Genomic DNA, 56553 nt, shown 5'->3' with positions numbered 1-56553 from the left:
CGGGTGTGTCAGTCCAGGACGGGGGCGACGGCTCGGACCGTGTCGATCGTGTCGGCCTCGGCGGCGGTCTTGTCGGGGCGGTAGCGCAGGACGCGGGCGAAGCGGAGGGCGATGCCGCCCGGATAGCGGGGGCTGCGCTGGACGCCGTCGAACGCGATCTCGACGACCAGTTCGGGGCGGACATGGACCGTCCAGTCGTCCTCCCGCACGGCCAGTTCCCGGAGCCGCTTCGTCTGCCAGGCCAGCAGTTCGTCGGTGAGGCCCTTGAACGTCTTGCCGAGCATGACGAACCCGCCGGACTCGGGGTCGCGGGCGCCGAGATGAAGATTGGACAGCAGCCCCTGGCGGCGGCCGTGCCCCCACTCGACGGCGAGGACGACGAGGTCGAGGGTGTGGCGCGGCTTCACCTTGATCCAGCCCGCGCCGCGCCGCCCGGCGGTGTAGGGCGTGTCGAGGGACTTGACCATCACGCCTTCGTGGCCGCGTGCGACCGCCTCGTCGAACACCTCCTTGGCCCGCGCCGGGTCACCGGTGACGGCCCGGGGCATCCGCAGCGCCTCCGGCACGACCCGGGCGAGCGCCGCGTTCCGGTCCGCGCCGGGGGCGTCGAGGAGATCGACGCCGTCGAGGTGCAGCACGTCGAACAGGAACACCGCGAGCGGCACCGGTTCGGTGGCCTTGGAGGTTCGGGTCGCGGTACGGGCCGCCGTCACCTGGAACGGGTGGGGACGGCCGTCGGGGCGTAGCGCGATCAGTTCGCCGTCGAACACGGCGTCGCGGACGGGCAGCTCAGCCATCGCCGCCACGACCTCCGGCAGCCGGGAGGTGATCTCGTCCAGCGTCCGGGTGAACACCCGTGTCTCGCCGCCGGACACGTGCAACTGCGCGCGGATGCCGTCGAGCTTCCACTCCACGGCCGCGTCCGCCTTCAGCTTCCCGAAGGCGTCGTCGAGGGACGGCGCGGACGCCGCGAGCATCGGCTTGATCGGGCGCCCGACCTCCAACGTGAACGCGCGCAGCCCCTCGACCCCGGTGCCGAGCGCCGCCGTGGCGACGGGGCCGAGCGACCCCCGCAGCATCACCGCCCGCCGCACCTCCGCGGACGGCACCCCTGCCGCCGCCGCGATCGCCTCCGCCATCACGCCGTCCAGCGCGCCCTGCCGCAGCTCGCCGGCCAGCAGCCTGATCAGGAAGTCCTGTTCGGGACGGGTGGCGCGGCCGAGCAGTGCCGCGAGGAGTTCGCGCCGCCGGGCGACCGACCCCGCCCCGGACACCGCGCCGATCTCGGTGAACGCCGCGTCCACCTCCCGGACGGTGAGGGTGGGTGTCGGGGCGGGTGAGGGGACGTCCCGCAGCGCGGCGTATCCGACGCCGATCTGCCGCTGCGGCAGTTCTCCGGACAGGTAGGCGACCACGATCGCCGCCTCGCCGGGCTCGGCCGCGCGCAGGCACTCGGCCAGGGCCGTGACCTTGGCCTTCCGGCCAGAGGTGGCGGCCACCGCGGCCGAGGTCCGGGTGAGGTCCGCTATCAGCATCCCTTCATTGTGTCCACGGGAACCGACAGTCAACACTGGTCAGGGGCCGGGGGCCTGACCTACCTTGACCCGGGGGCCCAGGACGGGGATCCAAGACGGGAGTGAGGTGCGAGGCGTGGGACCAGAGCGTCCGGTTGAACCGTTCCATCGGCTGTATTCTTCGCCGGAGCCGCCGTCTCCCGACCGCGGCCCGTACCGTTCCCGGCGGGTCGCGTGGTCCGCGGGCGGCGTCGCGCTCGCCGCCGCGGCGGTCCTGGCCTACCTGGTGGTCCCGGGGCCGGGCGACGCCGCCGCCCGGTCGGAACCGGTCAGGGCGGCCATGCCGGGGTCGGGTGGGCGAGACAGGGCGGCCCCACCGCGGTCGTCGACACCGGCGGGTCCGCGGGTGGCGCGGGCGCTTCCGCCGCCCTGCGGGACGGTGTCGCAGGGCACCGTCGACCGTGTCGTCCCCGGGGCGACGCGGCGGCAGAGCGCGAACTCGACGCTGACCACCTGCACGTACTCCTCGGCGGGGGCGGAGTTCCCGTGGCTGCGCGTGGAGGCGCACCTGTACGCGCCCGGGAACACCGTGACGCCGGTGCGGGACGCCGAGGGCTCCTACGACGCGCGATGGGCGGAGGCCAACGACGCCCCGCCCGTCCAGACGATCACCCTGGAACGCCAGCAAGGCGTCGGGAACGAGGCGTACCGCTGGTTCAAGGCGGACGAGTGGTTCAAGGCGGACGAGTGGTTGAAGGCGGACAAGGCGGGCCCGGCCGTCGTCGGGCAGCTCACCGCCCGGAGCGGCAACACGGTCGTCACGGTCAGTTACGGCGAGCGCGCGCCCGATCGGGACGCGCCGGAGAACCGGGCGGAGGCGAGTCTCGCCACGGTCACGGCCGTCGCCCGGGAAGTGCTCGCGGCGCTAAATGATTTCTGACCTGAATCGGCCGATCATGGCATATTCCCTGTCAACAGCTTCTAAGGTGGTCGCTAAAGGGGAGGGAGCGCGTCGATTATGCTCCCGGACCATGCCAGGTGATCGGCGCGCGTGACGCCCGGGGAGGAGGAGGTCGACGACGTGACCGTACAATCGGTAGGAGTGTCCTGGGTGAGATGAGCCCAGGTCAGTAAGCCGTACTCGTCGACGGGCCGCGGAGTGGACCCCGCTCCGCGGCCCTAGTGGTTTCCGTTGCATGTGCCAATGCGGATGGCATTTCCGAACCGTTTTCTCGCCAGTATTTGGAGTCAAACAAAATGGCCCGGTGGTCGCTTTTCGCGGCCGCGGGTTCCGCGATCAGACGCGGGGAGCGGGCAGCTTCGCCAGGAGGCGCAGAGAGGCCGGGGACACCCGCGACAGGGTGTGCAGGAGATGCCCCTCGAAGTTGACGGGGACCACCGGCCTGTTCTTCACGATGGCGTGCACGATCCGCTCCGCGACCTTCTCCGGCGGGTAGTTGCGCATCTGGAGGGCCCGCCGGCCGCGCTCGCGCAGCCGCTCACGGGTCGACTCGTCACGCACCGCGTAGAGCCCGTTCTTGGCGATGTCGGTGCTGACGAAGCCGGGGCAGACGGCGGTGACGCCGATGCGGGAACTCGCCAGCTCGGCGCGCAGACACTCGCTCAGCATGAGCACGGCGGCCTTCGTCGTGCAGTACGCGGGCAGCGTGCGGGTCGGCGCGTACGCGGCGGCCGACGCGATGTTGACGATGTGCCCGCCGAAGTTGGGGGTGTCGGGCTTGTTGGGCAGGGCTTGCACCCGGTCGTACATCTGCCTGCCGAACAGGCGGCAGCCGTGCACGACCCCCCACAGGTTGACGCCGACGACGCTGTTCCACTCGTCCAGCCCGGTGTCGAGGAACGACCCGGAGACCGCGATGCCCGCGTTGTTGACCAGGATGTCGGGGACCCGCCGCGACTCCTTCACCTCGGCCGCGAACGTCTCCATGGCGGCGGCGTCCGACACGTCCACCCGGTAGGCGACCCCTCCGGCGCCGACCGACTTCGCGAGGGTGGCGGTCCGCTCGGCCGCGTCCAGGTCGATGTCGGCGGCGACGACGGTCGCGCCGTGCCCGGCGAGCGCCAGGGCGGTGGCCCGGCCGATCCCGCTGCCGGCTCCGGTGACGACGGCGAGCGCCCCGTCGAAGTGCGCAAGGGGCATGTGGACCTCCCAGGCGTCGGATGAGCGGTTCCCACCGTACAAAGGTCGAGGCGGCGCTCGGCGATTAACCTACTCCGGGTAGGTACGCGAGAGGACGGGACATGAGCGAGCGCGCTCCGGCGATCGTCATCATCGGTTCGGGCTTCGCCGGTCTCGGCATGGCGATCCGGCTCAAACAGGCGGGGTTCCACGACTTCGTGATCCTGGAGAAGAACGACGCCCTCGGCGGGACGTGGTACGACAACACCTATCCCGGCTGCGCCTGCGACGTGCCCTCGCACATGTACTCCTTCTCGTTCGAGCTGAACCCGGGGTGGACGCGGATGTTCGCGTCGCAGCCCGAGATCCGCGCCTACATGGAGCGCACGGCCGACAAGTACCGCGTGCGGGGGCACATCCGGTTCGGCGCGGCCGTCGACGCCATGGAGTGGGACGACGCGGCCCGGCGCTGGAAGGTGACGCTCGCGGACGGGACGGCCCTCACCCCCAAGGCCGTCGTGTCGGGCATCGGCGCGCTGCACGTCCCGTCCATGCCCGAGCTGCCGGGCGCCGAACGGTTCCGGGGCAGGGCGTTCCACTCCGCCGAGTGGGACCATTCCTACGACCTCACCGGCAAGCGGGTCGCCGTCATCGGGACGGGCGCGTCCGCGGTCCAGTTCGTCCCGCCGGTCGTGAAGAAGGCGGCCGGCGTCGTCGTGTTCCAGCGGACCGCGCCCTGGGTCCAGCCGAAACCCGACGTCCCCATCTCCGATCGGCTCCGCCGGACGTTCTCGATGGTGCCGGGCACCGCGCGGGTGTTCCGCGCCGGCGTCTACTGGGGGTTGGAGGCCCGCGGCGTCGGCTTCACCGTCGACCCGCGCCTGTTCGGACCGCAGGAGCGGCTGGCGCGGCGGCACCTCGAGAGACAGGTCGCCGACCCCGAGCTGCGCGCCAAGCTGACACCCGACTACGGGATCGGCTGCAAGCGGATCCTGCTGTCCAACGACTACTATCCGGCGCTCACCCGCCCGCACGTGGAACTGGAGACGTCCGGCATCGCGGAAATCCGGGAGAACTCCATCGTCACCGTGGACGGACGCGAGCACGAGGTCGACTGCGTCATCTACGGCACCGGCTTCAAGGTGACCGAGGCCCTCACCGACCTGCGGGTCACCGGACGCGGCGGCGTCAAACTCCAGGAGATCTGGGCGAACGGCATCGAGGCGCACCGCGGCACGACCGTCCCGGGCCTGCCGAACTTCTTCATGCTGCTCGGCCCGAACACCGGGCTCGGCCACACGTCCGTCGTGTTCATGATCGAGGTGCAGATCCGGCATGTCATGAGCTGCCTGCGGCTGCTACGGGACCGCGGCGCCGACACCATCGAACCGAGACCGGAGGTGTCCCGCCGCTACAACGACCGTGTGCATCGGCGGCTGCGCCGCGCCGTGTGGAGCGCGGGCGGCTGCGACAGTTGGTATCTGGACGACCAGGGCGTCAATCGCACCGTGTGGCCCGGCCCCTCGTTCGAGTTCTGGGCCACCGCCCGCAGGGCCAGGCCGAAGGAGTACGTCCTCACTCGCTGAAAAGAGTGCCCCGGTCCTTCGACGGAGGCTATTTGTCGGGAGCGAAGATGGGCCGGAACCCGGCGACGAGCTGGCGGATCACCGGACGCTGTTCGGCGGGGGTGCGGCCGCGCAGGCCGTGGATCGGGTCGAGGCCGTCGTAGTACGGCGCGAGGGCCAGGAACGGCAGGAGCGTCATCAACCAGGTGGCGAGGACCTCCAGGTCGGCGTCCTCGCGGATGTCGCCCCGGGCCTGCCAGACCTGGAGTAGCGGGTGGATGACCTGCAGGTAGTGCTGGTTCGCCGTGTCGCGGACGACGGACCGGACGCTGTTGTCGAGTTCGAAGTTGGTCGCGGCGGTGACCCCGCGCTCCAGCGGATGGTCGGCCATGTACTCGGTCCAGTCGCAGATGGCGTCGACCAGCCATTCGTCGAAGGGCTGGTCGAAGTCGATCCGCTCCATGCGGCGTTCCATCTCCTCGCGGACGCGGCGGGACGCCTCGTCGCAGACGAACGCGTAGAACTCCAGCTTGTCGCTGAAGTACTGGAAGAGCGAGCCCTTGGCGATGCCCGCCTCGCGGGCGATGGTGTTCAGGCTGCCGGTCGAATACCCGTTCTCGCCGAACTCGCGCATCGCGACCTCCAGCACCCGCTCACGCTTGGCGACGTTGAGGCGGAACCAGGTCGACGTTGGCATAGATCCCTTCGACTTTCCGTCAGGAACCAGTAATCCTCAGGTCAGGATAACGGTCCGTGCCCTTCCATGTGACCAAAAACATCACCGAAACCTCACCCGCGCTTCGTGTCCGATTCGTCCAGATACTGGAGCGTGTATTCGGCGGACGCGAAGTCGCCGCCCTGCGGCACGTCCGCGCCCACAAATGTGTCCGGAATGTCATAAGTTGCTGCGTTGTCCCGGGGCGCGTAGCCGAGTCGCTCGTCCAGTTCCCAGAACCGCCGCGGGTTGTCGGACACGGCGTAGGCGGCGAGGAAGCCGGGGGACGGGACGGTCAGCGCCGCGCGGACGAACCCGGCGCAGTCACGAGGGCTGAGCCAGGTGGAGAGGTGCCGGGGCTCCGAGGGACGCGCCACGAAGCTGCCGATGCGCAGGCACACGACGTCCAGGCCGAACTTGTCGACGTAGAGGCGGCCGAGCGCCTCGACGGCGACCTTGCTGACCCCGTACAGGCCGTCCGGTCTCGGCGGCGTCACGGCCGACGCGGTTTCGGTCGACGGGTGGAAGCCGGTGAGCCGGTTGCTGCTGGCCAGCACGACGCGGGGGACGCCCGCCACCCGCGCCGCCTCCAGGACGCGCTGCGTGCCGAGGATGTTGTGCTCGACCAGGTCGGGGAACGGCGCCTCGTCCGGTACCCCGGCCAGGTGGACGACGGCGTCCGCGCCCTCGACGGCGCGCCCCGCGTCCGCCGGGTCGGTCAGGTCCGCCCTGAGGACGGTCTCGTTCGGCGCCTCGGCGTCCAGCGGCGCGATGTCGACCAGGACGAGGCGCTTCGCCTCGTCGCGCAGTGGTCCCCGAAGCGCGGTGCCGATCCGGCCCGCGGCTCCCGTCAGCACGATCGTCCCCAGAGTCATGTGCAGCAGTCTCGCACCGCACCGCACGTCATGATCAAGCGCAACGCCGAAAGGGCATGAAAGCGGAGCGAAAGGGACGATGTGCGGGGGGCTTACCCGTCAGTACCAGTTGTGCGACTGCCAGAACGACCACGCGCCGCACGGCGTCTTGTACCGGGCCTTGATGTAACCGAGCCCCCACGCGATCTGCGTGGGGGAGCTGGTGCGCCAGTCGGATCCGGCGCTCGCCATCTTCGTGCCGGGCAGGGCCTGCGGGATGCCGTAGGCGCCGCTGGAGGGGTTCTCGGCGCGCTCGTTCCAGCCGCTCTCGTGGTTCCACAGCGTCAGCAGCGAGCTCCAGCAGCGGCCCCACCCCTTGAGGGCGTTCATCTTCTTCCCGTACGCCTTGTTCTGCTTGGCGCTCGGGTTCGACTTGGCGAGCCGCTCGCGTTCCTGCCGCTCCTTCAGCTCCGCACGCGCCTTGGCCTCCTTCTCGGCCCGTTTCCTCAGTTCCTCCATCTCGCGCTTGTTCTCTTCGTAGGCGCGCTTCTTGGCGGCGGCGATCGCGTCCGCCACGATCGGGTCCATGTCCGTCTTCGCCATCAGCCTGGTGAGCATCTCGTTGGTCGACAGGTCCCCCTCGGCCGCCTTCGGCGGCTTGGTGTCGCCCTCGTCGACGAAACGGCTGATGTCCACCAGCACGACCGCCGCGCCGATCGCGGCGATCGCCACGATCATGATGGTGACGTTGCTGGTCAGCAGGCGCCGCAGCCGCCGCTTCTTCGGCGGCCGGATCTCCGGCCCGTCGATGCCGAACGGGTCGCGCGCCTCGGGCGAGCGTCGCGGCGGGGGCACCTCCGCCGTGTCACGCCCGCGCCGCCGTCCCGATCGGCCCCGCCCGGAACGGCCGTGGCGCGGGGTGGGGTCGGGACGTCTGCGCGTGCCGTGACTCTGTGGCATAGGAGAAGAGTGCCTTATCACCCGGGCGCCGTCCATGCGCCGTCAACGCGTCGTTCAGGAGTCGGTACGCGGGATCGGGGGAGGGTGGTTCAGTGGGTGCGGAAGGTACGCGGGGCATCGCGCGTTGTGCCGATGGGACGGGACGCTGGACGAAGGCGGGGCATCATGGCAACCGTGACTGAGCAGGGCGAACGCCACACCGACCGGACCGTGCCGGACGAGCTGGTCCACGAGTTCGGCGCGCTGCTCGGCGCGTCGTCGGCGCTGGAGCGGATCGCGGGCCGGGAGCTGGAGCGCCGCTGCGGCATCCGGCACGCGGTCTTCGAGGTGCTGCTGCGGCTGGCGCGAGCCCACGAGCGCCCGCTCGCGATGGGCGATCTGGCCGGTGAGCTGGTCCTCACCAGCGGCGGCATGACCCGGATCATCGACCGGATGGAGGAGGCGGGGCTGGTCCGCCGCGAACCGGCGCCCGGCGACCGCCGCCGCCAGCTGGTGGAGCTGACGGCCGCCGGACACGCGAAGTTGGAGGAGGCGCTGCGCGTCCACGCCGAGACCCTGCGCGAGCATTTCGCGGGGCCGCTGTCCGACGACCAGCGGCGCGTCCTGGTGGACGCCCTGCGGACCCTGCGGACCACGGCCCGCAAGGAGCTGGGCGCCCTCCACTGAACTACCGCGAGTAGTGCTCGACGACGAGCTGCTCGTCGCAGATGACGGGGATCTCCCGGCGCTCCGGCAGCCTGGTCAGTTGCGCGGCGAGGGCGTCGTGCCGGACGTCGAGGTAGCCCGGAACGTTCTCGGTGTGGCCGCCCGCGGCCGCGATCTGGAAGGCGTCCATGGACCGGCTACGTGCGGCGATGCTGATGACGTCGCCGGGGCGCAACCGGTAGGACGGACGGTCGACGCGCCGCCCGTTCACCAGCACGTGCCGGTGCACGACGAACTGGCGCGCTTGATAGATCGTGCGGGCGAACCCGGCGCGGAGGACGAGCGCGTCCAGACGGCGCTCCAGGTCGATGATGAGCGCCTCGCCGGTCTTGCCCCCCGTCCTGGCGGCCTTGGCGAACGCGTTGCGGAGCTGCGCCTCGCGGATGTTGTACTGCGCGCGGAGCCGCTGCTTCTCGCGCAGCCGCACCTTGTAGTCGGACTCCTGCTTGCGGGCCCGGCCGTGCACGCCCGGCGGGTAGGGGCGGGCCTCGAAGTACTTCACGGCCTTCGGCGTCAGCGGGATGCCGAGGGCCCGCGAGATCCGCACTTTGGGACGAGGGTTGTTCATCACGCTCCTTGGGAGTTAGGTTGACCTAAGTTAGGCAAGCCTAACCTATGCTTCTCGGTCAAGGAGGTCACGGTGCGGGGAACGGAGATCACGGTGGAGGGGCCCACGCTGGAGGGGCCCACGGCCGCGGAACGGGCGCGGACCCTCGCGTTCGGCATCGCGGACGGCGTACTCGTCGCCCCGGGCGTTCCGTACGCGCCCGTCCCGGCGCACACGACCGACCGCGACGGCAGGCCGCTGCTGCTCGTCCAGTCCGCGTCGCCGATCGCCACCGCGCTCCGCGCCGCCACCTCGGAGGCGGAGACCGACATGCCCGCCACGCTGCGGATCTCCGATGTCGCGCCGGTCACGCTGGCCGACCGGGTCCGTGGACGGGCCTGGCTGCACGGCTGGCTCAGCGAGATCCCGGACGGGGAGTTGCGCGCCGCCGCGATCCGCATCTCGCACGCCCACCCGCGCCCCGAGCTGCTCGACCTCGCCGAGATCCGCGACGGCTCGCCGGAGGGGAACGACCGGCGGGAATGGACGATCCTCGCCCTGGAGGTCGCGCAGGTGGAGATCGACGACGCCTGGGGAAGCGCCACCCTCGAACCCGAGGAGTACGCGGCCGCCGCGCCCGACCCGTTCGTCGCCGTCGAGTCCGGCATCCTCACGCACCTGGACGGCTGCCACCGCGACGAGCTGACGAAGCTGCTGCCCGACTCCGTGCTCGCGTCAGCGCCGCCCGAGTCCGAGACGTCCGAGTCCGCGACGTCCGGATTCGTCCGGCCGTTGGCGCTCGACCGGTACGGGCTGTGGGTACGCTGCCGCGCGCCGCGGCCGGAGGCGCACGGCTCGTTCGATCTGCGGCTGCCGTTCGCCGAACCTGTCAGTGATCTCCACGGTCTGCGGCACGTGTACCGGCGCCTGTTCGCCCGAGCCACCCCGTAGCGGACCCGTAGTACGTGTTTCCACGGACCCCCGCGGTCCCGCTCATTTTGCCGGTGGTCTCACGGATGGTGCGGGCCCGTCCCGACGCGCGATGCTCGTGTCTCCGGCCGAGGGACGCCACCCGTCACTCGTCCGGGGCGACCCGGTCGCCGGCTCACCCTCGCGGGGTGGGTGGGTCGGCGTTCCGGGAACCGTACCGGGCAACAGGGCGGCGGCGCCCCGGCCGGGCCGGTGGTCCGGCGCCGCGATCGACAGGGGGCGTGGTCCGGGCCACTGGTCGCAATTGGCCGTTTCAACGCCGTGGCTCGCGCAGCAGGCTGGAGACATGCGCCATCCACAGACCAGAGCCGTCCACCCGCCCGTGACCGAACCGGTCGGCAGCAGCCCGATGGGCGTGCCGCTCTACCAGGGTCACCTGTTCTCCTTCGACGCCGCCGACGACCTCGCCGCCGCCTTCCACGACCCGGGGGAGACGTTCTTCTACGCCCGCATGGGCAACCCGACCGTCCGGTCGCTCGAACGGGCCGTGACCGAACTCGAAGGCGGGGCCGGGGCGCTCGCCACCGCGTCCGGGATGGGCGCCATCAGCACCGTCCTGATGGGGCTGCTGCGTTCCGGTGACCACGTCATCGCGCAGTCCGCCCTGTACGGCGGCACGTTCGCGCTGTTCCAGGACCTCGCCGAACGGTGGGGCGTCGACGTCACCTTCATTCCCGGCGACGACCCGGCCGAGGTGCCGGACGCGCTCCGTCCCACCACCCGTCTCCTCTACCTGGAGACGGTCGCCAACCCCACCACGCACGTGACGGACCTGCCCGCGTTCACCGAGGCCGTACGCGGGACGGACGTGCTGACCGTCGTCGACAACACCTTCGCCCCTCTCCTCTGCGCACCGATCGAGCACGGTGTCGACGTCGTCGTCCACTCGACGACGAAGTACCTCAGCGGACACGGCGACGTCATCGGGGGCGTCGCCGTATTCGCCGACGGGGACGTGCACAAGCGCGTCTGGAGTCACTCCGCCGAGTTGGGCGCCGTCGCCGACCCGTTCGCCGCGTGGCTGACCGTCCGGGGCATGGCCACGATGCCGCTGCGGGTGGCGCGGCAGAGCGCGTCCGCCCTGGACATCGCCGGCCGCCTCGCCGCGCACCCGTCCGTCACCCGCGTCCACTACCCGGGTCTGCCCGACCACCCGCAGCACGAGGTGGCGCGGCGCCTGCTGCCGGACGGGTGCGGCGGCGTCCTCGCGTTCGAGCTGACCGGCGGGCGGGACGCGGGCCGCACGTTCTCGGAGGCCGTGCGGCTCATCGCGCTCGGCCCGTCGCTCGGACACGTCTCGACGCTCGTGATGCACCCGGCGAGCACGTCCCACCGCCAGATGGACGCCGCGTCCCTCGCCGCCGCCGGGATCAGCGAGGGAACGGTACGCTTGTCGGTCGGCCTGGAACACCCGGACGACCTGTGGTCCGACATCGACCAGGCCTTGGCGAAGTCGGCGGCGGGCTAGAGGTAGAAGCCGGTCGCCGTGGCCGGGCCCGCCATGCCGTCGGGCCGCTCTTCGCCCCTGCGGAGGGCGGCCAGCTCGGCCAGCGTCGCGCCGTCCGCGCCGATCTCGCCCGGGGCAGCGTCCGTGCCGTCCAGCCAGGACACCGCCTCCGTCCGGGTGAGCGGACCCACCTCGATCTGCGCGAGGCAGCGGCCGGGACGGACCACCGCCGGGTGCAGCATGGCGAGGTCCTCGTTGGTGGTGATGGCGACCAGCACGTCCCGGCCCTGCCCGAGCATCCCGTCCGTGAGGTTCAGCAGCCGTGACAGGCCCTGGCCCGTCGACTGCTTGGCCTCACCGCGGATCAGCTCGTCGCAGTCCTCCAGGATCAGCAGCCGCCAGCGGCGGTTCTCGTCCTCGTCGTCGCCGACCGCGACCTCCATCAGATAGCTGGGCGTGCCGAACAGCGCCTCCGGGTCGAGGACGCAGTCGGACTGGCACCAGTCCTTCCAGGCACGGGCGAGGGCGCGCAGCGCCGTGGTCTTCCCGGTGCCGGGCGGGCCGTGCAGGAGCAGCAGCCGTCCCGACACGTCCTCACCGGTGAGGCCCATGACCTTGTCGAGGGCCTCGGCGACCGGCGCGGTGTAGTTGCGCCGGATGTCCGTCCACGCGTCGGCGGCGATCGTGCGTTCGCTGCGGGTGGGCCCGTGCGTCCCCATGTGCCAGAAGCCCATCTCGACGCTGGTCTCGTCCGCCTTCGGCGGGTCGGTCGCGTCCTTCACGGACGCTTCGAGGATGGTCTCCGCCAGCTCGTCCGACACGGCGGACACGGCGACGTAGGCGATGCCGTTCGTCCACCGGTTGCAGAGCAGCGTGTACCCGTCGCCCTCCGCGAGGACGGACTCCTTGTTCTTCTCGTGCGCGACCCGCACGATCCGGGCGTCGTCGGGACGCAGCGGCGCCTCCGCCTTGACGTACTCCAGCCGCGTCGACCGGGACCACGGCTGCTCACCGGACGCGAACGGACGCAGCGACAACACGTCCATCACGTCGGCGGGGGAGTTCCTGTCGCTGAGGTTGAAGATCACGGGCAGTGTCGAGTCCGGCCCGGGGTCGGTGATGTTCCGCTGGGACTCTATGAGACGCACAACCTCCTGCGACGTGGTCATACAAGGATGATCAGCCCCGACGGCGAACGAAGTCCACCGAATTAGCCCGTCGCCGGTCGTAACGGCCGGTCAGGATTCGTTCTCGCGGGCGGCCCTGCGCGCCTCCGCCTCCTCCAGGTCGAGCTTCTCGGCCTCCTCGGGAGTGGGCGCCGTGCCGCCGAGGTAGGCGGGCTGCCACCACGTCTCGCCCGGCTCGGGCACGTCGGGATACTCGCGCTGCGCCTTCTCCAACAGCTCCGACAGTTGCGCGTGCAGGTCACGGGTGGCCTGGTCGTAGTCGTCGCCGCGCTTGGGGTACATGGGTTCGCCGACGAGGATCGTCACCGGCACGTTGCGTTGCAGGAGTTTCCGTTTGTGGCCCTTGGTCCACAGCCGCTGCGGCCCCCAGAGCGTGACCGGGATCAGCGGGACCTTGCCGCCCACCGCCATCCGCACCGCGCCGTTCTTGATCTCCTTCACCGTGAACGAGCGGCTGATCGTCGCCTCCGCGAACACCCCGACGATCTCGCCCGACTTCAGCGCCCGCAGCGACGCCGCGTACGACGAGGCGCCCGCGTCCCGGTCGACGGGGATGTGCCGCATCCCGCGCATCAGCGGCCCGCCGATCCGGCTGTCGAAGATCTCCTTCTTCGCCATGAACCGCACCAGCCGCCCGGACGGGTGCGCGGCGAGGCCCGCGAAGATGAAGTCGAGGTAGCTGATGTGGTTGCTGACGAGAACCGCGCCGCCGGTGCGGGGAATCCGCTCCGCCCCCTCCAGACGAATCTTGAGGTTCAGGGCCTTGAACACGCCTTGGGCCGTCTTGATCACCGGCGGGTACACGATTTCGGGCATGTGAGCACGGTACTTGAGGCGTCCATGATCAGCGAGGTCCGGTCGGGGGTTGGCGATGCCTCCCACAACGGGCCGCATCTCTGAGAAGGTGGGGTTGTGACGTGAGCCGCCGAGGCACCAAGATCGCTTCAGAGGATGAAAGGGGATGAGCGACTGATGGAACCGTTGGACGCGGCGGCGGACGTGCACGCGCTCATCCGCGATGTGCTCCCCGCTCTGGCCCCCACCGCCTGGTTCGACTCCGGCACCTCCGAGGTGGTGCTGCCGGTCGGCCGGTCGGAGGCGAGGGCCTCCAGTTGGACGGTGCTGGAGCGCTGTGCCCGGGAGCCGCGCTCGGCGTGGCCGCGGGTGGTGGACGAGTGGGTCCGCGAGGTCGGTGACCGCGCGTTCCTCGCCGTCGGGGAGATGGAGCTGTTCGGCGACGTCCGGGAGCTGCTGCGGCTGCGCATCGTGCCGAAGCTCGCGCCGCGCGACCGTGAGGGCCTGGTGGTCGTTCCCGCCGGGGACCATTTCGACGCGATGGTGATGATCGAGCATCCCCGTTACGGCGGCCCGCTCACCAAGGCGCGCGCCGGTCTGCTCGGCCTCCACAAGCTCGGCTATGTGATGACGAACACCCACGACCGGGAACTGGCCGATGTCGCCGTCCGCGACCAGCCGCTCCTCCCGGGCCGCAACGTGCGGGTCGTCACGAAGCCCGGCAGCCGTTACGTGTCGGCGTTGCTCAGCGAGGTCGACCAGTTCCTGCCGTGGCCGAACCAGCACGGCGCGCTGGTCGGCGTCCCGTGTCACAGCACGCTGCTGCTGTACCCGATCACCTCGTCGGCGGTCCGGGAGGTGCTGCCGGTCTTCGCGGACGTCGTCCGGGAGATGCACGCCGACGCCGACGACCCCTGCGCGCCCGGCGTCTACTGGAGCCACGGCGCGCGCCGCCTGACGCCGCTGTCGGCGACCGCGGCCCCCTCCGGCGAGTTCGCGACACTCCTACACCGCCTCCCCGACGACGAACTCGGCTAGGGCACGTTCGAGCCGGCCTCAGCCCGCACCCGAACGCGTGACCCGCCCGGCGCAGCGACGCCGAAGGCGAGCGAAGCCGGGTGGATCGCGAAGCGATGCGCGTTCGCTCAGGAGCGGTCACGTAGCGAGCCACTAGGCGAGCGAAGTGGGCCGGTCCTGTAGTAAACACAGCCCGCACGCGAACGCGTGACCCGCCCGGTGCAGCGACGCCGAAGGCGAGCGGAGCCGGGTGGATCGCGAAGCGATGCGCGTTCGCCCAGGGGCGGTCACGTAGCGAGCTGCTAGGCGAGCGGAGTGGGCCGGTCCTGCAATCAACACAGTTTCCAGTCGACGGGGGCGGCGCCCTGCTGTTCGAGGAGCTGGTTGGCGCGGCTGAAGGGGCGGGAGCCGAAGAAGCCGCGGTCGGCGGACATCGGGCTGGGGTGCGCCGACTCGATGCACGGCACGTTGCCGAGCAGCGGCTTGAGGTTGCGGGCGTCGCGGCCCCACAGGATCGCGACGAGCGGGCCGCCACGGGCGGCGAGGGCCCGGATCGCCTGTTCGGTGACCTCTTCCCAGCCCTTGTTCCGGTGCGAACCGGGCTTGCCGGGCATGACGGTCAGTGACCTGTTGAGCAGGCAGACGCCCTGTTCCGTCCACGGGGTGAGGTCGCCGTTGGACGGTTCGGGGTGGCCGAGGTCGTCGCAGTACTCGCGGAAGATGTTGATGAGGCTGCCGGGCAGCGGCCGGACGTCCGGGGCGACGGAGAAGCTGAGGCCGACCGGGTGGCCGGGCGTCGGGTACGGGTCCTGGCCCATGATGAGGACGCGGACGTCGTCGAACGGCTGGGTGAAGGCCCGCAGGATGTGCTGCCCGGCGGGGAGGTAGCGGCGCCCGGCGGCGACCTCGGCGCGCAGCCAGTCTCCGGCGGCGGCGATCGTGCCGGCGACCGGTGCCAGCGCGGTCGCCCATCCGGCTTCGACGATCTCGGAGAGTGGTCGTCCCGTCATGGGGCACAACCCTAGTGTGATGATCACGGGCTCGTCCCGAGAACGCCCGCTTGGGCGGGTCTTCTGAAGCTTTCTGATCACATGGGGCCGGAAGAAGCCAAATCTTTTCCCGGTCGCCGGAAATCTTCCAGATTAAAAGCACGAAACGTCCCGTTAAGTCCGGGTTACTTGTCGGCGGGGCGCGTTGCTTCGCGTCGTTCCGGGCGCATAACACCTGAAGACAGGTACGCAGGACGAGTAGACGGAAGAGAGCATGAGCCAGCTGACGACCGTGGACGCCACCTTTCTCAACGCCGAGACCGAGACCACCCACGCCCACATCGCGGGGCTGGGCATCGTCGACGCGTCCGCCTGCCCCGGCGGGCGGCTCACCGTGCCGCTCGTCGCCGCGCTCGTCCGCGACCGCGCGCACCTCGCGGCCCGTCCGTTGCGTCGGCGCCTGGTCCAGGTCCCGCTGAACCTCGACCATCCCTACTGGGAGGATGATCCCGACTTCGACCCCGGACGGCACATCTTCGAGATCGGGCTGCCCGCCCCCGGCAATGACCGGCAGCTCGCCGACGTCGTCGCCATGCTCCACGAACAGCCCCTCGACCGTTCTCGGCCCCTCTGGGAGATGTTCCTCATCCAGGGCCTCGCGGACGGCCTGACCGCCGTCTACGCGAAGGTGCACCACGCCGCCGTCGACGGCGTGCTGGCCGCCGAGGCGCTCGCCGCCCTCCTGGACCTGTCACCCGAACCCCGGGAGCTGCCCGCCGACGACACCGAACCGGCCCGCGCGCCCGACCCGGCCCGGATGCTCCGCACGGGGCTGTGGAGGGCCGCGCTGCATCCCGTCCGCACGGCCGTGTCGGTGGCGCGTGCCGTCCCGTATCTCGACGAGATCCCGGGGGTGGCGACGCTCCCAGGTGCCCGGTTCGTGTCGGCGGTGATGCAGGGCGCCCTGGGCCGCCGGGCCGTGCCGACCGCGCCGCCCCTGAGCGCCCCGCCGACGCCGTTCAACCTGCCCATCGGACGGCGCCGCGCCGTCGCCTGCGGCGAACTGCCCCTGGACACTGTCAAGGAGATCAGGCGGGCGCTCGGCGGCAGCGTCAACGACGTGGTGATGGCGCTGTGCGCGACGGCCCTGCGCAAATGGCTCGACAAGCACGGTGATCTGCCGGGGCGTCCGCTCGTCGCCGCCGTCCCGGTGTCCCTGCGGCGCGGCGCCGCCCGTTCGGACACCGGGAACCAGGTCTCCGTCATGGTGACGCCGCTGGCCACCGACATCCCCGACCCGGCGGAACGCTACCTCGCCGTCCGGCGCGACATGGACGCCGCCAAACGCCGGTTCACCGGCTCGTCGGGAAGCTGGGTGCGGGAGATCAGCGCCCTGGCGCCCGCCCCCCTCGCCGCGCCGCTCACCCGCCTCGCGCTCCATGCCGCGCCGACGATGTCCCTGCGTCCGATCAACCTGATCATCTCGAACGTGCCGGGCCCGCAGTTCCCGCTGTACCTGTGCGGGGCCCGGGTGCTCGCCTATTACCCGATCTCCGTCATCACCGACATCACCGGCGGCCTCAACATCACCGTCTTCTCCTATGACGGCAAGGTCAACGTCGGCATCGTCGCCTGCCGGGACCTCGTTCCCGACCCGTCCGAACTCGTCGATCACCTGGTGGACGCCCTGGACGAGTTGAAGGACCTCAGCCGGGAGTGATCCCGAGCGCCTCCCGATGCCGCCACGCCAGCGTCAACGCGGCGGCCCCGGCCGGTTGCATCGGTTCCGGCACCGTCCCGTCGAACGGCGCCATCGACACCGCGCCCTCGTCGTTGACCGCGACCAGCCTCCCGAAGAACTTCTGGAACGCCTCGTCCTCGATGACGACGACCGTGAGCAGGTCGAGCGCGAACGTGAGCGGATCCACCCCCAACCCCAGGAAGTGCGCCCGCAGCCGCCCCTGTTCGCGGGCGGACGTCAACGCCCGGTGAAACGGCCACTCCCGCTGGACGAACCCCTCGCCGTAGTTCTCGCCCGTCCCGAGGAGCTCTTCCGCGTATTCGCGGACCATGCACGCCCACATGTCGGGACGTTCGCCGTCCAACGGCTGGAAGACCCCGACGGGCATGACCTGGTGCAGCCCACCGGCGTGCGCGACCTTCGCCGGGTCCCGCCAGTGCAGGACGTACGACCCGGACGCGGTCACGGTCACGGTCGTGATCGCCGTGAGCGCCGCCCGGCGCGTCAGGTCGCACGGGTCACCGACGCGCCGCCGCAGCGCGTCGTCCCCGACCGCGAACTCGTGCGCCACGGACTCGCCCACGTTCACGCCGTCGAAGTACCGGGCCGGTCCGAGACGGAGCACGGGCGGCCGGGCGTCGAGGAGCCGGTAACTCGGGCGGTCCTCGAACACCTTCGGCGGCGCGAGAACACCCATGGCCTCCGCGTAGGTGCGGTAGCCGTCCGGGAGCCCTTCCGCGGGTTCGGCGACGACGGCCGGTGCGGGCCGGTCGACCCACTCCAGGCGGACGTCCTCCAGCGGCACGGGCGCGTCCGGGATCCATTCCGTACGGCACAACAAGGCCGTCCCCGCGACCCGTGGAACATCCCGATACAGGCGGCTCGCCGCCTCACCGAGCCGCCCCCGGGACGCGTTCAGAACCGCCCGCTCGTCCCGCCACCGCCGCTCGTCGGACCGCATGACGAACCATCTTGCCGTTCCCGCGACGGGACGACGTCAACGTCCGGCGGTTTTCCAGGTCTTCTCCGGCCCGTCGGGCGCGGCCCAGATCTGGATCAGATGGCGTTCGGCGTACCGCTGATCGCCGGGGTGATCGGCGAGCCGATGAGGACGACGCCGACCTTTGACCGAGACCCGCACCCGGTAGGTCCGGGAATGCCCCACCTCGGCGGGCAGGTCGACGTAGCCGGGCGGGGACGAGTCGATCTCGCCGAAGTTGCAGCCGACGTCGGGCCCGGTCAGCACCATGCTCACCTCGGCGCCCTCGTCCCAGCCGTCGAGGTCGAGTTCCGGTGCCTTGTCGAGGATGTCCAGCACGACCTCGACGATGGCGTCGTCCCGCGCGGTGAAGATCGCGGCCATGTGTCCCGGGGGTTCGGGCAGGATGACGCCGTTGCCCTTGCCGGTCACGGCGGCGGCGTGCCGGCCCGTGGTGTAGTCGCTGAGCCAGTACTGGCCGGTGGAGGTCTCCACGTAGAAGTCGGTTCGCGGCAACGAGGGGTCGAGTTCCTCCACCGATCGGGGGAGTTCCTTGAGCCAGCGCACCGGGGCCGAGGGTGCCGCCCAGATCTGCATCATGTGTTTCTCGACCAACTCGTCGCCCTCGGCGAGCGACAGGTGTTCCAGTACTGCCGCTTCTCTGCGACCGGTGGCGTGCAGGCGGATGCGGTAGTCGCCGGTCGCCCCTGGAAGGTCGAGGCCGAGGTGGCCGTCGGACAGCAGGGACTCGACGGACGCGCCCTCCCCGAGACGCAGGCTGAACTCGATGACCTCCTCCCATAAGTCCAGGTCCGGTTCAGGAGGACGTGACCAGGTCTCGACGGTGACCGGCAGGTCGAACCCGTACATCCCGGTGTGAATACAGGCCATGCGACCGCTGTCGTCGAGGGCGACCAGGGGATCGGCTCCCGGATCGTCGTTGTCGTACAACGTGTCGACGTTCGGTTCGACCTGGTCGCGCAGCCAGTACTGGTGGTGGCTTGGATGGATCAGCCCACTGTGAACGGTCCTGCGGTCGTCCTGCACACCCATGACACACATCCTCTCCCGCGACGCGGCGACCGAAAGCGAAGCAGGGCAGGACGCGCCCGCCAGGGGCGGCGGCGCCCTGCCCGCTTCTCGGGGTTACATGGCGACGTTGAAGGCGTCTCCTCGGGCCTTGGACGAGGTCGCGTCCAACACCCTGTGGGCGTAGTAGAAGTTCTTCAGTTGTGCGCCTTGGCTGTCGTTCTCGCGCTTGGGCACCCAGCCGTAGCCGTTCCCGGCCCTGCTCCCGCCCTGGTTGGTCCCGGCGAAGGCGTACTCGTCACAGCTCGGCTTGTTCTTGGGGTCGCTCAGCGGCGTGGGCCAGCCCTTGGGCGCCTTCCAGCCCTTCGGCAGTTTGGCCTTGCCGCAGACCGCGCGACGGTTGCCGTTCGTGAGGTGGCTGTTGCGGTGCAGTGTCTTCGGGGCGCCTCGTCCCTGCCACTTACGGATGTTGGGTGCGATGAACCGCAAGGAGCGCAGCGAGGTGATGGACGGCGTGAACCTGGGGAAGACGCAGCCCGCCTTCTGGCCCTTCAGCAGGTTGTCGCACCGGAAGTCGATCGGTGACCGCCAGGTGGGCACGCCGGGGGTGTATCCGGCCTTGACGAGCGTCATCCGGTACGTGGTGCGGGCGGCGTGGACCCGGCGTGTCCCGTCGGCGTAACTGACGGTCCCCTTGATGGTGCGGCCCGCCACCAGCGTGCCGGAGAGCCCCTTCGTGCGCGCCTTGCAGCCCGTGCCGCACGACGCCGCGACGTTGGCGCGGATTCCGCCCGCGTTGCCGACGATCCTGTCGGTCTTCAGCGCGAAACTCTCGGAGAACGCCCGGTTCTTGGTGTTGAGCTTGATCGATTGGGTGATCGTGCCGTAGAGCCGACCGACCACCACCTTCTTCTTCAGGACCGTCACCGTGAGCTTGGTGTTCCAGCACAGCGCGGTCCGGTTGTAGCGGTTGCAGGCCGCCAGGGCCGTCGCCCCCGCCGCCGAAGGCGCGGCCGGTGAGGTGCTGATCACGATTCTGTTCTGAGCTTCGGGGCCGGTACTGGCTGAGGCCCCGGCCGCGGCAAGCGGCGCCGTTAACGCCCCTAACGCGCACACGATGGTGAGCTTGCCGAGCCATTGCCGACATGACATGTCAACCTCCGCGGTTGATCGAGGAAATCACCGCAAAAGGTATCCATGGGGCAAGCCCAACGTTATTGGGGAAAATACTGATGTGGGCTGCTGTGGCGAGCAGCATGCCGGACGCCGGACATCAGGGGAATCTCGGAAACTCCAGCACCCCTAGCAGGCGTTCCAGGAGGGGCTGGAACGATGCATTCGAGCGGCTGAAAGCCTTATGAGGACGAGCGGCCGCCGAACTGCCAGGGGTGGATTTCGATGTCCTTGTACGAACCGTTCTTGGTGTGCGGGTCGTTCGCCATCATGGCTTCGGCGGTGCTCCGGTCGGGCAGCTCGACGAGAATGGCGGTGCCCGTCCATTCGTGGCCGTCCTCCGACAGCAACGGACCGTAGGCGATGAGACGGTCGGCGTAGTCGCCGTCGAGGTATTCGCGGTGCGCCCCGTCCAGCGAATCATCGGCCTTGGACGGCTCGCCATGGGCGAGGATCAGAAAGCGCTGGTACCCGGCCCGCTCTCCCTCGAACTCCCACATCGTCCGGCCTAGAACGTTCCGCCAGCGGTGTATCAGCACCTCGCCGTAAACACCGGCCTTGTAGTTGGGCTCCTCGAACGCGAACTCGCGCGCCGCCGCCGAATCGGGCAGGTCGACGATGTGCATGCTGCCCGTGGTCCGCTCACCGTCCGGCGTCAACGTGGGACCGCGAGCGATCATCTCCTCCGCATACCGGTCCATGAACGACCAATGGTCTTCGGTCAGTTCAAGACGCAGCTCCCAGGTTCCCGACCGGTCACGGCAGTAGACGAAGTACTCCACGGGGCCTCTTCGCTGAAGATCGTCAACGGAGCTCCAACGTACAGCACTTCGGCCCGCCGCCCGCCTTCCGCAGTTCCGACATGTCCACAGGGACGGGCTCGTATCCGTGGCGCCGCAACGTCGCCGTCAACCCGACGGCCTCGGCGTTGATGACGACGTTGCGGCCATCGCACACGGCGTTGAGACCGAGCACCGCCGCGTCCTGTTCACCTGCCAGGATCGCGTCCGGAAACAACCGTTCCAGCACTGCCCGACTCCCCGGCGAAAACGCACCCGGGTAGTACGCCACGTTCCCGCCACCGAGGGGGAACAAGGCCGTGTCCAGGTGATAGAAGCGCGGATCGACAAGACGGAGCGTCACGACAGGACGCCCGAGGAACTCCTGCGCCTCCTGATGGGCCGCGACTTCCGTCCGGAATCCCGTCCCCGCAAGGATCACGTGATCGAGCGTGAGGAAATCGCCCTCACCCTCGTTCGTGTACTCCGCGTCCAGCACCTCCGAGACCCCGTTCTGCCGCAACCACTTGGCATACGCGGGACCCTCGGCATACCGCTCCGGATGCGCGAACCGTGCCCCGTAGGCCCGCCCGCCGACGACCAGGGCGCCGTTCGCCGCGAACACCATGTCCGGCAGCCCCTCGATCGGATCGATCAGACTCACCTCATGGCCGAGCGCCAGATACGCCGCCCGCAGCGCCTCCCACTGTTCGACGGCCTTTCCGGCATCGGCACCCGCCGCGGGGTCCATCCACGGGTTGATCGCGTAGGTGACGGCGAAGTGTTCGGGACGGCACATCAGATACCGCCGCCGCAACGCCGTCCGCACGGCACCCGGTTCCGTCACCGGCAGAACGCTCATGCGCATCTCCAGGGGCTAGTTCGACCGCTCGAAAAGCCTAAGAACCCGAGACCGGCGATCCAATGCGCCAACCTTGCGTCGTCCTGGCCATTCGTTGCGTTTTCAGGCCTGGCACAGCCGCTTTGTTGCGTCTGTCACCGCTCCTTCAAGACGCACCTGAAAATCGGCAGCCCGCCCGCCTCATCGCCCGCCTCCAGGACCTGCATCCACCACACGGTCTTGCCGCCGTCTGGCGCGGGGTGCCAACCCCAGCGGTCCGCGTACCCGGCGACCACGGCCATGCCCCGGTGCCCTTCGTCGGTGTCGGCCGCCACCAGATGCCGAGGGAACCCGGGCTCCGGGTCGGTCACGTCCACGCGGAGCCGCCCGTCCGTCACACACACCCGGACCCACACCACCCCGTCCAGAAGCTCCGCCCGCGCATGACGCACGGCGTTGGTGACGACCTCGGAGGTAAGCAGCACCGCCGTGTAGATGTCCCCCTCGACGAGCCCCCACGCGGTCAGCGTCTCCCGCACGACCCGCCGAGCGGCCCCCACCGACCGCTCGTCCAACCGCCACCCGAACGTCCTCGCCCCCCGGCTCGCACGAGTGATGCCGCCGAGCTTCGGCACGATGACCGTAGGCATGTCCATGTTCTGACCTCTCCTCTTCTCGGGTTCGAGCGACCGAAAATCACGCTCCTAACTCAGTGAAACCGTGCGCACACGGACCGAGAAAGATGACAATGCTGGTCTGGAAGGGACGTCCCACCCCCGTCGAAGGGCGCTGTTTCCCATGTCCGACCAACCACGCCCCCAATGGGCCGTACGTATCGAGGCCGAACGCCGCGCTCGTGGGTGGGGCCCGTTCAAGACGGCACGCCGTCTCTATGCCGCAGTTGGTATAGACGATCCCGATATGAGTCAGGTCAAGAACCTCTATCGCCAGATCAACCGCCACGAGAAAGGCCTGGTCTTCCCTGCCGACTGGGGCTCGGCCTACGCCACGGTCTTCGAAATGGAGGAGAAGGATCTCTTTGGGGAGGAATCGACCGATCAACCGGCGGGTACCGTACAACACGGTCCTATCCCCGGCGAAGGGGACGATGTGAAACGCCGCGCCGCACTTCAGCTTCTCGCCGCTCTAGGTGCCGGGACGGCGATCCCCCCGGGCGCCCTCGAAGAGGTGCTCTCCAGCATCGACCGAGCCGCTGGAGACACCGTTGATGTGGACGAGTGGGAACGCACCGTCCACGAGTACGGTCAGCAGCTCGTGTCTCGACTCCGACCGACCGGTTCGATGGCCGGAGATCTGACGGCCGACATCATTGCGGTCGGGCGGCTGCTCGACCGAACGCGGGCGCCCTTCGAGCAGGCTCGGCTGCTGCGAATCAGCGCCGGGCTCTCTGGCCTGCTGGCGATCGAACTGGGCGACGCAGGCGAAGATCGTCCCGCTCGGATCGCCTGGGGCACTGCTCGCCGCGCCGCCGACGCGTCAGGCGACCACGAACTTCAGGTGTGGACGCGTGGCAGGGCGGCACAGGATGCGTACTGGGCCGGACGGCCTCGCGAAGTCGTGGCCGACCTGGCCGACGAAGCCATCGCCATCGCCAAGGGCACGCCGTCCGCCGGACTGGCCAGGGCCCATGCAGCGCGTACATATTTGGCAGCAGATCGAGGGGACCACGGCGAGGCGCTCAACTCGCTGAACAAGATCAAAGAAACGATGATGCGACTCCCGGAGACTGACGGCTCGCAAACCGTCCTGGCATATCGTGAGAGTCAGCTGAGGTGGGCGGAGTCGTACGTTCTGACACGCACCGGGGACTCCCGTGCAGCCGCAGTACTCGATGAGACGATCACGCTCTACCCGTCGAGCTCCATAGTGCCGATCAAGAACCTGGCCCTGATGCAAGCCGAAGCTCTGGTGCGGTCACGTCAGGTCGATCTGGGACTGCAACAGGCGGTCACGACCCTCCAGGAGCGCCCCGACTTCTTGGCCGCTGGCACCGGAACACTGGCCAAGAACGTGCTGAGCGCCCTCCCCGAAGATGCCCGTGCGCTTCCAGCGGCACAGAAACTACGCACACTCACGCCTTCTCGGGTATGAGCGAGCGAAACTCGCGCTCCTGACTCAGTGAAACCGTGCGCACACGGACCGAGAAAGATGACAATGCTGGTTGCCAAGTGACTTCGCCTGACCTCGTCGAAGGGCGCTGATCCCCCCATGACCGACCAGCCACGCCCCCACTGGGCCGAGCGCATCGAGGCCGAACGCCGCTCCCGCGGATGGGGCCCGTTCAAGACGGCCCGCCGTCTCTATGCCGCAGTTGGCATAGACGATCCCGATATGAGCCAGGTCAAAAGCCTCTACCGCCAGATCAACCGCCACGAGAAAGGCCTGGTCTTCCCCGCCGACTGGGGCTCGGCCTACGCCACGATCTTCGAAATGGAGGAAAAGGACCTCTTTGGGGAGGAATCGACCGATCAACCGGCGGGTACCGTACACCACGGCCCCATCCCCGACGAAGGGGACGACGTGAAACGACGCACCGCACTCCAACTTCTCGCCGCCCTGGCCGCTGGAACGGCGATTCCTCCGGGCGTCCTCGATGAGATTCTCTCCAGCGTCGACCGCGTTCTCGATCAGCCCGTCGACGTGGCCGAATGGGAACTCGCGGTACGCGAGTACGGCTTCCTGATCAACCAGCAGCCGGTGGGCTCACTGATCAACGATCTGGTTGCCGACATCTTCGGTGTCGGAGAGCTTCTCGAACGAGACAAGGCTCATCGGGCCGACCACCTGCGAATCAGTGCTGGGCTGTCGGCCCTATTGGCCATCGAACTCGGCGACATCGGTGAGCGTAGAGGCGCCCGCATGGCATGGCGGACGGCCCGTCGAGCCGCCGACGCGTCAGGGGATCGCGACCTCAAGGTGTGGACGCGGGCACGTGAGGCGGAGGAGGGGTTCTGGTACGGCCTGCCGCGCCAGGAGATCACCGCTCGGACAGCCGAGGCAATGCACATCGCAGACGGCGCACCCTGCGGTGGCCTACCCCGGGCCTATTCCGTGCGCGCAAGCGTCGCCGCAGAGCAAGGAGACAAGGCGACCGCCCGTAAGGCGATGGACGACCTCTCCAGGCTGTTCGACGGCCTGCCCGACTCCGTAACGGGCGACCCGGTCACCTTCGGATGGAGCGAAGCGCGCCTCCGCTGGAACGAGGCGTACGTCTACACCCTCATCGGAGACAAGCGGGCGAACCGTGCCCTCGACGATGCCATCGACCTTTATCCGCCGGGCACCCTAGGTCCGGTCGCCAACCTCATGATCATTCGGGCGATGGGTGCGATCAACAACGGCGACATCGACACAGGTCTCGACCAGACCCGCGTGATCCTGCAAGACATACCGATCAGTCCCTGCCGACGACACATGACCACGCAGATCCTCCATCGCCTCCCCGAGTGGGCCCGCCCCCTCCCGGAGGCCCGCGAACTACGCACACTCACTTCTTCTCGGGTATGAGCGGACGGAAATCATGCTCTTAACTCAGTGAAACCGTGCGCACACGGACCGGGAAAGGCGACAATGCTGGCCTGGAAGGGATGTCCCACCCCCTGTCGAAGGGCGCTGATCCCCATGTCAGACCAGCCACGCCCTCAATGGGCCGTACGAATCGAGGCCGAACGCCGCTCCCGCGGATGGGGCCCGTTCAAGACGGCCCGCCGTCTCTATGCCGCGGTTGGCATAGACGATCCCGATATGAGCCAGGTCAAAAGCCTCTACCGCCAGATCAACCGCCATGAGAAAGGCCTGGTCTTCCCCGCCGACTGGGGCTCGGCCTACGCCACGGCCTTCGAAATGGACGAAAAGGATCTCTTCGGGGAGGAATCGACCGATCAACCGCCGGGTACCGTACAACACAGCCCCATCCCCGACGAAGGGGACGACGTGAAACGACGCACCGCACTCCAACTCCTCGCCGCCATGGGCGCCGGAACGGCCATCTCCGCGACCGCCATCGAAGAGATCCTCTCCAGTATCGATGGCGTTCTCGATCAGCCCGTCGACGTGGGCGAATGGGAACTCGCGGTCCGCGAGTACGGCTTGCTGATCAATCAGCAGCCAATAGGTTCACTGATCAACGATCTGACCTCCGACCTCTTCGGCGTCGGGGAACTCCTGAAACGAGACAAAGCTCATCGGGGCGACCTCCTGCGAGTTAGTGCCAGCCTGTCGGCTCTACTGGCCGTCGAACTGGGTGACATCGGCGAGCGCAGAGGTGCGCGCATGGCCTGGGGGACGGCCCGTCGAGCCGCCGACGCGTCGGGGGATCGCGACCTCAGGGTGTGGACGCGGGCACGTGAGGCGGAGGAGGGGTTCTGGTACGGCCTGCCACGGCAGGAGATCGCCGCTCGGACAGCCGAAGCCGTGCACGTCGCAGACGGCGCACCCTGCGGTGGCCTACCCCGGGCCTATTCCGCGCGGGCAAGCGTCGCCGCAGAGCAAGGAGACAAAGCAACCGCACGCCAAGCGATGGACGACCTCTCCAAGCTGTTCGACCGCCTGCCCGACGCCGTGACAGGCGACCCGGCCATCTTCGGATGGAGCGAAGCGCGGCAACGGTGGAACGAGGCGTACGTCTACACCCTCATCAAGGACAAGCGGGCGAACCGGGCCCTTGATGAGGCCGTCGCCCTCTACCCGCCGGGCACCCTCGGCCCGGTCGCCAACCTCACGATCATCCGCGCGATGGGCACGATCAACAGCGGCGACATCGACACAGGCCTCGACCAGACCCGTGAGATCCTCCAAGAAACTCCGGTAAGCGCCCGCCGACGACACATGACCAGGCAGATCCTCCACCGCCTCCCCGAGTGGGCGCGGCCACTCCCGGAGGCCCGCGAGCTGCGTGCACTCACGTCCGCCCCCTCGGGCCTGTGAACGTGAACGTCCCGCCGTGTGACTTCGACGCTATGTATGCCAGGGAGCCCGACGTCTGGAAGGTGAAGGGACTCCACTGGCACTGCTACTCGTGGCGTGGCAACGGCAAGGACTGAGCGGACGACAAGCTCCGTCACGATGACCAGGCCGACATCACGCCGTCCATGGTGCGGGCATGGCTCCAGAAGAACGCGCGTCTGATGGGCGCCACCTTGTCGACGGCAGAGGAAGCGGCGGCCTGGTCGATGGAGTAGTGGACGCGGGCCCGTAGTGAGGCTCTGACGCCGGTGCCGGAGTGGTACGCCGACGAGAGCCAGGCGGCGCGGACACTCTACGATCTGCGCGTCGCGGGCGACCTCGCCAAAGGCCTGTGAAGGGGCCGAGCATCGTGAGTTGGGGCGTCATTGGGACGTCCGATCGCTGCCACTGACGGCCTCCTCGTACCTGAGAAGGGTGTCGACGAAGGTTCGTTGTTCGGCCGGGCTCAGTGGTGTGAGGGCGTGCCGCCAGGCCTGGGCGCCGGGGGACAGCCACTGGGTGATGGCGGGACGGCTCTCGGGGCTGATGTCGACGATGCGTCTGCGGCGGTCGGCGTCGTCCTCCCGCCTCACCAGGACCCCCTTGCGGCTCAACTCGCTCACGATGAGGCTCACCGTGGTCGGCGCCACACTCAACATCCTGGCGAGTTCGGAGACGGTGAGCGGACCGTCGAGCAGGAGCAGCGACAGCATCGACAAGTGCCGTGGGGCCAGCTCCAACGACCGCAACTGCTCCGGCACCGGCAGGCGTTTGACCCTGCCGACCAGCCTTGGCATCACCAGAAGCAATTCCCTCACCGCCTCCTCGGTGGGGTCAGGCGTTGACATCTCGCGCACCCTCCTCATAGCTTTATTCTCAAAGCTAATTTGTTTGTAAACCTGTTGGAGGATGGTATGCCCCATCTCACCGTTCACGCATTGGAGAGCGACCTGGTCGGACGTGAGGCCGCGCTGATCGAGAAGCTGACCGATGCGGTCGTCGCCGTCTACGGGGAGTGGGCACGGAGCATCGCCGTCGTGCAGTTGATCGGCCTGCCGCGTGGCAGGTGGGGCATCGGCGGCCTTTCGGCGGAGGCGCCCTCGCCGAGCGTGACGTTCGGCATCAAGGAGGGTGCGTTCAGCCGACCCGACGCCGACGAGATCATCGCCCGCCTCGTCGCCGGAGTCACCGACGCCATCGCCGCCGTCCTCGGAGAACGCGTCCGCAGTGGCGTGACCATCGAATTCGTGGGCACCCGGCCCGGACGCTCGGGCGTCGGCGGAGTCGTGGTTACTTCATAAAATCGATCGGCAAACTTCTCCCGTCGTGCAGAGAAATTGAAACTGTGAGCGGGGGTGTTCGTGTAGGCCGCGTAATCGCGGAGAACCGGTGCCGCCGACACCGCGTACTCGTGTGGTCTTCCCGGGCTTGAAAGTAGACGATTCAACTTTATGGGGCTTCCGATCCGGCGGTGGGGGGCTGTGAGCGGTGGCTGATGCGTCGTTCGGAAGCCTGCTCGTTGAACGTGGCTGTGCACTGAGGTGCGCCAGCGCCGTGATCGGGCGCGGGGGAGTTTCTGTACCCCTCGAAATCCACATTGAACATCTGACCCTCAGTCCTTGTGGAACGAGGCGTTTTGCTCGCCTATCCTTCTATTGTCGCGGTATCCGCGGCGAGCTTGTGTGACGCCGCATGCACATGGCGTGCGTTCTTGTGTTTGCTGATTGTGGTTGGCGTAGGTAGTCGAAGCGTGGATTGGAGAATCGCCGTGCGCAGAATTTTGCGAGCGTCGCCGGTGTCCCGGTGGAACGTTACGACGGCCCACCACGACTCGACCGGCGGGCGCGGCACCGTCCACGTAGGACGCCAGGCCGTCAACCAAGGCCTCATGTACTGACCGCCCCCCGCCCCGGCCCCACCGCGGCCCTCAGCACCCCGAGGTCCGCGGTGGGGCCGAAGCTTTTGTCGATCTTGGAGGGTGTTCCGCCGAAGCCTCAGCGCGTTGCGTTTATTTCGATTGTTGCGTATACTGCGGTAAGAGGGAGGAGCCATGACCAGTGTCCAGGTGAGGTCGATCGAGCCGGGAGCGATAGACGCCGAGGCGGCCGAGCGGGCGGTCCGGCGCATCAAGGACTACCTCATGCGGCATCCGGACGAGGAGACGGTCCGGGTCGCCGGCGAGTTGGGCGTGGACGATCCCTTGATCCTGCCCCGGGACGCGGTGAGCATGCTCGCCTACATCCTGACCCAGGCGGCCGAGGGGAGGGGCATATCGGTCATCCCCTCCCGTGCCGAGTTGACCACCCAGCAGGCGGCGGACCTACTTAACGTTTCCCGTCCCTTCTTGATCGGGCTGCTGGAGTCGGGAGCGATCCCGTACCGCATGGTGGGTCGGCATCGCCGCATCACCGTGGAGGCCGTCCTGGAGTACAAGCGCCGCGATGATCTACAGCGACGGGAAGCCGCCGATGAGCTCGCCGCCCTCGGGCAGGAACTCGGGTTCTGACCATGGCATTCGTCGTCATCTACGACGCCAACGTCCTGTACGGGAACACGCTGAGGGACCTGCTCATCCGCTTAGCTCAGGCGGATCTGGTACAGGCGAAGTGGACTCACGCGATCCTGGACGAGATGTTCGGCAACCTCGCCGCGGACCATCCTGGTATACCGCCGGAGAGACTCGCGCGCTTGCGTGGGCTCATGAACGCTGCCGTCCGCGACTGCCTGGTCGAGGGGTACGAGCCCTTGATGGAGGGGTTGAAACTGCCGGACCCGGGTGACCGCCACGTTCTCGCAGCCGCGATCAAGGTGGGTGCTCAGGTCATCGTCACGTCCAACTTGCGAGACTTCCCCGCGGCGGACATGGAGGTCTGGAATCTGGAGGCGAAGTCACCGGATGACTTCGTGCTCGACCAGATCACGCTTGACGACCGTGTCGTTTGGGCCTGCGTCCAGCAGATCGTCGACTCCCGCATGAACCCGCCGGAGACGGTCGACGATGTTCTCAGTGCGTTGGAGCGGGCGGGGCTCGTTGAGTCCGTTGCCGCGCTGCGGAGTGGGCGGCAGGATCATTCCTGGGACGGTGTTGATCGTTAGCTCTGGTCGGCATTCGCGAAGGGGGACGTGTGGCGGGGTTTGTGTTGGTTCATGGGGCTGGGGATGTCGGGTGGTACTGGCATCTGGTGGAGGCCGAGCTGCGGGCGCGGGGGCATGAGGTCGTTTCGCCGGATCTTCCCTGTGATGACGACTCCGCCGGGTTGCCCGAGTATGTCGATGCCGTGGTGGGGGCGGTCGGGGAGCTGCGTGATCTCGTTGTGGTGGCGCATTCGTTCGGTGGGCTCACCGGGCCGCTTGTTTGTGAGCGGGTGGGGGCCAGGCTGCTCGTACTGACCGCGCCCATGATTCCTGTGCCGGGGGAGGCGCCGAATGATTATTGGGCGAACACCCGGTATGAGGAGGAGCAGTCATCTTATGAAGACACGGTCGCGCTGTTCTATCAGGACGTTCCGCCGGAGCTGGCCGCCGAGGCGATGAGGCGGGCGCCCGACCAGTCCGTGGCCCGGATGGGGGAGCCGTCGCCGCTTCAAGCCTGGCCGGACGTCCCGACCCGGGTCTTGCTCTTTCGTGATGACCGGGTGTTTACTCCGGCGTTTCTGCGGCGGGTCGCGGAGGAGCGGCTTGGCATCGTGCCGGACGAAATGGACGGCGGGCACTGTGCCGCGTTGAGTCGTCCAAGTGAGTTGGCGGACCGTCTTGAGGCCTATGCGGCCGAGCAAGGGTTGGTTCGATGACCGGCGGCATCGGGTTCGACGATGAACTGTGGCGGCACAACGAGGTGCTGCGGCGGGCGGCGGGGGTGGGGCCGCGTGACCATGTGCTCGACATCGGGTGTGGGACGGGGCAGACGACTCGGGAAGCCGCGCGGGCGGCGTCGGCGGGGAGTGCATACGGGGTCGATGTCTCGGAGGGGGCCATTGAGCGTGCTCGGGAGATCGCGCGGAGGGAAGGGATCGGGAACGTCGACTTCGCGTGCGCGGATGCGCAGGTTGACCTGCCCGTGGAGCGGTTCGACCTGGTGATCAGTCGGTTCGGGGTGATGTTCTTCGGGGATCCCGTGGCGGCCTTCACCAATATCCGGAGGGCGCTGCGTCCGGGCGGACGGCTGGCGATGATCGTCTGGCAGTCCCGTGAACGCAATGAGTGGGCCGTCGCCGTCCAGCGAGCTCTCGGTGTGTCTGCGGGGTCTGGTGTGCCCGATGCGTTCTCGCTCGGTGAACCGGAGGTCTTGGAGGGGACTCTGGGGGCCGCAGGGTTCAGCGATGTCGCGTTGACGGATGTTGAGGAGCCGGTCTACTACGGTCCGAACGTCGACGTCGCGTTGGAGTGGGTTCGTGGGTTCAGCACAACTAGGAGTGTGCTGGACGGGTTGGAGCCTGGTGCTGCGGAGCAGGCGGTCGGGCGGCTGAGGGAGACGCTGGGCGCATATCTGGGGGATGACGGTGTGTGGCTTGGTTCTCGGGCCTGGGTTGTTACCGCTCGCCGTTGAGCGTGGTCAGTTGGAGGCGGAGGGCCAGGCGGGTTTCGCGTGATGTGAGGTCGAGGGGAGTCACCTCGGTCATTCGCTTCAGGCGGTGGCGGAGTGTGTTGGGGTGGACGTCCAGTGCTTGCGCGGTGGCCTTGGTGTCGCCGTAGTGGTCGAGCCAGGCGGCGAGGGTGGGGAGGAACGCCGTCTGGTGTTTCCTGTCATGAGCCTGGAGGGCGGGGAGCGGGCCGCCGAGCAGGTGGGTGCCGGTGGCCTTGCGGGCGCGTTCGACGGTGACGGTCGGCCAGGCGTCGTCCAGGGAGACCAGACCGAGAGGCAGGCGGCCGGACGACTGGAGGGCGGCCAGTTCGGCGGACTCGGCGCGGGAGCGGGGCAGGTCGGCGAGCGTTGAAGCGGGGCCGCCCACGGCGGCGTACAGGTCCCGGTCGTGGGCGCGGACGCGGGCGACGACGTCGTGAAGCCACGGCATCGTGCCGGGGTCGCGGCCCGGCAGATCGGTGAGGACGGCGAACAGCGTGTCGTCGAGGTCGGTGAGGAGTGGGCGGTGCCAGCCGAAACGGTGGGTGATCGCCTCCCACAGGTCGAGGCGGCGGCGGATGTCGCCGGACTCGCCGCCCAACGTCACGACACGCCATGGCGGACGAGCCGGGACGGGTGTCGTACCGTCCCGGAGGGCCGCGCGGAGCCGGTCGGCCGACACGCGCCGGGCCACGCCGGTCTCCGCGCGCAGGCGCAGCAGGTGCAGGGCGATGACGGACGCCAGGTCGGTGAGGCGGTCTACGCGGTCCGGGGGGATCGGTGTCTTCGCCACCGCCCAGATCGAGCCGAGCCACTCGCCTCCGGCGCGCACCGGGACGACCAGGCGGGGGAACATGCCGTCCGGACCGGCGGGGACCATGATCGGGTCGCTGGAACGCGCCATCCTGCGGAACACCCCGCAGGCCCGGAGGTGGGCGATGACCTGCGGCGGGACGCGGCGTCCGACGATGGTGGAGACCCGGGCCGGGTCGGTGGTGCCCTGGAGGCCGGAGTAGGCGAGGACGCGGGAGCGCGCGTCCTCCAGGGTGACCGGTGCGTCGGCGATCTCGGCGGCGGTGTCGGCCAGCGCGAACAGGTCGTCGCCCGAAGGGCCTGGAGGCGCGTGGGCGTGGTCGATGGCGGCGCGTGCCAGCCAGATCACGTGCGTCCAGGACGTCTCCGGCTGGAGTTCGACGAGCGCCGGGCGCAGGCGGTGGGCGGCGGTGACGGCCTCGCCGGGCAGGGGCGCCTTCAGGACGACCCCGGCGGCCCCGGCGGCGTCGGCCCGTTCGAGGAGGGCCACGGCGTCCGTCGTCCCGGCGCCGAGGACGATCTCGCCGGGGCGTCCGGCGGTCTCCTCGGCCAGGACGACGTCGTGCACCTGCGTGTCACGTCCCGGGGCGACCAGCCGGAGCAGGCCGGGGCCCAGCGACTCCACGAAATCCGACACCGTGATCATTGTGCGTTTCACACTATGCGACCCGGTCGAGTTGGGGGAAATGGACAGGGGCGGTGAGGGCGGGCAGGTCCATCATCGGAAGTGGCATCGTGGATGAGGAGGGGGATGTCATGGCTACCAGCGCCGATCCGCGCCGGGTCGCCGTGGTGGGCGCGGGCATGGTCGGGCTGTCCACGGCGTGGTTCCTACAGGAGCGGGGCGCCGACGTCACCGTGTTCGACCGCGCCGACGTGGCGGCGGGCGCGTCCTGGGGCAACGCGGGCTGGCTGACGCCGGGGCTGGCGACGCCGCTGCCGGAGCCCGCGGTCTTGTCCTACGGCGTGAAGGCGGTGCTCAGCCCCGCGTCGCCCGTCTACGTCCCACCGACCGCGAGCCTGCGGCTGATCAGGTTCCTGGCGGGGTTCGCGCGCAACAGCACGGCGGCCCGGTGGCGGCGGTCCATGGAGTCGCTCGTGCCGATCAACGGGCGGGCGCTGCCGAGCTTCGACGCGCTGATCGACGGCGGCGTCCAGGCCGAGACGCGCGGCGCCGGGTCCTTCATCGCCGCGTACCGGACGGAGCGGGAGCGCCGATTCCTCCTGGACGAGGTCGAGCACATCCGCGCGGCGGGCCAGGACATCGAGTTCGAGGTCCTCGGCGGCGACGAGGCGCGGCGGTTGGCGCCCGCGCTGTCGGACGAGATCGGCGCGGCGATCCTGCTGCGCGGGCAGCGGTTCATCGACCCTGGGCGGTTCGTCCACGCGCTGGCCGACTCCGTCCTCGACCGCGGCGGCAAGATCCGGACGGGCGTGCCCGTCACCGACCTGCGGGACGTGCCGGGCGGTGTCGCGCTGCGCCTGCCGGGCAACGGTGTCGAGACGTTCGACACCGTCGTGATCGCCAGCGGTGTGTGGCTCGGCGGGCTCGCCAGGAGGTTCGGGGTGCGGGCGCTCGTGCAGGCCGGCCGCGGATACAGCTTCAGCGTGCCGATGGAACGCGTTCCGGACGGCCCGATCTACTTCCCCGCCCAGAAGGTGGCGTGCACGCCCCTCGGGGACCGGCTTCGCGTCGCCGGGATGATGGAGTTCCGCGACCCGGAGGCGCCGCTCGACCCGCGCCGGATCGACGCGATCGTCGAGGCGGCCCGTCCGCTGCTGCGCGGCGCCGACATGGACGACCGGCGCGACGAGTGGGTCGGGTCGCGTCCGTGCACGCGGGACGGGCTGCCGCTGATCGGCGCGACCCGGTCGCCGAACGTCTTCGTCGGCGGCGGGCACGGCATGTGGGGGATGACCCTCGGCCCCGCCACCGGGAACCTCCTCGCGGAGATGATCGCCACCGGGCGCCGTCCGGTGGAACTCGCCCCGTTCGACCCGCTGCGCTGATCGCGGGCGGTCGCGAAGGCCCCTGACCTGGGTGTTTTGAGGGGTTTCGGCTGTTTCGTCCGGACGGGGGCGTCGGCGCGCTACGGTCACGTGCATGACCAGCGAGACGCCGACGGCCGTCGTTCCGCTGACCCGGGCGCAGAAGATCCTCGCCGGGGTCGGCGGCGTGTTCTTCGCCGGGCTCGCCGGACTGGGCGGCTACGGGTCGTTCGCCTCCGTCCGGGACGTGGCCGAGCCGTGGTTCGGCGACCAGGCGTGGATCGTCCCGGCCGGGGTCGACCTCGGCATCCTCGCGCTGGTGTCGGTGGCGTTGCTGCTGGAATGGCTCGCCATGCCGATGCCCGCGCTGCGGTGGATGGCGATGGCGTTCACCGGCGCGACGGTCTGGCTCAACGTGTCGGCCGCGCACGGCGACGCCACCGGCATGGTGATGCACGCGGCGATGCCCGTGCTGTTCGTGACGTTCATCGAGGCCGTCCGGCACGCGATCCGGCGGCGCGCGGGCATCGCGGCGGGCACCGTCCGGGAAGGGATTCCCGCCACCCGGTGGATGCTGGCGCCGCTGTCCACGTTCCGGCTGTGGCGGCGCATGGTGCTGTGGCAGATCACGTCCTACCCGCAGGCGCTGGTCGCCGAGCAGCGCCGCCGTCACGCCCTGGCCCTCCTGGGCGCGCACTACGGCCGCAAGTGGAAGGCCAAGGCCCCGGCGGACGTGGTCTGGATGCTCCGCGACGGAGTCATGCTCGACCAGGCCCTCACCCGCGTCACCGAACTCACCGCGCCCGAACCGACCGTCCCGGAACCGCGCGTCCCGGAACCGCCGCCGAAGAAGGCCCCACAGAAGAAGGCCGGGCCGAAGGCGCCGCGGGTGCCCCGCAGCGTCGCCACCGACAACGAGGCGCGGGCGCTCGCGCTCCTCGACGCCGAGCCCGGCATCACCGGTGCCGAACTCGGACGGCGCCTCGACATCAGCGCCCGCCAGGGGCAGCGGCTGCTGAGCCGGCTCGCGCGTCCCGCCCCGGACTCCTCCGCACGGCCCTCGACCACCTCGACGCCCTGACAGGGGTCACGTTTCCCTCCGCCGCTTCGTCAGTGGTGTGACGAAGGGGAAACGAACATGCCCAATCACGACTGGACCTTGATGTACGCGATGCACAACGCGCTGAGGAGGGAACTGGAACACCTCGCGAAGCTCGCCGCCCGCGAGGACGACGACCCCCGCCGCATCCTGGCGGGCGCCCCGGGCTGGGAACTGTTCACCAAGGCGCTGCACGCCCACCACACCGCCGAGGACGAGACACTGTGGCCGGTGATGCGTGACGCGCTGGCCGGACGCCCCGACGACCTGGCGCTTCTGGACGCGATGGAGGCCGAGCATGCCGCCATCGACCCGGTGATCGAGGCGATCGACACGGGGAACGAACCGCTCGGCGACCTCGTCGGTGCCCTGACCGAGGGGCTCACCGCCCATCTCAGGCACGAGGAGGACAAGGCGCTGCCGCTGATGGACGAGGTCGTCACCGCCGAACAACTGGCGCGTTTCGGGCAGGCCCACGCCACCAAGATCGGCCCTGACGCGTCGCGCATCCTGCCGTGGATGCTGGACGGCGCCGCGCCCGCCACCGTCGCGGCGGCGCTGGCTCCCCTTCCACCGCCCGCCCGCGCCGCCTTCGAGAACGAATGGCGTCCCGCCTACGAGGCCCTCAACAGGTGGAACACGCCGTGAACCGGTGACGACCGCCCCGGCGGCGGACGGGGGCGCCGGACCCGCCCGCCGCCCCGCGGGAACCTCACATGTTGATCATGTGTCCGGCGAGGCCGTGCACGGCCTCCTTCATCGCCTCGCCCAGCGACGGGTGCGCGTGCACGTTGCGGGCGACCTCGTGGACGGTCAGGTCCCACTGCTGCGCCAGCGTCAGCTCGGGCAGCAGCTCGGTGACCTCCGGGCCGATCATGTGCGCGCCGAGGATCTCGCCGTACTTGGCGTCGCTGATCACCTTGACGAACCCGTCGCCCTCGGCGAGCCCGAGCGCCTTCCCGTTGGCGCTGAACGGGAACTTGACGGTCTTGACGTCGAAGCCCTGCTCCTTCGCCTGCGCCTCCGTCCAGCCGAACGACGCCACCTGCGGCTGGCAGTAGGTCGCGCGGGGGATCATCACGTAGTCGAGCTCCATCGTCTCGGCGTCCGCGATGGTCTCGGCCGCGAGGATGCCCATCGCCTCGGCGGCGTGCGCGAGCATCAGCTTGGCGGTCACGTCCCCGATGGCGTAGATGTGCGGGACGGACGTGCGGCACCGGCCGTCCACGTCGATCGCGCCGCGCTCGGTCAACGCGACGCCGGTCTTGTCGAGCCCGTAGCCCTCCACGTTCGGCTGGAACCCGATCGCCTGGAGGACCTTGTCGGTCTCCAGCACCTGCTGGGCGCCGTCCTTGCCGGTGACCGTGACCTTGACCTTCTCGCCGGAGTCGTCGATGGCGTCCACGCGGGTGGACGTCAGCACCTCGACGCCGAGCTTGCGGTAACGCTTCGCCAGCTCCTTGGACACGTCGGCGTCCTCGTTCGGGACCATCCGGTCGAGGAACTCGACGATCGTCACCTTCACGCCGTAGTTGTGCAGGACGTACGCGAACTCGACGCCGATCGCCCCCGCGCCCGCGATGACGATGCTCTCCGGCAGCTCAGAGCTGAGGATCTGCTCCTCGTAGGTGACGACCCGCTCCGACAGCGACGTGCCCGGCAGCAGCTTGGTGTGCGCGCCCGCCGCGATGACGCAGTTGGCGAACGTCACGGTCTCGCTGGAGCCGTCCGCCTTCGCCACCTGAAGGGTGTTCGGGTCGGTGAACGTGCCGCGCCCCTCGAACGACGTGATCTTGTTCTTCTTCATCAGGAACTGGACGCCCTTGACCAGCTTCTCCGACACCTGGCGGCTGCGCTGGTAGGCGACGCCGTAGTCGAACGAGACCCGGCCCTCGACGTTGATCCCGAAAGTCTTCTGTTCCGCGGTGAGGATGTGCGCCAGCTCGGCGTTGCGCAGCAGCGCCTTGGAGGGGATGCAGCCGACGTTGAGACAGACCCCGCCCCAGTACCTCTCCTCGATGATCGCCGTCTTCAGCCCGAGCTGCGCCGCCCGGATCGCGGCGACATATCCACCCGGGCCCGCGCCCAGGACCACGACGTCAAAGTGTTCGCTCATATCCATGGACGATATTCGCCGGGGGACGGTGCTCGCATCCCGGCGTGTCCCGCTCCGGGCGGGACACCGGTCACAGGAACGTCCCGCGACGGTGTTAGGGTTTCGATCGGCCTTCCGCCGGTCAGGGACCGCGGGAGGCGAGGCGCCGCCGTCCGGCGGCCCGCCCACATCGCCCGGCCGCCGGTGCCGCACAGCCTGCGGAGCCCGGTGGTGCTCCCAACGACGACCGTGCCGCCCGCGAATGGAACACCGTGCGAAGGCCCGGTCGTTGTCACCGTTCCGAGCCGAGTGGAGGAAGACGAGTGCGAATCCCCAAGCGCGTCAACGCCGTCCTTGACTGGATGGAGGAGCACAGACTCGCGCTTGGAGTGGTCGTCGTGCTGGTCACGATCGCCCTGGTGGCGACGCTCGCCCCGATATCGGTCGGCATCCCGGTCGCGACCTTCATCCTGGGGCTCGCCGTCGGCGGGTTCACCGTGCACGTCCGGTCGAGCCGCCGCGTCGCCCGCGTCCGCGCCGAGGTCGACAACCTGCTCCGCGAGAACGGGGCGTTGCGGCACCGCAACACCGTCCTCGCCAGCGGCGTCATCACCCGGGAGGCGCAGGAGACGCAGGCGCTGATGTCCATTCCCGAGGACGACCTTCCCCTGCTCGACACGGCGAGCGGCGGCGCGAACGACACGCAGGCCACCGCCACCCTCGACGAGCTGCTGGACGGCGGCGACCCGCAACGCACCGACGAACTCCCGGACGAGCTCGAACCCGCCGAACTCCCGGACGAGCCTGGCGAGCCGGACGAGCCCGACGAGCCCGAGAAGGACGTGGCGGACGACCCGCAGCGCACCACCGTCATTCCCACAATGCCGGACGGCCCCGCGGGCGATGAATCCGAGAAATCCGGCGGCTCCGGGAAGAAGTCCCGCCGTTAGCTTCGTCGATCTTGGGGCACACCGTGCCCGTGGACAGGCCAGCGGCGGACGCGGAACCGGCGGACGAGCAGACCGAGGCGAAGGAGCCGGGCGAGAGCGACCTCCCGGCCGTCCATCGGGCGGTCATCGCGTCCGCGATCGGGAACTGTGTCGAGTGGTTCGACTTCGGCGTGTTCAGCGCCGGGGTCATGACGGCGATCATCGGCACGGTGTTCTTCCCGGAGGACGCGAGCGGCAGCGCGACGCTGCGCTCCTTCGCGCTGATCGCCGCCGCGTTCCTCGCCCGCCCGTTCGGCGGGCTGTTCTTCGGCCCGATGGGCGACCGGCTCGGCCGCAAACAGGTGCTGGCCACGACCATCATCCTGATGTCGGGCTCCACGTTCGTGATCGGCGTCCTGCCCGGCTACGACACGATCGGGATCGCCGCGCCGCTGCTGCTGCTCCTCGTCCGGCTGATCCAGGGCTTCTCCACGGGCGGCGAGTACGGCGGCGCCGCCACGATGATCGCCGAGTACGCGCCCGCGCGCCGCCGCGGGTTCTTCGGCAGCTTCCTCGAACTCGGCACGCTGAGCGGCTACATCCTCGGCGCCGGTCTCGTCCTGCTGATGGACCTCGCGCTCAGCGCGGAGGCCATGCGCGACTGGGGGTGGCGCATCCCGTTCCTGCTCGCGTTGCCGCTCGGCCTCGTCGGCCTGTACGTCCGGACGCGCATCGAGGACACGCCCACGTTCCAGCACATGGAGGAGGCGGGCAAGAAGGCCCGGTCGCCGCTGAAGGAGACCCTGGAGCATTACTGGCGCGCCATCCTGATGCTGATCGGCATCGTGTTCCTGCTGAACGTCGCGGACTACACGCTGCTGACGTTCATGCCGTCCTACCTCGTCGACTATCTCGACACGGACGACAGGACGGCGCAGCTCATCACCATCGGGGTGGAGGCGGCGATGATCATGGTGATCGTGCCGTTGGGCGCGCTGTCGGACCGGATCGGCCGCAAACCGCTGCTGATCACCGCGGCGGTCGGGTTCGTCCTGCTGTCATGGCCCGCGTTCGCGCTCATGCAGACCGAGCACTTCCTCGGCGTCGCCGCCGGGTACGCGATCATCGGTGGGCTGCTCGTGCTGATCCTGGCGGTGATCGCGGCGACGTTCCCGGCGATGTTCCCGACCAAGGTGCGGTACGGGGCGTTCGCGATCGGCTACAACGTCTCCACGTCCCTGTTCGGCGGGACGGCGGCGGTGCTGGTCGGCTCGCTGATCGACGTGACCGGGTCCAACTACGTCCCGGCGTACTACCTGATGCTGGCCGGGCTGGTGGCGCTCATCCCGATCATCAAGATCCCGGAGACGGCGGGCGTGCCGATCGAGAAGGCCGGGGAGCCCGTCGACTCGCGGCGGGTCGAAGTCGCGCGGTGATCTCGCCTCCTGTTCCTGGCGAGACCGGACGACCGGAGAGATCGGGATGCCATGTCCGGTCAATGCCCCTTAGCTGACCTTTCTAGGGCTCCGGCAGGGGCGGAGGCTGTGTACGAGGTGCCGGAGGGGCTGTCGATCCCCTGGTCCGGCGCCGAAGTGAGCCGACTACCAGAGGAGGGCGCGATGAGAATCGCATATGTCGCGACGAGCATCACCGTTGGAGCTCTTTCGATGACCCTGTTCGCGGCCCCGGCCATGGCCGACCAGGGAACCCGCGTCACCGGAGGAACCACCCAGGACGGTACGCGTGTGACGTCGGACTTCGAACTGAGCGCCAACGGCACCCGTGTCACGACGGACGGTGGCGAGGGCGGCACCACCCTGGACACCGACGGCAACCCTTGGCACGGGTGACATCCGGGTGACCGGTGACCGGTGACCGGGCTGCTGACGGCACCGTGTCACCGGCACCCATGTGACGTGAGCGGGCACGTCCTGCGGGACGTGGAAGCGGTAGCGGAACTGCGCCGGTTGCCTCAGGGTTGCGGCCCCGACGAATCCAGCAGAGCGAACGTCCGGCGCTGCTCGGGCCGGAGCCGCAGGTACGACAGGTCTGGGCGGCGGCGACGCCGTCCTCACCGGGATGATTCGCCTCCCGGGGGCGGCGGTTGCTCCGGCACGGCCTCGCGTACGGCGTCCAGGACCGTCCAGCCGTCGATTTCCCTGCTGGACTCGAAATCCGCCCCCTGTGCCAGCGCGATGTCGAGGAGCGCGCGCACGACCGCTGGGCGGTGCAGGTTCAGCGTGGTGTCGTCGCCCGCCCGCCGGACGCCGCCGCTGTGGGTGTAGGGGCCGCCGTCCGGAACGATCAGCCCCGGTCCGTCGCGGAACACCACGGTGACGCGGCCGGGGCGTCCCTCCCGGCGGAGCAGGACGACCTCGCGGCAGTCGACGAGCCGCCGACCGTCCCTCCGGTGCTGATGCGCGGTACGCCAGCGGTAGGTGTCGGGCCCCACGAGAAGCCTGCGGTAGCGGCGCCTGCCCACCTCATTCTCCGGCGGTGGGCACGGGCGACATGGCCGCATCCTAGCCAGACGCGCACGCGAGAGGTTCGGGGTGTTCACCGCCTGGTGTGGGGCTGTTACGAACGGGTGCGACTTGTGTGGCTGCATGGCGAAAAAGTGGTGGACGCGATGCCTCATGCGATCACCTGATTACCGTGGGTAGCGTCACGGTTGGCCGGACGAGGCCGCTCCCTGGCAACCCGCGACGAAATCGGTGGTGTGGACGTGACCGAACAGCAGGAACAGCAGCAGTTGAGCCTCGGTACCACGGCGGCACGGAACCTGGCGACCACGACCAAGTCCGTCCCCCAGATGCAGGGGATCACGTCGCGGTGGCTGCTGAAACTGCTGCCCTGGGTGCAGGCGTCCGGCGGCGCCTACCGGGTCAACCGGCGGCTGACCTACACGCTCGGGGACGGGCGCGTCACCTTCGTGACCACCGGCGCCGATATCCGTGTCATCCCCCGCGAACTGGGCGAACTCCCACCGCTGCGCGGCTACGACGACGAGCTCACGCTGGACGCCATCGCGGGCCGCTTCACCCAGCAGGAGTACGAGCCCGGTGACGTCGTCGTCGAGCGGGGACGTCCCGTCGACCGGGTCGTTCTCATCGCGCACGGCAAGCTCAGCCTGATCGGCGCGGGCGAGTACGGCGCGGACGCCGTCCTCGGCACGCTCGCGAACGGTGATTTCATCGGCGAACAGGCCCTCCTCGGCACGGCCGAGGGAGACGAACCCGCGAAATGGGAGTACACGGTCAAGGCCGTGACCGCCTGCACGATCCTCAGCATGAGCGAGACCGACTTCCAGGAGACGCTCGGCCAGTCCCAGTCGTTGCGGGCGCATCTCGACGAGTACCGTTCCGGCCCGAGCCTCGCGCACAACGAGTACGGCGAGGCCGCGATCGACCTGGCGTCCGGGCACGAGGGCGAGCCGGTGCTGCCCGGCACGTTCGTCGACTACGAACTCGCGCCGCGCGAATACGAGCTGAGCGTCGCGCAGACCGTCCTGCGCGTCCACACCCGCGTCGCCGACCTCTACAACGAGCCGATGGACCAGATCGAGCAGCAGCTCCGGCTGACCATCGAGGCGCTCCGCGAACGGCAGGAGCACGAGCTGGTCAACAACCGCGACTTCGGGCTCCTGCACAACACCGACCTGTCGCAACGCGTCCACACCCGCACCGGGCCGCCCACCCCCGACGACATGGACGACCTGCTCACCCTCGTCTGGAAGGACCCGGCGTTCTTCCTCGCCCACCCGAAGGCGATCGCCGCGTTCGGCCGCGAATGCAGCGCCCGCGGCGTCTACCCCGACAGCGTCGACGTCGGCGGCAACAAGGTCCCCGCCTGGCGCGGCGTGCCGATCTTCCCGTGCAACAAGATCCCCGTCAGCCGCACCCGGACCAGCTCGATCCTGCTGATGCGGACCGGTGAGGAACGGCAGGGCGTCATCGGCCTGCACCAGGTGGGGCTGCCGGACGAGTACCAGCCCGGCCTGTCCGTCCGCTACATGGGCATCGACGACAAGGCGCTCATCTCCTACCTGGTCAGCGCCTACTATTCGGCCGCCGTCCTGGTGCCCGACGCGCTCGGCATGCTGGAGTCCGTCGAGATCGCCCACGGCGGTGCCGCCTCGTGACCGAGACGCCACCCGGTACGGAGCACCGGCTGTCCCTCTCCACCAGGGCCGCCCGCAACCTGGCCACCACGACCAAGTCCGTTCCGCAGATGGCGGGCATCACCCCCCGCTGGCTGCTGCGGCGGCTGCCGTGGGAGCGGGCCGACGCGGGCACCTACCGCGTGAACCGCAGGCTCACCTACCAGCTCGGTGACGGGCTCGTCAGCTTCGTCAACGACGGCGCCACGGTCAGGGCCGTCCCGCCGGAACTGGCCGAACTGCCCCCGCTGCGCGGGTTCGCCGACACGACGCTGCTGGACGCGGTCGCCGGACGGTTCGTCCAGCGCGAGTACGAGCCCGGTGATACGATCGCCGAGGCGGGCCGTCCCGCCGACGCCGTCCACCTGATCGCGCACGGCAAGGTCGAGGTGACCGAGCCGGGGGAGTACGGCGCCGCCGCCCGGGTCGACATCCTCGCCGACGGCCGGTTCTTCGGCGACCGGGCCCTGCACGGTCCGGGCGGGGAATGGCCGAGCACCTACCGGGCGATCACCCCGACGATCGTGCTCACCCTCCCCGGGGAGGCGATCGAGGAGCTGACCGGCCGGTACGAGGCGCTGCGCGTCCATCTGGAGCGGCACCGGGACGCGCCCGTCCCGCCGCAGACCAGGCACGGCGAGGCGGCGATCGAGGTCGCGGCCGGGCACGACGGCGAGCCGGTGCTGCCCGGCACGTTCGTCGACTACGAGGCCTCACCGCGCGAGTACGAGCTGAGTGTGACGCAGACGCTGCTGCGCGTCCACACCCGCGTCGCCGACCTCTACAACGACCCGATGAACCAGGTCGAGCAGCAGCTCAGGCTCACCATCGAAGAGATCTGCGAGCGGCAGGAACACGAGCTGATCAACAACCGGAGCTTCGGGCTGCTGCACAACGCCGACCTGAGACAGCGCATCCAGACCAGGGGCGGGCCGCCGACACCCGCCGACATGGACGAACTGCTCGCGCGGCGCCGCAAGACGCGGTTCTTCCTCGCGCATCCGAAGACGATCGCGGCGTTCGGCCGCGAATGCACCCGACTCGGCCTGTACCCGGCGAGCGTCGAGGTGGACGGGCAGCGTGTCCAGGCGTGGCGCGGCGTTCCGATCCACCCCTGCGACAAGATCCCGATCAGCCCGACCGGGACGAGTTCGATCATCGCGATGCGCACCGGCGTGGACGACCAGGGCGTCATCGGGCTGCACCGGACCGGGATACCGAACGAGGTCCGTCCGGGCCTGTCGGTCCGGTTCACCGGCATCGACGACAAAGCGATCATGTCGTACCTGGTCAGCGCCTACTACTCGGCGGCAGTGCTCGTCCCGGACGCGCTCGGCGTCCTGGAGAACGTGGAGATCGCCCGCTAGCACCGGCGGGATAGAAGGGGAACACATGTCCGTCTGGGGGCAGGACCCGGCGGTCCTACGCTGCGACCATCGTCCGCCGTCCGACCCCCGGGCGGGCGACCCCGGAGGGGGCGGCGTCCGGTCGGCGGACGAGGTCCTGGCCTGGAGCCGCGCCCTCCTCGACCCCGCCCTGCGGGACGCGGTCGAGACCCTGCCCGGCACGATGCGCGACATCGCCGCTTTCCATTTCGGCTGGCGCGACGTGCGCGGGCGGTCCGCGTCCGGCGCGTCCGGGAAGGCGATCCGTCCCGCGCTGACGCTGCTGGCGGCGCGGGCGGTGGGCGGCGCGGCCGAGACCGCGCTGCCCGCCGCCGTCGCCGTCGAACTCGCCCACAACTTCTCGCTCCTGCACGACGACGTCATGGACGGCGACCTCACCCGCAGGCACCGGCCGACCGCCTGGACCGTCTACGGGACGAGCGCCGCGGTCCTGGCCGGGGACGCGCTGCTCGCCGCCGCGTTCGAGGCCCTCGTCGCCGCCCCGCCCCGTCCGGCGCCCGGCCCGGACGCCTCCGACCTGAACGCGCCCGCCCCGGACGCCGCGGGCGGCTCCCCGGCCCTCGCGCGCTCCGTCCGGACCCTCGGCCACGCCGTCACCGACCTCGTCGAGGGGCAGAACACCGACCTCGCGTTCGAGGAGCGCGACGACGTGACGCTCGACGAATGCGTCGCCATGGCGGGCCGCAAGACCGGCGCCCTGATCGGCGCCGCGTGCGCGCTCGGCGCCTCCCACGGCGGCGGCACCTCCGTCCAGACCGCCCGCCTGCACGCCTTCGGCGAACGGCTCGGCCTGGCCTTCCAGTTAGTGGACGACCTGCTCGGCATCTGGGGCGACCCGGCCGTCACCGGCAAGGCCGTCCACGCCGACCTGTACTCGCGCAAGAAGTCCCTGCCCGTCGTCGCGGCGCTCACCTCCGCCACGCCCGCGGGCGCCGAACTGGCCGCCCTGTACCTGAGCGACGAGCCCCTCTCCGGCGACGACGCGTCCCGGGCCGCCGCGCTGATCGACGCCGCCGGAGGCCGCGCCTGGGCCGCCGAACGCGCGGACGCCCTCCTCGCCGACGCGCTCCACGAACTCGACGCCGCCGACCTCGCCGCCGTCCCTGCGGCGGAACTCCGCGCCTTGGCTCGCCTCATCGCGCATCGCGATCGTTGAGGGATCGTCGCCACTACACTGCCACGCGTGCCGCCCCTGGAACCCGACGATCCCCGACAGATCGGCGCCTACCGGCTCGCCGCCCGGCTCGGACAGGGCGGCCAGGGCGTCGTCTATCTGGGGCATGATTCGACCGGCGCCCGCGTCGCGGTGAAGGTGTTCCATCCGCAACTGACCCCCGACCTCAACGGTGCGGGCACGTTCGACACCTTCGCCCGCGAGATGGACGCGGCCAAGCAGGTCGCGCGGTTCTGCACCGCGCAGATCCTCGACTCCGGCACGTTCGGCGACCGCCGCTTCATCGTCAGCGAGTACGTCGACGGGCCGCCGCTCAGCCGGATCGTCGCCCAGCAGGGCCCCCGAACCGGCAGCGCGCTCGACCGGCTCGCGGTCGCGACCGCGACGGCGCTCGTCGCGCTGCACGACGCGGGCATCGTGCACCGCGACCTCAACCCGAACAACGTGCTGATCGGCGCGGACGGCCCCCGCGTCATCGACTTCGGCATCTCCCGCGCGCTGTCGGGCGCGCAGACGATGGTGAGCCGAGCCATCGGGACACCCGCCTACATGGGGCCCGAACAGCTGGAACCGGGCGAACTCGGACCCGCCGTGGACGTGTTCGCGTGGGCGTCGACGATGGCGTTCGCCGCGACCGGACGCCCGCCGTTCGGGAACGAGTCGATCGCGGTGGTGTTCAACCGCATCGCGCACGGGGAGCCGAATCTCGACGGGATCGAGGAGCCACTGCGGGGCCTGCTCACCGAATGCTTCGCGAAGGACCCGGCGCGCCGCCCGTCCGCGCGGGACGTCCTCGACCGTCTCGTCCGCCGTGCGGGCCGGGGGCCTGCCCTGACCCCCGCCCCGGCGGCCCCGTTCCCGGGTGTTCCCGCGGCCCCGGTTCAAGGCGTTCCGGCGGCTCCGGTCTCGGGTTTCCCGGCGGCCCCGGTCCAGGGCGTTCCGGCTATTCCGGCGCTGCCCGCCGATGCGCTTCCGCCCCTGCCGCCCGAACCGGTCGCGGCCGACGCGGTGACCGCCCCTCACGAGCGGTATGTAGCGCAGGAACCTCCCGAGACGGGGTCCACCCGCCCCGGGCCGGGTGGGTCGCCCGGGCGTGGGCGCCGCGGCGCCGTCCTCGCCGGTGCGGGCGGCGCGTTCGTCGCCGTCGTCGCGGTCGCGTTCGCGGTGGTGTGGGCGGCGGACGGCGGTTCCCCCCGCGACGACGCCCGCGCGGAGCCCCGAGGCTCCACCGGCGCGATGACCGGAACGTCAACTCCCGGCGCGAACCAGCCGGGAGACGCGGCCAGGGCCCCCGCGTCCAGTCCGAGTAAGAGCCCGTCCAGGTCCGCGACGCCGAGATCGTCGGTGAAGCCCTCGTCGAAGCCGTCGCCGACACCGACGCGGAGCCGTCCGAAACTCGTCCGGGTCGAACTCGGCGCCGGGCACTTCTCCGCGTACTGCGTGACGCTCGGCTGGGAGTGGGTCGAGTACCGGGACGCGCCGAGCCCCGGCGCGTACTGCGTCAAACGCAAGGGCGGTGTGATGAAACTGTCGTCGGCCCAGCGCGACGCCGGATGCCGGTGGCGGTTCAAGGACGGGCGCGCCCGCCACTACTTCAAGGGCAAAACGAATTACTGCTACACGATGAAGCCCGCCTCCTGAGCGGGCCCCCGCGAGCCGCATCCGCCGCCCCGGGACGGGGCGGCGGATCGGTCACGTGCTCAGAAGCCGCGAACGACGGCGATGGAGAAGGGGAGTTGGGGCGTGCCGGGTCCCGTGGGGCCGCCCTTGTCGAACTGGGAACGGACCACGTACAGCTTGCCGTGCTTGCGCAGCAGGGTCGTCGGGGTCTGCAACGCCAGGTCGGTCAGCCGCCCGGTCGACCGGGCCGTCCGGCCGTCCGAGCCGATGCGCCACCGGCCGATCGCGTAGGCGTCCTTGATGGGGTGGGCCACCCACAGCGTGCCATGGTGCAGTTCCATGCCGTCGCCGGTGGTGAGGTCGCCTCCGCTCAGGGCCACCTTCTCGACCTCGCCGGACGGCAGCGCGATGCGGTAGAGGTCGCCGCCGGTCATGTCCACCGTCAGCAGGTAGCGTCCGGACGGCTCGGCGACGATGCCGTTGAGGGTGATCGTGTTGGGCGCGTGCGGCTCCACGACCTCGGACAGGTCGAAGGCGGGCGTCAGCGGCGCGTCCCCGCCCTGCTCATGGGCGTCCGCGAGCTGTTCGGGGGTGATGCGGTAGACCACCGAGCGCCTGCTGCCGGTGATGTAGGCGGTGCCGTCCGGCGTGATGGCCATGTCGTTGACGAGGCGCGGGTTCTGGTCGGTGATGGTGAAACGGGCGTGCAGGCGGCGGGTGGCGATGTCGTACACCGCGACCCCGGTGAGGCGGTCCGCCACCCACAGACGCCCGGCGCGGTCGACCTCCAGGCCGAGGGCCTGCGAGCGGCCGTCGATGAACGGGGGCAGGAACTGCTCGGCGTCCCGCCGGCCCGGCGTGAGCTTGTAGATCGTGCCGCCCTCGTACGAGCCGACGTACATGTCGCCGGTGCGGGGATCGGCGGCGATGCCCTCGGGGTAGACCCGGTCGCCGGGCAGCACATGGGCGGTGGAGATCCGGGCCCGCGTCTGCGCGGGGGCGTCGGCCGCCTGCGCGGTGGAGCCGAGGAGCAGCGGTGCGGCGAGGGCCGCGACGACGATGGAGCGTCGCCGAACTGCACGGTACATGATCACCTTCCGTGGGTTGGTCGGATGCCGGCCTTTCCGGCAGGGCGCTGCGGATGGCGGGTCAGGTACGGCGACGGGTCGGCGAACGGGTCCGGCCGGCGGGGCGCGGCCCGGGCAGGGCGGTGACGCTTCGAGCGCATGACCGTCCCTCCGTCTCTCCGGACGCGAGTCAAGCCCGAGAAGGGAACACGGACGTTCCCTGTCGACGTATTATGTCCATTGTTGGATGTCTGACGAAGTATGGCAAGAGTGCACCTCCGTTTCTTCTGTTTCGTGGGGGACGAGGCCGAGCGGTATCCACTCGAACAGGTGTGCGATGATGGCTGCCGATGGACGCTGATCACAGGCCACTGACCTGCCCTTATGGCCACCTGTTGCGGGTCGGTGCCGTCCGGGTCGGATGGACGCCCTGCGACTGCCCACCGGCCTGGGCCCGCTACAAGGGGCACCGCACGTACCGGTGCGAGACCTGCCAGGCGGCGGGGTGGCAGACCATCTCCTACAACCCCGAGCACGTGCCCGCGGACGGTGTAGGCGGCCGCCACCCCCGCCGGGACGGGTTAGGACGTGCCGTGCCTGCGTGCCAGGAGCGTCGAGACGGCCACCGCGATGATCAGAGCCGCGCCGTTGAAGACGGCGGGTACCCACTCCGCGGCCCCGGCGAGCGTCAGACCGCTGACCGACACGGCGACGAACAGGGTGCCGATGACCGCGCCCAGCACGTTGTAGCGGCCCGGGTCGATCGCCGTGGCGCCGAGGAAGACGGCCGCGAGCGCCGGGAACAGGAGGTCGACCCCGCTGTTGACGAGCCCGCCGCCGTTGCGGGCGGTGAGGATCACCCCGGCGACACCGGCGAGCCCACCGGAGATCGTGAGCGCGCCGAAGGTCAGCGCGGTGACCGGGATGCCGACCAGCCGGGCGGCGGAGGCGTTGCCGCCGATCGCGTAGAGCCGCCGTCCGAAGGCGGTGTGGGCCAGCGCGAACCAGCAGACGGCGGTCAGGGCGGCGACCAGCCAGATCACCCGGGGCAGCCCCAGCCAGGTCAGCGAACCGAAGTCGCGCAGCGGCCGCGGGACGCCGCGGACCAGGTCGACGCCCCGCGTGTACCACTGCACCATGCCCGGGAGCAGTGTCGCCATGCCGATGGTGATGATGAAGGCGTTCAGCCGCAGCAGCGCGACGAGCACGGCGTTGACGAGCCCGACCAGCACACCGGCGCCCACCCCGCACAGCACCGCGAGCGCCGGCGGGGCGTGGTGGTTCGACATCAGCGCGGCGCAGACGATCGACGACACCAGCGACGTGGCCGCCACGGAGAAGTCGAACTGGCCGCAGGCGAGCGGGAAGACGGCGGCGACCGCGAGCACCGACACCACGGCGATGCTCGCGAGCACCGCCTGGACGTTGGCGGGGGAGGTGAAGGCCGCCGAACTCGCGGGCAGCACGCTGAAGAACGCGACCACCCCGACGAGCAGCAGGACGAGCCCGTACCGTTCCGCCGCCGCGCCGAGACGCCCGGTCCGCGCGGTGACCGGCGGGGACGTCGCCGGATTCCGTGCCGGTCCCCGCGCCGACTCCCGCAGGCGGGTGCCGCTCATGATGCCTCCTGATCCGCGTAGGAGTATTTGACGATCTTTCGGACGGAGATCTCGGTTCCGGAGAGCTCCGCGGCGACCCGTCCGACCCGCAGGACCACCACCCGGTCGCAGAGATGGGCCAGTTCCTCCACGTCGGACGAGGCGACGATCACGGCGGTGCCGGACGCGGCGACCGCGCGGACCCGTTCGTAGAGGTCGGCGCGGGTCATCACGTCCACGCCCTGGGTCGGCTCGTCGAGGAGCAGCAGCCGGGGGGCGCGCTGGAGCCAGCGGGCGACGACCGCCTTCTGCTGGTTGCCGCCGGACAGCCGGGTCACCGTCTGGTCCGGGCCCGCGGTCTTGATCCGCAGCTCCTCGATGGCGCCGGTGGCGGTGGCCCGTTCGCGGGAGCGGGAGAGCCGCCCCCACCGCACGTGCCGCGCCAGCGTGGCGACGGTGATGTTCCGGGCGACCGACGCCTCGGGGAAGAGGGCGTCCGCGAGCCGGTCCTCGGGCACGAGGGCGACTCCGCGGCGCATGGCCGCCCGGATCGACGGCGCTGTCAACGCCGTGCCGTCGAGCTTCACCGTCCCGGACACCGGACGGACCGCGCCGAAGATCGCCCTCAGCAGGGTCGAGCGGCCGGATCCGAGCAGCCCGGCCAGGCCCACGATCTCCCCGGCCCGGACCTCCAGGTCGACGTCGCCGATCCGTCCGGCGGACAGGCCGCGCGCTTCGAGCACGGGCACCGGATCCGACGGCGGCTCCTCCGCCGAGGCCGGGCGGCGCCGGTCGCCGTAGAGCGTGCCGAGGGAACGTCCGGCCATCAGTTCGGCGAGGTGCAGCTTGTCGAGGTTCTCCGTGCCTCGGGTGGCCGCGACCGCGCCGTCGCGCAGGACGGTCACCGCGTCGGCCGAGGACAACACCTCGTCGAGCCGGTGGCTCACGTACAGGATGGTCTGGCCCTGCCGGGCGCGCCGGGAGAGCCCTTCGAGGAGGATGTCGACCTCGTGGTGGGGGAGGCTGGCCGTCGGTTCGTCCAGGACCAGGACCTGGTCCGGGTCGTCGTCGGCCAGGGCGCGGGCGATCGCGACCATCGCGCGGTCCGCGGGACGCAGCGTCCGCACGACCGCCGTGGGATCGACGTCGACCTCGAACCGTTCCAGCAGCGCCCGCGTCGTCTCGTGCAGCCTCCGCCACGCGATCCGCCGCCCGCCGCCCCGCGGAAAGCCCCGGGTGAAGGCGACGTTCTCCGCGACGGTCATGTCGGGGAGCAGCCCCAGGTCCTGGTGCACGAACCGCAGCCCGGCCGCGCGGGCGTGGTCCGGGGTGAACCCGGACAGTTCGGTCTCGGCACGACCGGGACGCGTGAGCACGCCGCCGTCGGCGCGTTCGATGCCGGCGAGAACCTTGATCAGGGTGGACTTCCCCGAGCCGTTGCCGCCCGCGAGCGCGTGGATGTGGCCCCGGGTGAGCGCGAAGGACACGCCCCGCAGCACCGACGCCGCGCCGTACGACTTGTGCACGTCCGACACCACGAGCGAGGCGGGACGTTCCGACTCCGCGACGGACTCCGGGACGGTCACCGGCCCCACGCCCGCCGGTAGGCCGACCGGAAGTCGACCGGCGCCCGGTAGGCGCCGTCGGCCGGAAGGTTCGCGGCGGTGTCGACGATCTGGAAGCCCATGCCGGACGGCGCGGCGGGCTCCCCGGCGAAGGCCCGGATGAGCGTGTCGATCGCGGCCCAGCCGTACCAGTCGATCGGCTGCCCGACCGCCGCGCTCTGCCCCTGGTTCTGGCGGATCAGTCCGAGGTTCGGCGGCAGCCCCTCGCCGCCGATGAGCTTCACGTCCGCGCGGCGGGGCGAACCGGCGACGGCCTGGCCCGCCCCGGCGAGGACGAGCGAGTCGAGCGGCACCGCGACCCAGTTCGCCTTCGGGTTCTTGAGCAGCGCCGATTCGATGATCTGCCGGGTGTTGCCGAACGTCTGGTGCGTCACCTCGACGGTCTCGACCTCGCAGCCCGCGCACTTCTTGATGCCGCGCTGGAATCCCTCGTGGAGGGCGGCGCCGATGTTGGTGCCCGTGAAGTGCAGTTCGATCACGTTCGCCTTGCCGCCGGAGCGCGCCCGGACCCATTCGGCCCGCGCCTCGCCGATCGCCCGCTGGTACGCCTCGTTGGTCCGGTACTTCTCCGACGGGACGACCGACGCGGTGAACAGCCGTTCGCCGGTGGCGCTCTCGCCGGTGTCGCAGTCGAAGCCCCAGAAGTCGATCGTGGTGATCTTGGCGGTCTTCGCCTCGTTCAGCGGCTCCTTGACGGCCGCGCAGTCGATCGCCTCGGTGACGATCGCGTCGACCTTCGCCGCGATGCCCTGCCGGACGCACCCGGCGAACGCGCCGCCCGCGTTGAGCTTGCCGTCGCAGATCTGGGCGGTCCAGCCGACCGCCCTGGCCGCCTGCGCGGCGGCCTCGGCTCCGGTCTGGCAGCCGATGGCGCTCTGGCCGCAGGACACGATCCAGACCTTCCTGCCGGGCGCGACCGCAGGGGCCTTCGCGGGCGGCCGTCCGTAGACGGCGGTCCCGGTCAGCGCCTCAAGGGCCTCGGTCGTGGTGTCCGCGGCGCCGCCGGACGGCGAGTCGTCCGCCGATCCGCAGGCGCCGAGCGCGAGCGCGAGCGCGCCGATCGCGGCGATCCCTCGGATGCGGGGTGAGCCTGCCACTTCGTACCTCCTGGATGGTTCCGGCTCGCTGACGTGATCCGTCAGCCCAGGCAGTCCGGGAGCGGCCCGGGTCAGCGCGCTGACCCGGGCGGGCGGCCATGGGACGTATGCGTTCGCATAGCGGCGAATCGTTCGTAGTGCGGTCGAAGGTAGGTGGCGCCCGTGACCAGTGTCAAGAGTGCGAGTTGCGCGGCCTCACGCTGCGCGGTGGCGGACTGTGCCGTACAGTTGTTCGCCATACGGTTGCCATCGGCGTTCCGGTGCGCCAGGAGAGGTGTGTATGTCGCGCGAGAAGACCGGCCCCGACTTCGTGGAGGCGCTGGCCCGTGGCCTCGACGTCATCAAGGCGTTCGGCACGCGCCGGCGCCCGATGTCGCTGTCGGAGATCGCGAGCGAGACCGGGCTGGCGCGGGCGACGGCACGCAGGATCCTGCTGACCCTGGAGCAGCTCGGTTACGTGCGGTCGAGCCCGGCCGGTTACCTGCTCGCCCCGCGCGTCCTCGAACTCGGCGTGGCCTACACGCTCTCGGCCGGTCTGTGGGAGATCGCTCAACCGCATCTGCGGGAGCTGGTCGCGGCGACCGGGCAGGCGGCGTCGGTCGCGCAGCTCGACGGAGCGGACATCATCTACGTGGCGCGCGTCGCGGTTCCCAAGGTCGTCGCCACGGTCATCAACGTGGGGACGCGGTTCCCCGCCCGGAGCACCGCGCTCGGCAAGACGCTGCTCTCCGCGCTGGCGCCGGACGACCTCGCGGCCGCGCTCGACGCGCCGTCCGCGTCCGGGACCCCCGCGTTCCGGGAGCGTCCGATCGGACGCCTGGAAGACGATCTGCGCGAGATCCGGTCCCGGGGCTGGGCCGAGACCGACGAGGAGATGTCCCCGGGCGTGCGCTCGATCGCCGCGCCGATCCGGGACGGCGACGGCACCGTGATCGCCGCGGTGAACGTGAGCGCCCTCGTCGCGGAGGTCTCGCACGAGACGATGATCGAGGAGTACCTGCCGCTCCTCCTGGTCGCGGCCAGCGAGATCGGTCGCGACTACGCCCTCCTGCGCGACACCCCCCAGGAACAGGTCACGGCACGGTCAGCGTCCCGTCGGCGCTCCGAGCCGACGCGGGCACGCTGACCTTGGAGCGGCACCGCTCAGTACGGCAGGACCCGACCGGACGGCGTGCGGAGGTCGAGGGTCGAACGTCTGGACTTGCGACCGGTGGGACGTTTGCGGGTTCTGATGCGGACTCGGCCTTCCATAGTGGCTCTCTCCTGCCGCTCGACGACACGGGGCCGTTGCCCCGGTCTCCCTGGAATCACCATTTCGCAGGGTTGCGGTCGGCGCATCGTCCGCAGGGGGGACGCCGAATTCACCCCTGCGTCGCAGTTCGCCCCACCTTGCTACGCCTCCCGTGTCAGAGCCCGTGTCAGGCGCCGCGCTCCCGCGCCACCTGGGCGCGGACTTCAGGCACGACCTCCTCGGCGAATCGCCTGATCTGGGTCTCCGGGTCGCCCTCCGCCCAGAGGATGAAGGTGTCCATCCCGGAGCCGACGGCGAGATCGGTGAGCTCGTCCGTCCACTGGGACACCGGACCGCGCAGGAACCCCTCGGACGCCCCGTCGGTGATCGTCCCGTTGACGTTGTAGAGCCTGCGGATCTCCGCCGGGTCGCGTCCGGCGGACACGGCGGCCTCGTCGATGCGCGCGTGCAGCTCCGGCAGCCGCTCCGGCGGCGCCCACGGCGTCGACGGGAGCCAGCCGTCGGCGGCCCGTCCCGTCAGCGCCAGACCGCGCGGGCCGCCGACGCCGAGCCACAGCTCCATCCGATGCGCCGGGACCGGCCCGGCCTTGGCGCCCTTCAACCGGTAGTGGTCGCCGTCGAAACGGAGGTTCCGCTCCCCGCTCCAGACCTCCCGGACGACGGTCACGGCCTCCTCCAGCGCGTCCGCCGCCTCCCGGCCCGTCCGGCGCGGGCCGCCGAACGCCTCGATCGCCTCCCAGAAGGCGCCCGCGCCGAGACCCAGTTCGGCGCGTCCGCCGCTCAGGACGTCCAGGCTCGCGGCGGCCTTGGCCAGCACCGCCGGTGGCCGCAGCGGAAGGCTCGCGACATCGGGGAACACCCGGACCCGCGTGGTGACGGCGGCGATCATGCTGAGCAGCGTCCAGGTGTCGACGTACCGGCGCTGGTAGGGATGATCCTGGACGCCGATCAGGTCCAGCCCCACCCGGTCGGCGGCACGGGCCGTGTCCAGAAGCGGATCGTCCGCGTTGGGGACGAGGAAGTACCCGAACTCCAGTGGCCTGCCATAGTCGCTCATGTCGCCCAGAACCCCGGGCGACCACGCTCTGTTCCCGGTGAGAGCGCCTGGTCACGCACCTCGGGAAACACGACCGCCCCGCGAGCCGCCGGTAGCATCCCGGGCAATGCACCGGACACGCACGCGGCTCTCCGACGGCCGCGAGATCGTCTACTACGACGAGACACCGGGCCGGGTGCCCGTCGCCGACCCGCGACGCCTCGCGCGGGTCGAGCCGGTGTCCGAGATCCGCCGCGACCCGCTCACCGGCGACCATGTCACGATCACGGCGCATCGCAACGCCCGGACGTTCCTGCCGCCCGCCGACCGGTGCCCGCTGTGCCCGGGAGGTCCCGCCTCGGAGATCCCGGACCCGTCCTACGACGTCGTGGTCTTCGAGAACCGGTTCCCGTCCTTCGCGGGCGACGGGCGCTGCGAGGTCGTGTGCTTCACCGACGACCACTCCACGTCCATGGCGGACCTCCCCGTCACCCGCTTCCGGACGGTCGTCGACGCCTGGGCCGACCGGACCGCCGAACTGTCCGCGCTCCCGGGCGTCGCGCAGGTCTTCGTGTTCGAGAACCGCGGCGTCGAGATCGGCGTGACCCTGCACCACCCCCACGGACAGATCTACGCGTATCCGTTCGTCCCACCCCGGACCGAACGGGTGCTCGCGCGGGCCGCCGCCCGCCCCGGGCTGTTCGGCGACGTGCTGGAGGCCGAACTCGCCGGGCCCCGCGTCGTCCTGTCCGGCGAGCACTGGACGGGGTACGTGCCCGCCGCCGCCCGCTGGCCCGTCGAGGTGCACCTGACGCCGCACCGCCACGTCCCCGACCTCCCGGCCCTCGACGACGCCGAACGCGATGAGCTGGCCGCCCTCCACCGCGACCTGCTCCGCCGCTGCGACGCCCTCTACGGCGCGCCGCTCCCGTACGTGGCGGGCTGGCACCAGGCGCCCGTGGGCGAGGGACGCGACCTCGTCCGCCTCCAGCTCCAGCTCTTCTCCGTCCGCCGCGCCCCCGACAAGCTCAAATATCTGGCGGGATCGGAGTCCGGCATGGGCGCCTGGCTCAACGACGTTCCGCCCGAGGACGCGGCCGCGCGTCTCCGCGAGGTCGTGCTCTAATCACGTCCCGGTCTGGTTTTCCTGACTCCATGGAACGATCTGAGTCGCGTGGCCTAACCTCCGACGCATGCCGGAAAGCGTGCAGGCCTCCCCGCTCGCGGAAGGGGCGTTCGACGGCGTCGCCGCCACCTCCGAAGGGCCGCCGCTGGCCTTCGCCTCCCGGACGTCCCACGGCGCGAACACGGGCCAGCTGTGGGATCTGACGTCCGGCGCCGTGCACGGCCCGCCGATCCCCGGCTTCCCCGCCGGACGCGCCGAGTGGACGTTCGGCGTCCCCGCGGCCTCGCCGATCGTGGCGTGGACGCACCGTGACCGCGTCCACGTCCACGACCTCGGCACGGGCGGGGAACTGGTCGTGGACGGCCAACCCGACCTGCTCGGCCTCGCCGCCCACTCCGGCCGCGGCGCGGTCGTCGCGGTCTTCGGCCCCGCGTGCGACGCCGAGGTCGTCGTCTGGGACGCCGCGACCGGCGACCGGCTGGCCGAGTTCACCCTCTGGCTCGGGCACCACACGGACATCGACCGGTCGATGCTGCACGCCACCCCCGCGTCCGGCCCGGTCGTCGCGCTGACCGGCGGCGCCGACGTGCTCGTCCTGGACGTGGAACGCGGCGGGGACGCGGTCACGGCCGTCCCGTCCGGCCGCGCCGTGATGGCGCCGTCGCCGCACGGCCTCGTCCTCGTCGAGGTCGCCGAGCGCGCCCTGCGCGTCCGGGGCGTGGACGGCGACGGTCTCGCCGTCCTCACCGTCCCCGAGCCCTGCGGGCCGGTCGCGGCCTCCGGCGCGGGCCCCCTGCTGGTCGCCGCCGCGCTCCGGGACGACCCCTGCGCGGTGCTGGCCTGGGACGCCGCGGAGCCCGACCCGTCCCACCGCGTCAAGGTCCCGGCACCGGTCCACGACCTGGCCCTCGCCCCGGACGGCACGCTCGTCGCCGCCACCGACGACGGGTTGTTCGCCGCCCGGCTGCGCTGACC

The 56553-nt window shown here is 70.3% G+C and carries 52 protein-coding genes; 28 read left to right on the top strand and 24 right to left on the bottom strand.

Annotated features, from left to right (window positions below; all coding sequences use genetic code 11):
• Nucleotides 1-8 precede the first annotated feature (8 nt).
• Nucleotides 9-1535: an ATP-dependent DNA ligase gene (locus tag D0T12_RS29450; RefSeq protein WP_117403681.1), complete on the bottom strand. Its 1527-nt coding sequence runs from the start codon at nt 1533-1535 to the stop codon at nt 9-11.
• A 115-nt stretch (nt 1536-1650) separates the two neighbouring features.
• On the opposite strand from D0T12_RS29450, the gene D0T12_RS29445 reads away from it, so the two are divergent.
• A complete protein-coding gene (locus tag D0T12_RS29445) occupies nt 1651-2454 on the top strand; it encodes a hypothetical protein (protein ID WP_117403680.1) in 804 nt (267 codons plus the stop codon).
• 357 nt (nt 2455-2811) lie between these two features.
• On the opposite strand, the gene D0T12_RS29440 is transcribed toward D0T12_RS29445, so the two are convergent.
• The gene (locus D0T12_RS29440) at nt 2812-3675 is read right to left on the bottom strand and encodes an SDR family NAD(P)-dependent oxidoreductase (RefSeq protein WP_117403679.1); all 864 of its coding nucleotides are present in this window, start codon (nt 3673-3675) and stop codon (nt 2812-2814) included.
• A gap of 101 nt (nt 3676-3776) precedes the next feature.
• Between D0T12_RS29440 and D0T12_RS29435 the strand changes: the two genes are divergently transcribed.
• Nucleotides 3777-5240 carry a flavin-containing monooxygenase gene (locus tag D0T12_RS29435; protein WP_117403677.1) on the top strand — a complete coding sequence of 488 codons (1464 nt, stop codon included), beginning with the start codon at nt 3777-3779 and terminating at the stop codon, nt 5238-5240.
• A 28-nt stretch (nt 5241-5268) separates the two neighbouring features.
• Here D0T12_RS29435 and D0T12_RS29430 read toward each other — a convergent pair whose 3' ends face one another.
• The 3 genes from D0T12_RS29430 to D0T12_RS29420 all read right to left on the bottom strand — a co-directional run bounded on the left by D0T12_RS29430 (nt 5269) and on the right by D0T12_RS29420 (nt 7748).
• On the bottom strand, nt 5269-5916 hold the full coding sequence (locus D0T12_RS29430; protein WP_117403676.1) for a TetR/AcrR family transcriptional regulator: 648 nt from the start codon (nt 5914-5916) through the stop codon (nt 5269-5271).
• 92 nt (nt 5917-6008) lie between these two features.
• Complete coding sequence (locus tag D0T12_RS29425; protein WP_233526352.1) at nt 6009-6809, bottom strand: NAD-dependent epimerase/dehydratase family protein; 801 nt, start codon at nt 6807-6809, stop codon at nt 6009-6011.
• Between the two features lie 99 nt (nt 6810-6908).
• Nucleotides 6909-7748 carry an aggregation-promoting factor C-terminal-like domain-containing protein gene (locus D0T12_RS29420; RefSeq protein ID WP_117403675.1) on the bottom strand — a complete coding sequence of 280 codons (840 nt, stop codon included), beginning with the start codon at nt 7746-7748 and terminating at the stop codon, nt 6909-6911.
• Nucleotides 7749-7913: 165 nt separating this feature from the next.
• On the opposite strand from D0T12_RS29420, the gene D0T12_RS29415 reads away from it, so the two are divergent.
• Nucleotides 7914-8414, top strand: coding sequence for a MarR family winged helix-turn-helix transcriptional regulator (locus D0T12_RS29415; protein ID WP_117403674.1), 501 nt, complete (start codon nt 7914-7916; stop codon nt 8412-8414).
• A 1-nt stretch (nt 8415) separates the two neighbouring features.
• Here the strand turns inward: D0T12_RS29415 and rpsD are convergent, their stop codons facing one another.
• Nucleotides 8416-9021: a 30S ribosomal protein S4 gene (gene rpsD, locus D0T12_RS29410; protein ID WP_117403673.1), complete on the bottom strand. Its 606-nt coding sequence runs from the start codon at nt 9019-9021 to the stop codon at nt 8416-8418.
• A gap of 72 nt (nt 9022-9093) precedes the next feature.
• Between rpsD and D0T12_RS29405 the strand changes: the two genes are divergently transcribed.
• Together D0T12_RS29405 and D0T12_RS29400 are read left to right on the top strand one after the other, a co-directional pair.
• Nucleotides 9094-9951: a DUF2470 domain-containing protein gene (locus D0T12_RS29405; RefSeq protein WP_233526351.1), complete on the top strand. Its 858-nt coding sequence runs from the start codon at nt 9094-9096 to the stop codon at nt 9949-9951.
• Between the two features lie 325 nt (nt 9952-10276).
• Nucleotides 10277-11458, top strand: coding sequence for a trans-sulfuration enzyme family protein (locus tag D0T12_RS29400; RefSeq protein WP_117403672.1), 1182 nt, complete (start codon nt 10277-10279; stop codon nt 11456-11458).
• Here D0T12_RS29400 and D0T12_RS29395 read toward each other — a convergent pair.
• Both D0T12_RS29395 and D0T12_RS29390 read right to left on the bottom strand, forming a co-directional pair.
• Nucleotides 11455-12606, bottom strand: a complete 1152-nt coding sequence (locus tag D0T12_RS29395) for a DUF5925 domain-containing protein (RefSeq protein ID WP_117403671.1) — start codon at nt 12604-12606, stop codon at nt 11455-11457. The genes D0T12_RS29400 and D0T12_RS29395 overlap by 4 nt on opposite strands.
• Nucleotides 12607-12675: 69 nt before the next feature.
• Complete coding sequence (locus tag D0T12_RS29390; RefSeq protein WP_117403669.1) at nt 12676-13440, bottom strand: lysophospholipid acyltransferase family protein; 765 nt, start codon at nt 13438-13440, stop codon at nt 12676-12678.
• A 156-nt stretch (nt 13441-13596) separates the two neighbouring features.
• Here D0T12_RS29390 and D0T12_RS29385 point away from each other — a divergent pair, with 156 nt between their 5' ends.
• Nucleotides 13597-14457, top strand: coding sequence for a hypothetical protein (locus D0T12_RS29385; protein WP_117403667.1), 861 nt, complete (start codon nt 13597-13599; stop codon nt 14455-14457).
• A 311-nt stretch (nt 14458-14768) separates the two neighbouring features.
• On the opposite strand, the gene D0T12_RS29380 is transcribed toward D0T12_RS29385, so the two are convergent.
• Nucleotides 14769-15446, bottom strand: a complete 678-nt coding sequence (locus D0T12_RS29380; RefSeq protein WP_117403665.1) for a uracil-DNA glycosylase — start codon at nt 15444-15446, stop codon at nt 14769-14771.
• A 253-nt stretch (nt 15447-15699) separates the two neighbouring features.
• Between D0T12_RS29380 and D0T12_RS29375 the strand changes: the two genes are divergently transcribed.
• Entirely contained in the window at nt 15700-17145 is a 1446-nt protein-coding gene (locus tag D0T12_RS29375) for a WS/DGAT/MGAT family O-acyltransferase (protein WP_117403664.1), read from the top strand.
• On the opposite strand, the gene D0T12_RS35615 is transcribed toward D0T12_RS29375, so the two are convergent.
• The 6 genes from D0T12_RS35615 to D0T12_RS29340 all read right to left on the bottom strand — a co-directional run bounded on the left by D0T12_RS35615 (nt 17132) and on the right by D0T12_RS29340 (nt 22623).
• Nucleotides 17132-18127 (bottom strand): transcriptional regulator, encoded by a 996-nt coding sequence (locus D0T12_RS35615; protein WP_158581674.1) that lies wholly within the window; start codon nt 18125-18127, stop codon nt 17132-17134. The genes D0T12_RS29375 and D0T12_RS35615 overlap by 14 nt on opposite strands.
• A 36-nt stretch (nt 18128-18163) precedes the next feature.
• Nucleotides 18164-19198, bottom strand: a complete 1035-nt coding sequence (locus D0T12_RS29360; RefSeq protein WP_117403661.1) for a hypothetical protein — start codon at nt 19196-19198, stop codon at nt 18164-18166.
• 93 nt (nt 19199-19291) lie between these two features.
• Nucleotides 19292-20206 carry a NucA/NucB deoxyribonuclease domain-containing protein gene (locus D0T12_RS29355; RefSeq protein WP_158581673.1) on the bottom strand — a complete coding sequence of 305 codons (915 nt, stop codon included), beginning with the start codon at nt 20204-20206 and terminating at the stop codon, nt 19292-19294.
• Between the two features lie 323 nt (nt 20207-20529).
• A complete protein-coding gene (locus D0T12_RS29350; RefSeq protein WP_117403659.1) occupies nt 20530-21129 on the bottom strand; it encodes a YciI family protein in 600 nt (199 codons plus the stop codon).
• A 22-nt stretch (nt 21130-21151) separates the two neighbouring features.
• Complete coding sequence (ddaH, locus tag D0T12_RS29345; protein ID WP_117403657.1) at nt 21152-21988, bottom strand: dimethylargininase; 837 nt, start codon at nt 21986-21988, stop codon at nt 21152-21154.
• Between the two features lie 134 nt (nt 21989-22122).
• Nucleotides 22123-22623: an ATP-binding protein gene (locus D0T12_RS29340; protein ID WP_117403656.1), complete on the bottom strand. Its 501-nt coding sequence runs from the start codon at nt 22621-22623 to the stop codon at nt 22123-22125.
• A 265-nt stretch (nt 22624-22888) separates the two neighbouring features.
• On the opposite strand from D0T12_RS29340, the gene D0T12_RS29335 reads away from it, so the two are divergent.
• The 3 genes from D0T12_RS29335 (at nt 22889) to D0T12_RS29325 (ending at nt 26914) form a co-directional block, all read left to right on the top strand.
• Nucleotides 22889-24079 (top strand): XRE family transcriptional regulator, encoded by a 1191-nt coding sequence (locus D0T12_RS29335; RefSeq protein WP_233526350.1) that lies wholly within the window; start codon nt 22889-22891, stop codon nt 24077-24079.
• A 117-nt stretch (nt 24080-24196) separates the two neighbouring features.
• Complete coding sequence (locus D0T12_RS29330; protein WP_117403655.1) at nt 24197-25495, top strand: XRE family transcriptional regulator; 1299 nt, start codon at nt 24197-24199, stop codon at nt 25493-25495.
• A gap of 237 nt (nt 25496-25732) precedes the next feature.
• Nucleotides 25733-26914, top strand: a complete 1182-nt coding sequence (locus tag D0T12_RS29325) for an XRE family transcriptional regulator (protein WP_233526349.1) — start codon at nt 25733-25735, stop codon at nt 26912-26914.
• A gap of 401 nt (nt 26915-27315) precedes the next feature.
• Here the strand turns inward: D0T12_RS29325 and D0T12_RS29320 are convergent, their stop codons facing one another.
• A complete protein-coding gene (locus tag D0T12_RS29320; protein WP_199487773.1) occupies nt 27316-27780 on the bottom strand; it encodes a MarR family winged helix-turn-helix transcriptional regulator in 465 nt (154 codons plus the stop codon).
• Between the two features lie 66 nt (nt 27781-27846).
• On the opposite strand from D0T12_RS29320, the gene D0T12_RS29315 reads away from it, so the two are divergent.
• The 5 genes from D0T12_RS29315 (at nt 27847) to D0T12_RS29295 (ending at nt 31478) form a co-directional block, all read left to right on the top strand.
• On the top strand, nt 27847-28233 hold the full coding sequence (locus D0T12_RS29315; protein WP_117403649.1) for a tautomerase family protein: 387 nt from the start codon (nt 27847-27849) through the stop codon (nt 28231-28233).
• Between the two features lie 749 nt (nt 28234-28982).
• Nucleotides 28983-29438, top strand: a complete 456-nt coding sequence (locus D0T12_RS29310) for a helix-turn-helix domain-containing protein (protein WP_117403647.1) — start codon at nt 28983-28985, stop codon at nt 29436-29438.
• A 2-nt stretch (nt 29439-29440) separates the two neighbouring features.
• Nucleotides 29441-30028 carry a PIN domain-containing protein gene (locus tag D0T12_RS29305; RefSeq protein ID WP_117403645.1) on the top strand — a complete coding sequence of 196 codons (588 nt, stop codon included), beginning with the start codon at nt 29441-29443 and terminating at the stop codon, nt 30026-30028.
• Between the two features lie 29 nt (nt 30029-30057).
• The gene (locus D0T12_RS29300; RefSeq protein WP_117403643.1) at nt 30058-30723 is read left to right on the top strand and encodes an alpha/beta fold hydrolase; all 666 of its coding nucleotides are present in this window, start codon (nt 30058-30060) and stop codon (nt 30721-30723) included.
• Nucleotides 30720-31478 (top strand): class I SAM-dependent methyltransferase, encoded by a 759-nt coding sequence (locus D0T12_RS29295; protein ID WP_117403641.1) that lies wholly within the window; start codon nt 30720-30722, stop codon nt 31476-31478. Before D0T12_RS29300 ends, D0T12_RS29295 begins: the two co-directional genes overlap by 4 nt.
• Here D0T12_RS29295 and D0T12_RS29290 read toward each other — a convergent pair.
• Nucleotides 31462-32943, bottom strand: a complete 1482-nt coding sequence (locus tag D0T12_RS29290; protein ID WP_199487772.1) for a PucR family transcriptional regulator — start codon at nt 32941-32943, stop codon at nt 31462-31464. The genes D0T12_RS29295 and D0T12_RS29290 overlap by 17 nt on opposite strands.
• A 119-nt stretch (nt 32944-33062) precedes the next feature.
• Here D0T12_RS29290 and D0T12_RS29285 point away from each other — a divergent pair, with 119 nt between their 5' ends.
• The 3 genes from D0T12_RS29285 (at nt 33063) to D0T12_RS29275 (ending at nt 36042) form a co-directional block, all read left to right on the top strand.
• On the top strand, nt 33063-34316 hold the full coding sequence (locus D0T12_RS29285) for an NAD(P)/FAD-dependent oxidoreductase (RefSeq protein WP_117403630.1): 1254 nt from the start codon (nt 33063-33065) through the stop codon (nt 34314-34316).
• Between the two features lie 94 nt (nt 34317-34410).
• Nucleotides 34411-35376, top strand: a complete 966-nt coding sequence (locus D0T12_RS29280; RefSeq protein ID WP_117403629.1) for a DUF2637 domain-containing protein — start codon at nt 34411-34413, stop codon at nt 35374-35376.
• Between the two features lie 57 nt (nt 35377-35433).
• Nucleotides 35434-36042: a hemerythrin domain-containing protein gene (locus tag D0T12_RS29275; protein WP_117403627.1), complete on the top strand. Its 609-nt coding sequence runs from the start codon at nt 35434-35436 to the stop codon at nt 36040-36042.
• A 64-nt stretch (nt 36043-36106) separates the two neighbouring features.
• Here D0T12_RS29275 and lpdA read toward each other — a convergent pair whose 3' ends face one another.
• Entirely contained in the window at nt 36107-37510 is a 1404-nt protein-coding gene (gene lpdA / locus D0T12_RS29270) for a dihydrolipoyl dehydrogenase (protein WP_117403625.1), read from the bottom strand.
• A 302-nt stretch (nt 37511-37812) separates the two neighbouring features.
• Here lpdA and D0T12_RS35610 point away from each other — a divergent pair, with 302 nt between their 5' ends.
• The 3 genes from D0T12_RS35610 to D0T12_RS29255 all read left to right on the top strand — a co-directional run bounded on the left by D0T12_RS35610 (nt 37813) and on the right by D0T12_RS29255 (nt 40268).
• On the top strand, nt 37813-38439 hold the full coding sequence (locus D0T12_RS35610) for a hypothetical protein (RefSeq protein ID WP_158581672.1): 627 nt from the start codon (nt 37813-37815) through the stop codon (nt 38437-38439).
• A gap of 29 nt (nt 38440-38468) precedes the next feature.
• The gene (locus tag D0T12_RS29260) at nt 38469-39854 is read left to right on the top strand and encodes an MFS transporter (RefSeq protein ID WP_117403924.1); all 1386 of its coding nucleotides are present in this window, start codon (nt 38469-38471) and stop codon (nt 39852-39854) included.
• Between the two features lie 183 nt (nt 39855-40037).
• Complete coding sequence (locus D0T12_RS29255) at nt 40038-40268, top strand: hypothetical protein (protein WP_147339683.1); 231 nt, start codon at nt 40038-40040, stop codon at nt 40266-40268.
• 221 nt (nt 40269-40489) lie between these two features.
• On the opposite strand, the gene D0T12_RS29250 is transcribed toward D0T12_RS29255, so the two are convergent.
• Nucleotides 40490-40900: a hypothetical protein gene (locus D0T12_RS29250; RefSeq protein WP_147339682.1), complete on the bottom strand. Its 411-nt coding sequence runs from the start codon at nt 40898-40900 to the stop codon at nt 40490-40492.
• Between the two features lie 237 nt (nt 40901-41137).
• Between D0T12_RS29250 and D0T12_RS29245 the strand changes: the two genes are divergently transcribed.
• The 4 genes from D0T12_RS29245 to D0T12_RS29230 are packed head-to-tail and all read left to right on the top strand — an operon-like array spanning nt 41138 to nt 46798.
• Nucleotides 41138-42559, top strand: coding sequence for a family 2B encapsulin nanocompartment shell protein (locus tag D0T12_RS29245; RefSeq protein ID WP_117403617.1), 1422 nt, complete (start codon nt 41138-41140; stop codon nt 42557-42559).
• Nucleotides 42556-43944 (top strand): family 2B encapsulin nanocompartment shell protein, encoded by a 1389-nt coding sequence (locus D0T12_RS29240; RefSeq protein ID WP_233526347.1) that lies wholly within the window; start codon nt 42556-42558, stop codon nt 43942-43944. Before D0T12_RS29245 ends, D0T12_RS29240 begins: the two co-directional genes overlap by 4 nt.
• A gap of 25 nt (nt 43945-43969) precedes the next feature.
• Nucleotides 43970-45139: a polyprenyl synthetase family protein gene (locus D0T12_RS29235; RefSeq protein WP_117403615.1), complete on the top strand. Its 1170-nt coding sequence runs from the start codon at nt 43970-43972 to the stop codon at nt 45137-45139.
• A 27-nt stretch (nt 45140-45166) separates the two neighbouring features.
• Nucleotides 45167-46798, top strand: coding sequence for a serine/threonine protein kinase (locus D0T12_RS29230; protein WP_117403613.1), 1632 nt, complete (start codon nt 45167-45169; stop codon nt 46796-46798).
• Nucleotides 46799-46857: 59 nt separating this feature from the next.
• On the opposite strand, the gene D0T12_RS29225 is transcribed toward D0T12_RS29230, so the two are convergent.
• The 4 genes from D0T12_RS29225 to D0T12_RS29210 all read right to left on the bottom strand — a co-directional run bounded on the left by D0T12_RS29225 (nt 46858) and on the right by D0T12_RS29210 (nt 52164).
• Nucleotides 46858-47865 carry an SMP-30/gluconolactonase/LRE family protein gene (locus D0T12_RS29225; protein ID WP_117403611.1) on the bottom strand — a complete coding sequence of 336 codons (1008 nt, stop codon included), beginning with the start codon at nt 47863-47865 and terminating at the stop codon, nt 46858-46860.
• A gap of 560 nt (nt 47866-48425) precedes the next feature.
• Nucleotides 48426-49463: an ABC transporter permease gene (locus tag D0T12_RS29220; RefSeq protein ID WP_117403610.1), complete on the bottom strand. Its 1038-nt coding sequence runs from the start codon at nt 49461-49463 to the stop codon at nt 48426-48428.
• Entirely contained in the window at nt 49460-51028 is a 1569-nt protein-coding gene (locus D0T12_RS29215; RefSeq protein ID WP_117403920.1) for a sugar ABC transporter ATP-binding protein, read from the bottom strand. The genes D0T12_RS29220 and D0T12_RS29215 overlap by 4 nt, the downstream gene beginning before the upstream one ends.
• Nucleotides 51025-52164 carry a sugar ABC transporter substrate-binding protein gene (locus D0T12_RS29210; RefSeq protein WP_158581671.1) on the bottom strand — a complete coding sequence of 380 codons (1140 nt, stop codon included), beginning with the start codon at nt 52162-52164 and terminating at the stop codon, nt 51025-51027. Before D0T12_RS29210 ends, D0T12_RS29215 begins: the two co-directional genes overlap by 4 nt.
• A 280-nt stretch (nt 52165-52444) precedes the next feature.
• Between D0T12_RS29210 and D0T12_RS29205 the strand changes: the two genes are divergently transcribed.
• The gene (locus D0T12_RS29205; RefSeq protein WP_117403606.1) at nt 52445-53290 is read left to right on the top strand and encodes an IclR family transcriptional regulator domain-containing protein; all 846 of its coding nucleotides are present in this window, start codon (nt 52445-52447) and stop codon (nt 53288-53290) included.
• Nucleotides 53291-53582: 292 nt separating this feature from the next.
• Here D0T12_RS29205 and D0T12_RS29200 read toward each other — a convergent pair whose 3' ends face one another.
• Nucleotides 53583-54473 (bottom strand): LLM class flavin-dependent oxidoreductase, encoded by an 891-nt coding sequence (locus D0T12_RS29200; RefSeq protein ID WP_117403604.1) that lies wholly within the window; start codon nt 54471-54473, stop codon nt 53583-53585.
• A gap of 106 nt (nt 54474-54579) precedes the next feature.
• Here D0T12_RS29200 and galT point away from each other — a divergent pair, with 106 nt between their 5' ends.
• Entirely contained in the window at nt 54580-55578 is a 999-nt protein-coding gene (gene galT / locus D0T12_RS29195) for a galactose-1-phosphate uridylyltransferase (protein WP_117403602.1), read from the top strand.
• A gap of 67 nt (nt 55579-55645) precedes the next feature.
• Nucleotides 55646-56551 (top strand): WD40 repeat domain-containing protein, encoded by a 906-nt coding sequence (locus tag D0T12_RS29190; protein ID WP_117403600.1) that lies wholly within the window; start codon nt 55646-55648, stop codon nt 56549-56551.
• Nucleotides 56552-56553 lie beyond the last annotated feature (2 nt).

Source organism: Actinomadura spongiicola (assembly GCF_003432485.1).
GTDB classification, from domain to species: Bacteria; Actinomycetota; Actinomycetes; order Streptosporangiales; family Streptosporangiaceae; genus Spirillospora; species Spirillospora spongiicola.
This window is presented reverse-complemented; position numbering and strand designations above follow the sequence as displayed.

What these genes read in the sequence shown, in the direction of transcription:
- D0T12_RS29450 (WP_117403681.1), bottom strand. Translation starts at nt 1,535, where the DNA reads ATGCTGATAGCGGACCTCACCCGGACCTCGGCCGCGGTGGCCGCCACC.
- D0T12_RS29440 (WP_117403679.1), bottom strand. Translation starts at nt 3,675, where the DNA reads ATGCCCCTTGCGCACTTCGACGGGGCGCTCGCCGTCGTCACCGGAGCC.
- D0T12_RS29435 (WP_117403677.1), top strand. Translation starts at nt 3,777, where the DNA reads ATGAGCGAGCGCGCTCCGGCGATCGTCATCATCGGTTCGGGCTTCGCC.
- D0T12_RS29430 (WP_117403676.1), bottom strand. Translation starts at nt 5,916, where the DNA reads ATGCCAACGTCGACCTGGTTCCGCCTCAACGTCGCCAAGCGTGAGCGG.
- D0T12_RS29425 (WP_233526352.1), bottom strand. Translation starts at nt 6,809, where the DNA reads ATGACTCTGGGGACGATCGTGCTGACGGGAGCCGCGGGCCGGATCGGC.
- D0T12_RS29420 (WP_117403675.1), bottom strand. Translation starts at nt 7,748, where the DNA reads ATGCCACAGAGTCACGGCACGCGCAGACGTCCCGACCCCACCCCGCGC.
- D0T12_RS29415 (WP_117403674.1), top strand. Translation starts at nt 7,914, where the DNA reads ATGGCAACCGTGACTGAGCAGGGCGAACGCCACACCGACCGGACCGTG.
- rpsD (WP_117403673.1), bottom strand. Translation starts at nt 9,021, where the DNA reads ATGAACAACCCTCGTCCCAAAGTGCGGATCTCGCGGGCCCTCGGCATC.
- D0T12_RS29400 (WP_117403672.1), top strand. Translation starts at nt 10,277, where the DNA reads ATGCGCCATCCACAGACCAGAGCCGTCCACCCGCCCGTGACCGAACCG.
- D0T12_RS29395 (WP_117403671.1), bottom strand. Translation starts at nt 12,606, where the DNA reads ATGACCACGTCGCAGGAGGTTGTGCGTCTCATAGAGTCCCAGCGGAAC.
- D0T12_RS29390 (WP_117403669.1), bottom strand. Translation starts at nt 13,440, where the DNA reads ATGCCCGAAATCGTGTACCCGCCGGTGATCAAGACGGCCCAAGGCGTG.
- D0T12_RS29385 (WP_117403667.1), top strand. Translation starts at nt 13,597, where the DNA reads ATGGAACCGTTGGACGCGGCGGCGGACGTGCACGCGCTCATCCGCGAT.
- D0T12_RS29380 (WP_117403665.1), bottom strand. Translation starts at nt 15,446, where the DNA reads ATGACGGGACGACCACTCTCCGAGATCGTCGAAGCCGGATGGGCGACC.
- D0T12_RS29375 (WP_117403664.1), top strand. Translation starts at nt 15,700, where the DNA reads ATGAGCCAGCTGACGACCGTGGACGCCACCTTTCTCAACGCCGAGACC.
- D0T12_RS35615 (WP_158581674.1), bottom strand. Translation starts at nt 18,127, where the DNA reads ATGCGGTCCGACGAGCGGCGGTGGCGGGACGAGCGGGCGGTTCTGAAC.
- D0T12_RS29360 (WP_117403661.1), bottom strand. Translation starts at nt 19,198, where the DNA reads ATGGGTGTGCAGGACGACCGCAGGACCGTTCACAGTGGGCTGATCCAT.
- ddaH (WP_117403657.1), bottom strand. Translation starts at nt 21,988, where the DNA reads ATGAGCGTTCTGCCGGTGACGGAACCGGGTGCCGTGCGGACGGCGTTG.
- D0T12_RS29340 (WP_117403656.1), bottom strand. Translation starts at nt 22,623, where the DNA reads ATGGACATGCCTACGGTCATCGTGCCGAAGCTCGGCGGCATCACTCGT.
- D0T12_RS29335 (WP_233526350.1), top strand. Translation starts at nt 22,889, where the DNA reads ATGAGTCAGGTCAAGAACCTCTATCGCCAGATCAACCGCCACGAGAAA.
- D0T12_RS29330 (WP_117403655.1), top strand. Translation starts at nt 24,197, where the DNA reads ATGACCGACCAGCCACGCCCCCACTGGGCCGAGCGCATCGAGGCCGAA.
- D0T12_RS29325 (WP_233526349.1), top strand. Translation starts at nt 25,733, where the DNA reads ATGAGCCAGGTCAAAAGCCTCTACCGCCAGATCAACCGCCATGAGAAA.
- D0T12_RS29320 (WP_199487773.1), bottom strand. Translation starts at nt 27,780, where the DNA reads ATGTCAACGCCTGACCCCACCGAGGAGGCGGTGAGGGAATTGCTTCTG.
- D0T12_RS29315 (WP_117403649.1), top strand. Translation starts at nt 27,847, where the DNA reads ATGCCCCATCTCACCGTTCACGCATTGGAGAGCGACCTGGTCGGACGT.
- D0T12_RS29310 (WP_117403647.1), top strand. Translation starts at nt 28,983, where the DNA reads ATGACCAGTGTCCAGGTGAGGTCGATCGAGCCGGGAGCGATAGACGCC.
- D0T12_RS29305 (WP_117403645.1), top strand. Translation starts at nt 29,441, where the DNA reads ATGGCATTCGTCGTCATCTACGACGCCAACGTCCTGTACGGGAACACG.
- D0T12_RS29295 (WP_117403641.1), top strand. Translation starts at nt 30,720, where the DNA reads ATGACCGGCGGCATCGGGTTCGACGATGAACTGTGGCGGCACAACGAG.
- D0T12_RS29285 (WP_117403630.1), top strand. Translation starts at nt 33,063, where the DNA reads ATGGCTACCAGCGCCGATCCGCGCCGGGTCGCCGTGGTGGGCGCGGGC.
- D0T12_RS29280 (WP_117403629.1), top strand. Translation starts at nt 34,411, where the DNA reads ATGACCAGCGAGACGCCGACGGCCGTCGTTCCGCTGACCCGGGCGCAG.
- D0T12_RS29275 (WP_117403627.1), top strand. Translation starts at nt 35,434, where the DNA reads ATGCCCAATCACGACTGGACCTTGATGTACGCGATGCACAACGCGCTG.
- lpdA (WP_117403625.1), bottom strand. Translation starts at nt 37,510, where the DNA reads ATGAGCGAACACTTTGACGTCGTGGTCCTGGGCGCGGGCCCGGGTGGA.
- D0T12_RS29255 (WP_147339683.1), top strand. Translation starts at nt 40,038, where the DNA reads ATGAGAATCGCATATGTCGCGACGAGCATCACCGTTGGAGCTCTTTCG.
- D0T12_RS29235 (WP_117403615.1), top strand. Translation starts at nt 43,970, where the DNA reads ATGTCCGTCTGGGGGCAGGACCCGGCGGTCCTACGCTGCGACCATCGT.
- D0T12_RS29225 (WP_117403611.1), bottom strand. Translation starts at nt 47,865, where the DNA reads ATGTACCGTGCAGTTCGGCGACGCTCCATCGTCGTCGCGGCCCTCGCC.
- D0T12_RS29220 (WP_117403610.1), bottom strand. Translation starts at nt 49,463, where the DNA reads ATGAGCGGCACCCGCCTGCGGGAGTCGGCGCGGGGACCGGCACGGAAT.
- D0T12_RS29205 (WP_117403606.1), top strand. Translation starts at nt 52,445, where the DNA reads ATGTCGCGCGAGAAGACCGGCCCCGACTTCGTGGAGGCGCTGGCCCGT.
- D0T12_RS29200 (WP_117403604.1), bottom strand. Translation starts at nt 54,473, where the DNA reads ATGAGCGACTATGGCAGGCCACTGGAGTTCGGGTACTTCCTCGTCCCC.
- galT (WP_117403602.1), top strand. Translation starts at nt 54,580, where the DNA reads ATGCACCGGACACGCACGCGGCTCTCCGACGGCCGCGAGATCGTCTAC.
- D0T12_RS29190 (WP_117403600.1), top strand. Translation starts at nt 55,646, where the DNA reads ATGCCGGAAAGCGTGCAGGCCTCCCCGCTCGCGGAAGGGGCGTTCGAC.